We start from the raw sequence: 55549 nt of genomic DNA on the forward strand, positions 1-55549 counted from the left end.
TCCCGATGTTCGGCTCGGTCGAAAGCCTGAACGTCTCGGTGGCCTCGGGTGTCTGCCTGTACGAGGCGCGCCGCCAGCGCCTCGCCGCCGCCTGAGCCAGGCCGGTATCCGTCCTGTATCCAGGCGCAAGCGTTTTCGGGCAGCAGATGTTGCCCGAAAACGCTACCATTACGTTTCCGCATAACCATTCCCGATTTTTATGTTCAGCCGCCTGCGTGAAGACATCGCCAGCATTATCGAACGTGACCCTGCCGCGCGCACGGCATGGGAGGTGCTGACCTGTTATCCGGGGCTGCACGCGCTGATCATGCATCGCCGGGCCAACTGGTGCTGGCGTCATGGCCTGAAGTGGCTCGGGCGCTTCATTTCGCACCTGGCGCGCATTTTTACCGGCATTGAAATTCATCCCGGCGCGACCATCGGCCGGCGCGTCTTCATCGATCATGGCTTTGGCGTGGTGATCGGCGAGACCGCCGATATCGGTGACGATTGCACCATCTACCAGGGCGTGACCCTGGGCGGCACCTCGCTCAGCAAGGGCGCCAAGCGCCACCCGACCCTGGAGCGCGGCGTCATCGTCAGCGCCGGCGCCAAGGTACTGGGCGGCTTCACGGTCGGCGAGGGCGCCAAGATCGGCTCGAACGCGGTGGTGGTCAAGGAAGTGCCGGCAGGGGCGACTGCGGTCGGCATCCCGGCGCGCATCATCCAGAAAGACACGCAGACGATCCGCGAAGAGACGGCGGCACGCATGTTCGCCGCCTATGGCTTGACCAGCGCCGCAGACGATCCGCTGTCCAAGGCCTTGCACGGCCTGATCGACAATGCCGCGACCCAGGAGTTGCAGGTGTTGAAGATTGTCGAAGCCCTGATGCGCTCGGGCATTCCCTGCGAACTCTTGCCGGAACTGGAAAAGTTTGATCCGGAACGCCTGAACAAGCTGGTGGAGTAAGATGTTCTAGGCCAGTTCCTGGCCGTCAAGTCCGAGGCGCCGCACCGCGCCATCGGCGTTCAGCGCAATCCAGCCGCCGCGTGGCGTATCCGTATCGCAATCCCAGTCCGGCAATACATAACGCAGGCGTTCGCCGCCCTGCGCGGGGTGGCTGTGGCGTGCCGGCCGATGGGTGTGACCGTGGATCAGCAACTCGGCCCCGGTGGCGTCGAACAGGGCGCTTACTGCCGCCGGATTGACATCCATGATTTCATAGGACTTTTCGCGCTGGGCGGCGCGGCTCTGGTCGCGCATGCCGGCGATGATGGCCTTGCGCTTTTCCAGTGGCATGGCGAGGAATTCGCGCTGCCATTGCGGCTGGCGCACCTGCGCGCGGAATGCCATGTAGCCGGTATCGTCCGTGCACAGCGCATCGCCATGCGCAAGCGCGAGCTGGCGGCCGGCGATGCTGGTCACGTAGGGATCCGGCAGCAGGGTGATGCCGGTGGCTGCGGCAAAGGCTTCGCTGACCAGGAAATCACGGTTGCCGGCGATCCAGAATACCTGCACGCCGGCCGCGCTCAGTGCGCGCAAGGCCGCAATGATTGCGCCGATGTAGGGGCTGTCGAGATCGTCGTCGCCGGCCCAGTATTCGAACAGGTCGCCCAGCAGGTAGAGCTGGCCGGCATGGCGTGCGTGGTGTTGCAGGAAGTCGAGGAAGGCCTGGGTGGTCTTCGGCAGCGATTCATGCAAATGGACGTCGGAAACAAAAAGCGCAACCGTTTCCGGTTGCGCTTTGCTTGCCTGGTGCGAAGCAGTCATGGACGCTTGATCAGACGATCTCGGCTTTTTCGATCACGACATTCTCGACCGGCACGTCGGCATGCATGCCGCCGCGGCTGGTCTTGACGGCCTTGATCTTGTCGACCACGTCGGTGCCTTCGGTGACCTTGCCGAACACGCAGTAGCCCCAGCCATCCTGGCCCGGGTAATCGAGGAAGCTGTTGTTCTTGACGTTGATGAAGAATTGCGCCGAAGCCGAGTGCGGCGCCGAGGTGCGTGCCATGGCGACGGTGTAGGTGTCGTTCTTCAAGCCGTTCTTGGCTTCGTTTTCAATCGGCTCTTTGGTCGGCTTTTGTTTCATGCCCGGCTCGAAGCCGCCGCCCTGGATCATGAAGCCGTCGATGACGCGATGGAAAATGGTGCCGTCATAGTGGCCGTCGCGCACATAGGACAGGAAGTTTTCGACAGTCTTCGGCGCTTTTTCGGCGTCGAGTTCGAGCGTGATCTTGCCGTGGTTGGTGGTGAGGATGACAGCCATGATGGTCCTTGTTGAGTGGTTATCTGAAAAATTTGCAGCAGGTGGATTACTTGACGATGCTGGCCGATTCGATCACCACCGGCGTGACTGGCACGTTCTGGTGGAAACCCTTGTTGCCGGTCGGGACGGCGCGGATCTTGTCGACCACTTCCTTGCCCTTGACGACCTTGCCGAACACGGCATAACCCCAGCCATCCTGGCCCGGATAGTTGAGGAAATCGTTATCCTTGGTATTGATGAAAAATTGCGCCGAAGCAGAATGCGGCGCCGAGGTGCGCGCCATGGCGACAGTGTAGATGTCGTTTTTCAAGCCGTTCTTGGCTTCATTCTCGACCGGGGCACGGGTCGGTTTTTGCGCCATGTCCTTGTCGAAGCCGCCGCCCTGGATCATGAAATTCTCCATGACCCGATGAAAAATGGTGCCGGAGTAATGGCCGCTCTTGACGTATTGCAGGAAGTTTTCCACCGATTTCGGCGCCTTGTCGGCATCGAGTTCCAGCACGATTTCACCCTGGCTGGTTTTCAGGGCCACGCGCGGATGGCTGGCCGGGTCGGCCTTGTCGGCCGCTTGCGCCAGCACCGCGGAAGAGGCCAGCAGGATGCCGGAGATAAATTTCAGCAGACGGCGACGGGATGCATGCATGGGTCTATCCTTTTTCATCAATGTTATACTGCCGCGAAACCGAACATTTTAACAAAATAAGCTTTATTCTAGTGGTGGCTTGATTTTCCGGCTCCCTGATTACCCCCATGACAGCACTGAAGATTTACAACACGCTGGCGCGTGACAAGCAGGCCTTTTCCCCGATCGAGCCTGGCAAGGTGCGCATGTACGTCTGCGGCATGACTGTCTACGATTATTGCCATCTCGGGCATGCCCGCGTGATGGTAGTGTTCGACATGGTGCAGCGCTGGCTGCGCGCCTCGGGCTACGAGGTCACCTACGTGCGCAACATCACCGATATCGATGACAAGATCATCAAGCGCGCCGTCGAGAATGGCGAGACGATTTCGCAGCTGACGACACGCTTCATCGCCGCCATGGATCAGGATGCGGCGGCGCTGGGGGTGCAAAAGCCCGACCATGAGCCGCGCGCGACCGCCTACGTGCCGCAGATGCTGGGACTGATCGGCCAGCTGGAACAAAACGGTCTGGCCTACAAGGCGGCCGACGGCGATGTCAATTACTCGGTGCGCGACTTCCCCGGCTATGGTAAGTTGTCCGGCAAGTCGCTCGACGACTTGCGCGCCGGCGAGCGCGTGGATGTCAATACCGGCAAGCGCGATCCGCTCGATTTCGTGCTGTGGAAAGCCGCCAAGGATACCGAACCTGAAGAAGTGAAGTGGTCGTCGCCCTGGGGCAGCGGCCGTCCCGGCTGGCATATCGAATGCTCGGCCATGTCATGCGAATTGCTCGGCGAACAGTTCGATATTCACGGCGGCGGCGCCGATCTGCAATTCCCGCATCATGAGAATGAAATTGCCCAGTCCGAAGGCGCGCACGGCGGCCATTTCGTCAATTACTGGATGCACAATGGCTTCATTCGTGTGGATAATGAAAAAATGTCCAAGTCGCTGGGCAATTTCTTCACGATTCGCGAAGTCCTGCAAACATACGATGCCGAAGTGGTGCGCTTTTTCATCCTGCGCGCCCACTATCGCAGCCCGCTGAATTATTCGGATGCCCACCTCGACGATGCCAGGGGTGCGCTGACGCGCCTGTACACGGCGCTGAAGGAAGTCGCGCCCGACGGCGCCGCGCTGGACCGCGAGGAAGCGCATGCGCGTCGTTTTGCCGATGCGCTGAACGATGATTTCAATACGCCGCTGGCAATTTCCGTGCTGTTCGAACTGGCCAATGAAGCCAACAAGACGAAATCGGCCATGCTGGCGCGGCAACTGAAGGCGCTGGCCGGAGTGATCGGCTTGCTGGAACGCGAACCGCAGCAATTCCTGCACGGCGCGCCGGGCAGCGGCGATGCTGCTACTGGCGCTGCTCAGGAGGCGATCCTGGCGCAGATAGAGGAACGGATAGCAGCACGTGCGGCCGCCAAGAAAGCCAGGAATTTTGCCGAAGCCGACCGCTTGCGCGCCGAACTGCTGGCCGAGGGCATCGTCCTGGAAGACAAGCCGGGCGGCACCACTGAATGGCGGAGGGCGTGAGCGGCATGGCCAAACCGACCCCGGGCGATGCCCGCGTATTCATCCCGGAATATTGGGAAGATGCCAAGGCCGAGCTGATGAAGCGCGACCGCATCATGCGCCGGCTGATCCCGCAATTCGACGGCCTACACCTGATCGGGCGCGGCGAGCCGTTCACGACCCTGGCGCGTTCGGTGGTCGGCCAGCAAATCTCGGTCAAGGCGGCGGATACCATCTGGCAGCGTTTTACCGATCTGTGCCCGAAATGCACTCCGGCCCAGGTCCTGAAAGCCGGGGAAGGCCTGGCCGGCTGCGGCTTGTCCAAGCGGAAAACCGAATACATCCTCGATCTGGCGCGCCATTTCAAGGAAAAAAAGGTCCATGCCGACCAGTGGACGGAAATGGAAGACGAGGCGGTAATTGCTGAGTTGATACAAATTCGTGGCATTGGACGCTGGACAGCAGAGATGTTTTTGATATTTAATCTGCTGCGACCGAATATTCTGCCTTTGGATGACCTTGGGTTGCTCAAAGGCATTAGTGTTAATTATTTTTCTGGAGAACCAGTTTCGCGCAGCGATGCGCGCGAAGTGGCTGCCAATTGGGCACCCTGGTGTACGGTGGCAACCTGGTATCTCTGGCGCAGCCTGGCGCCAGTACCGGTGGAATACTGATCCGGAATCATCCACCCGTGTGGAACAGAAGGGAACAAAATGAGTAAAACGACATTCCTCAATTTCGAGCAGCCGATCGCGGAACTGGATTCCAAGATCGAGGAGCTGCGCTTCGTGCAGGACGATTCCGCCGTCGACATCTCGGAAGAGATCGAACGCCTGGCGAAGAAAAGCGACCAGCTGACCAAGGATATCTACGCCAAGCTCACGCCCTGGCAAGTCTCGCAGATCGCGCGTCATCCGCAGCGCCCCTACACCATGGATTACGTGAATGAAATCTTCACGGACTTTCATGAACTGCATGGCGACCGCACCTTCGCCGACGACCTCTCCATCGTCGGCGGCCTGGCGCGCTTCAATGGCCAGGCCTGCATGGTGATCGGCCACCAGAAGGGGCGCGACACCAAGGAACGCGCCATGCGCAACTTCGGCATGCCCAAGCCGGAAGGCTACCGCAAGGCCATGCGCCTGATGAAGCTGGCGGAAAAATTCAACCTGCCGATCTTCACTTTTGTCGATACGCCGGGCGCGTTTCCCGGCATCGATGCCGAGGAGCGCGGCCAATCCGAAGCGCTCGGCCACAACATCTATGTGATGGCTGAACTGAAGGTGCCGCTGATCGCCACTATCATCGGCGAGGGCGGCTCCGGCGGCGCGCTGGCGATCGCCGTGGGCGATTGCGTGCTGATGCTGCAATACGCGACTTACTCGGTGATCTCGCCGGAAGGCTGCGCCTCGATCCTGTGGAAGACTTCGGAGCGCGCCAGCGAGGCGGCCGATGCGCTGGGCCTGACTGCGCACCGCCTGAAGGCGATCAACCTGATCGACAAGATCGTCACCGAACCCCTGGGCGGCGCCCACCGCGATCCCAAGCAGATGGCGGCGATGCTGAAGCGCGCCCTGGCCGATTCGCTGCGCCAGTTCCAGGGCATGAAACCGAAGGATTTGCTGGCAGCCCGCCATGAAAAGCTGCTGAGCTACGGCAAATTCAAGGAAATCGCGCCGCAGGATTAAGACGTGGGCCGTCTGTCCACATTAAGCGACCGATTCGAACGCGCGCTGGAAGCGATTCTGGCGCGCGTTTCCGTTTGCGCTGGATTGCCCGTGGCGCCTGCTGCAGTCGCCGTGGCTTATAGCGGCGGCCTGGATTCGTCGGTCTTGCTGCGCCTGGCGCAGCAGCAGGCGGCCGTGCGCGGAGTCAAGCTGTTCGCCTTCCATGTCCATCATGGCCTCAGCCCCAATGCGGATGCCTGGCTGGCGCATTGCGAGCGCGAGGCGGGGCAGCTGGGCGTGGCCTTCGCGGCGCAGCGCGTGCAAATTGGCGACACCGACCGCAGCGGCGTGGAAGAAGCCGCGCGCGTGCTGCGTTACGCCGCGCTGGGGGCGCTGTGTCGCAAGCATGGCGTGGCGTTGCTGTTGACCGCGCACCACCTGGATGACCAGGCCGAGACGGTGCTGCTGCAACTCTTGCGCGGCTCCGGCGTGGCCGGCCTGTCCGGTATGGATGACATCAACGCCGCGCCGGACCTGCTGGGCGATGCGCGCCTGTTGATGGCACGGCCGCTGCTGGACATCAGCCGCGCCGAACTGGAAGCCTGGGCTGCGCGCGCAGGTATCGCGCACGTGGAAGATGAGTCCAATGCCGATGTCCGCTATGCGCGTAACGCCCTGCGACAGGGTGTCATGCCGCAGCTGAGCCAGAGCTTTCCGGGCTTCCAGGAGCGTCTGGCGCGCAGCGCCAGCCACATGCAGGCGGCGCAGCGCTTGCTGCTGCAGCTGGCGCAGGATGATCTCGCCGCCTGCGCCGACGGCGCTTGCCTCGATCTCGAACGCTTGCGCGGTCTGAGCAGCGAGCGTCTCGACAATCTCCTGCGCCACTGGCTCGGCGTGCATGGCGTACGCATGCCGTCCACTGCGTGGCTGACTGAAATGCGCGCGCAAATGCTGGATGCAAAAGCCGATGCGCAGTTGTGCGTGTCGCACCCCGACTGCGCCATTCGGCGCTACCGCAATCGCGTGTACCTGACGCCGAAATGGGATGAGGACGCGGCCAGCGTGGCGCCGCAGCCGTTTCGCTGGCAGGGCGAAGCCAGCCTGGATTTTTCCGCCTATCAGGGCAGGCTGCATTTCGAGTCGGCGGCAGAAGGGCTTGATGCTGCCTGGCTGCGCGCGCAACCCTTGCTGATCCGCTACCGTCAGGGAGGCGAGAACGTCAAGCTGGCTGCCAACCGGCCCACGCGCAGCCTGAAGCAGCATTTCCAGGCCTTGCACGTGCCGGCCTGGGAGCGGCCTTTCCTGCCGCTGGTGACGGCCGGCCAGGAGGTGTTGTATGCGGCCGGCATCGGCATGGATTGCCATCGCAGCGGATCAGGGCAGGGCGAATATGTCCGCCTGCGCTGGGAGCATGTTCTGCAGTCCTAGCGATTGTGCCCGGCGGCGCCTCTATTTGCGCGGTTGTCCTGACTTTTTCACTTGTCTTCCCGGGGCGCAACAGGTAGACTAAAAGGTTGATTTTTATTCGTTTTTTACTATTTTCCGTTATGGCATTAATTGTTCACAAATACGGCGGTACTTCGATGGGCTCGACCGAGCGCATCCGCAATGTCGCCAGGCGCGTGGCCAAATGGCACGACGCCGGCAACCAGATCGTGGTCGTGCCTTCGGCGATGTCGGGCGAGACCAACCGCCTGATCGGCCTGGCCAGGGAAATCATGCCGCAGCCCGACCCGCGCGAGCTCGACATGCTGGCCTCGACCGGCGAGCAAGTCTCGGTGGCGCTGCTGTCGATGGCCTTGCAGTCGCTCGGCAAGCAGGCCGTGTCCTACGCCGGCTGGCAAGTGCCGATCAAGACCAATTCCGCCTTCACCAAGGCGCGCATCCAGTCGATCGACGATGCCAAAATCCGCAAAGACCTCGACGCTGGCAAGATCGTCATCGTCACCGGTTTCCAGGGTGTGGACGAAGGCGGCAATATCACGACGCTGGGTCGCGGCGGTTCCGATACCTCGGCGGTGGCGGTGGCGGCGGCGCTGAAGGCGCAGGAATGCCTGATCTTTACCGACGTCGATGGCGTCTACACGACCGACCCGCGCGTGGTGACCGAAGCGCGCCGCCTGAACACGGTCACCTTCGAAGAAATGCTGGAAATGGCTTCGCTCGGCTCCAAGGTCTTGCAGATCCGTTCGGTGGAATTTGCCGGCAACTATCGCATGCCGACGCGCGTGCTGTCGTCGCTGACTGATCCGATGATTTCGCTGGAAGAAGAAGCCAGATCCGGCACCCTGATTTCGTTTGAGGAAGATACAAAAATGGAACAAGCAACAATTACCGGCATCGCCTTCAGCCGCGACGAAGCCAAGATCACTGTGCAGGGCGTGCCGGACAAGCCGGGCATCGCTTACCAGATTCTCGGCCCGGTCGCGGACGCCAATATCGAAGTCGACATGATCATCCAGAACCAGGCGGTGGATGGCAGGACCGATTTTTCCTTCACCGTGCCGCGCGGCGAGTACGCCAAAACCATCGACGTGCTGGAAAAGAGCGTCAAGGGCCACATCAACCCGACCAGCATCACCGGCGACACCAAGGTATCGAAAGTCTCCGTGGTGGGCGTGGGCATGCGCAGCCACGTCGGTATCGCTTCGCAAATGTTCCGTACGCTGGCCGAAGAGGGCATCAACATCCAGCTGATCTCGACTTCCGAAATCAAGATTTCGGTGCTGATCGATGAAAAGTATATGGAACTGGCAGTGCGTGCCTTGCACAAGGCATTCGACCTGGAAAAAGCAGTCTGATCTGCTGCAGAGTTGTATTGACCAGACGCGCTTGAGAAGTTATTATGCGTGGCTTAACAGAAACGGATTTTGTTGACCGTTTCTTGTTTGGAGGCGTGGCCGAGTGGTCGAAGGCACTTCCCTGCTAAGGAAGCATATGGGCTTAAACCCGTATCGAGGGTTCGAATCCCTCCGCCTCCTCCAGTAACACTGAAAAAAGTCCCGCAAGGGACTTTTTTCATTTCAGGGGAGGCGAGCGCGCAAAGCGCGCGCGGGGGAGAGAAGCAGGGGGTTCGCGGAGCACTGCTCCGCGCCTGCTGAGCGGCACCGGCATGCAGGCAGGTGCCTCGAAGCTTTGCGCCTGCAGGCGCAAAGCCGGGAGAATCTGCGGGGCGGGGTGGCGCGCAGCGACGCGCCGGGCCGCAGTGGGAACTGAAACGCGAGGGATTCGTATTGTACTGATCGGGAGCGGCTCTGCCGACGCCGGCTGCTGCCGTTTCAGCCGGCGTCCTTAACGCGGACCACCCAACCGTTTCCAGATCAAAGCGTCGATAGACCAGTTCCCCGGCCCTCGGCACAGCAGCACAAGGAGCATCGCAGCCCACTGGATGTGCGTTGGCCATGCTTGCGGGTAGACGAAGATCTGGATGACCGCCGTCATCGCGAGCAGCACAAATGCCACTGGACGCGTCGCCAATCCGAGGACGAGCAGGACCGGCGCGCTCGATTCGATTGCAATCGAAATGTAAGCCATCAGCTCCGGCGGCAGGAGCGGCAGCTTGTACTCTTCGCGAAAGAGTTCGACTGCCGTATTCAGGTTCGCGAGCTTGGCCATTGCCGAGTTCCAGAAAACGGTAGCGATGGCGAAGCGCAATGGAATCGCGAGCAGCGAGTAGGGCACATGTTCAAGCCACAGAACGAGTTGCGCCAGACGGGAGGTTTGCGGCGAGTTGAAGGCGGCGGATTGAGTCGAGGGCGTCATCATGAAAGCTCCAAGCGGAAATTGGAAAGCCTGGTCAGAGGCCTGCATCGGCAAAGCAGCCGCGTGCCAGGTGCGCGGCGAGCAGGTCGTAGGCGTCATTGCACGGCGTTTCATCGAGCGCCTGCTGCAAGGGCATCCCGGAAAATATCGAGGACGTAAGGCGCCATTGCCCTTCGCTCAAACGGTCCACATCGACGCTGTTTTCAGATCGGCAAATGAGCAGCCAGACCGGGCCGTCCGCGAGATCGATTGCCGCCATGGCGCTTTCATCGCGTTCCAGCACCGCGCGCCAGATCGAATCCACGGGATACTCGGAGCGGCACAGCCGTATTGCCGGATGTGCCGCCAAACGCAGGCGTCCGAGCTCCGCTTCATTTAATTGCGCAAGACGCGCCGGCTGCAACGGCTTCGCATCCGGCGCATGCAGCACGCCGTTGATCAGCCGCTCGAGGCGGGCGACGTCGGCAAGGTAGCCGATCGATGCCGCTTGCGGGAACCGCGCCAGAAATTCCGGGAAGTCCGCTCCGTATTCGTCCAGCCACGCGCTGCGCGGCGGAGACCGATCGATGAACATGCGGGCGGCTCCTTCGAAGAAGTCGGCGCCGACCAGGCAATGAATGGCAGGATAGGAAAGGCGCAGCGCCCTGACCAGCGCCATCGTCATGGTGTTTCGGTAAATGTCAAGCCGCTGGCTTCCATCCAGTCCATCTGCGACGACAAGCTCGCCCGCGGCGGCTTCCGTGCGGCGCAGCAGGCTCCGGCAGACGGCGCTCTGCAGTTCAGACAGCGTGGGGGCAGGCAGGTTCGTCATTGCGGTATCTTTCGAGAGCGGCCTCGGCCAAAGCCGCTTCTTCCATCAATATTTCAAACGGCGGCACGTCGGTATCCCATTCAATGAGCGTGGGCACTGGTCCGAAGCGTTCGAGCGCCTTGCCGTAGAGAGCCCAGACTTTCGTTGCGACGCGCGAGCCATGATCGTCGATGCGAAGCGTTCGTCCCTGCTCCAGCTGTCTCACGCTATGGCCGGAAAGATGAATCTCGCCGACAGACGCCGGCGGCAATGCGGCCAGATAGGCGACGGCGTCCCAGCCGTGATTGCTGGCGCTGACGTAGATATTGTTGACGTCGCATAAAATGCCGCAGCCGGTGCGGCGCGCGACGGCTGAGAGGAATTCCCACTCCGGAATCGTCGAGTGCCGGAAACGCAGATAGGTCGACGGGTTTTCGATCAGGATGCGCCGCTTCAGGCAAGTCTGCACTTGCTCAACATGCCGGCAAACGATGGCCAGTGCTTCTTCCGTCATCGGCAGCGGCAGGAGATCGGCGAGATACGTCCCGCCGCTGATGCTCCAGCTCATGTGCTCGGAAACAAGAGCCGGTTCGATGCGCTCAACCACATCCCGCACCCGTGCCAGATGCGTCGAATCCAGCCCGTCGGCGCTGCCGAGGGACAATCCGGTGCCATGCAGAGAGAGCGGATAATCGCGGCGAATCGCGTCGAGGTGGCGCGGCGCGAATCCTCCACCGATGTAGTTTTCGGTATGCACTTCAAACCAGGCGACATCCGGCCGCACTTCCATGACGAAGCGGTGGTGCGCAAAGCGCAGTCCGATTCCCGCTTTCGCGAGGATCGGACCGGATGCGCATGGCAAAGGCGCTGCAGACACATCCATGGAAACGCTCTTCTCAGCTGGCTTTCAGCTTGCCGCCTTGAATCTTGCTGCAATCGCCGGCTGGCAGCAATACAAAGGATTTCGAATCCCGTGCCTGGGTTGCCTGTCCGGAGCAGGAGTGCACCCCTTCCGCGCAATCGTTCTTCGCGACGGCATTGATTCCGTAACATTTCTCCAGCTTGCTCTTTTGCATTCTCGCCATGTTGTCCTTAACCACTTGTGGCGCACTGCTCATGTCCTTTTTCTCTTGCGCCTGTCCCGGCAATGCCTGGAGCGCGAGGGCAAGTCCGACTGCGGTCGAAAGCGTGGAAACTGCCAATACATGCTTGCTCATAGTCCATCTCCTCAATCATGTCACCTGATAACGGCCGCGGAATCGCAACCATGTCAGAAGATTCGGCCGGAGCCGACTAAAGGTTACATGGCGCGAAAAATATATTTTTCCACGGATTCCTTGGAAAGGCGCAGAATTCCATCATGTCCACCGACACGCATCAACATGGCACTGCCCTGAGCCTGATGAAGGAGACCCAAGATCGGCGCGCCGCGGCGCAGCAGTCCGCGACATCTTTTGTCCGGCCGGACGGCACGCTGGACTGGTCGGTTTATATGGTCCATGCACAAGCAGGCGATCGCCAGGCCTACCGGCGTTTGCTTGAAGAAATCACGCCTTATCTGCGTGGACTCGCAGCCCGCCACATCCGAAACGGCAGTGATATCGAGGATACGGTCCAGGATATCCTCCTCACCGTGCACTCGGTACGCAATACATACGACCCGGCGCGGCCGTTCGGTCCGTGGCTGGTCGCCATCGCGAACCGGCGCATCATCGACGAGTTGCGCCGGCGGGGACGCGTAGACGCGCATGAAACGCCGCTCGATCCGGAACATGAGAATTTTTCTTCCTCTGAAGCGAATCTCCAGGAACAGGCGGTTGAAGCACGGATACTGCGCGACGCCCTTGATTTCCTGCCGGCGGGACAACGGGACGCGCTTCGGATGTTAAAGCTTGAGGAGATGTCGTTGAAGGAAGCTGCAGCCGCGAGCGGGATGTCGATTACCGCATTGAAAGTCGCTGCCCATCGCGCCCTGAAAAACCTGCGCAAACGGATGGAGAGGCGAGGTGCGAGCAAATGACGTCAACCCCCGACCTTATTGACTTGCTGGTTGCCGATGCAAAGCCGGTGCGGCGCTTGCTGCCGCCCCTGATGCGAGCCTCGTGCTGGCTGCTGTTTGCAGTGTTGATGCTGGTGCTGGTCGGCGTCGAACATGGCGTTCGCCCGGACCTCGGCGTCAAGCTGCAGCAACCTGTCTTTGTCACCGGGGTTGCAGCCGCTGCCATCACGGGTGTGCTCGCCGCAATGGCATCGTTCATTGCAAGTATTCCCGGCCGGTCGCGGAATTGGTTGCTGCTGCCGGCGCCGTCGCTCGTCTTGTGGATATCCACTATCGGTTACGGCTGTCTCACCAATTGGGTTGCTGTCGGCCCGGACGGCGTGTCTCTCGGCGAGACCGCGCGCTGTTTTGCGACGCTGGCGTTGATTGGCGCACCACTGTCGCTCTTGATGCTGATCATGCTTCGATATGCCGCGCGCCTGTCGCCCAGGCCAGTTGCAATGAGCGCTAGTCTCGCAGTCGCTGCGATAACTGCGACCGCTCTTTCGCTGCTGCATCCGATAGATGCGACGGTAATGGTCCTGATGTGGAATATTGGCCTGGCAGTGCTGCTGATGACCGTCGGTGGCCTGTATGGCCGCAGGCTGTTCGAGTGGGTCGCATCGCAATGATTTGCTAAAGAGTAAGCATGTCTAAGGCTGCGCTAAATAAGCGCGTCCATTCTTTGCAATAGTCACATCGGCTTTTGGGGGCGGCGGTGGCAGACTCAGCGGTAGCCGCCGCTGGCGTGTTAAATGAACCACCGTATGCGGAACCGCACGTACGGTGGTGTGGGAGTTGCGCCTTGCAAGCGCATGAAATTCAGCGGCCTGAAATGGCTGCCGCGGCAAAGCCTAGCCAGCAGTCGCGTACCGAGTCTTGCGTGGTGTCCGGTAACGGCCACTGCGAAGCGTAGACAGGGAGGTTGCAGGCCGGAACATCAGTGAACGGAAAAATAGCCCCGAAATCACACTGGTCGAAGTAGCCGACCCTATCTCTCAAAGGGGAAGGCGGAATTCCAGCATGCGCCACGGCGAGTGTGCTGGAGTGCTTCCGGGGTTCGTACCGCCAGCATGTAACCAAAGAATTTCATGTGAACAAGGGAGATCCGTCAGGTTCAAGCGCAGCTTGTAAGGCCAGACGAGCCGAGAAGGCAGAATGGCTTGATGACCTGACGGAAGTCAGACTGGCTGATAGTACTCCGAGATCGGGAGAGCCGATCACATGGGGAAGCGGCCAGCAGCAGTTGAATCGTTCTTGGGCAACATGGACTCCATACAAAGGGAGGCAAGGTCTTTTATGCAAAGAGAAGAATCACCCGCCATGGAAACGGGACTCGAACGAATAGCAGTGAAAGCTCGGTGCGAACCGGCACTTCGGTTTACTTCGCTGGCACACTACATTACGCAGGACCGGGTGTGGACGAATCTGTGGAAGATTCCAAGTCGCTCGGCGGCTGGTGTGGATGGCCAGAAGGTGCCAGAGGCGAAGGAGAGCTTTGAGGAATGGATTGGGCCGATGCTTCAATCCGTCCACCGCCGAGGGTATCAAGCGCCAGACATCCGGCGCGTGTATATCCCGAAGCCCGGCAAACAGGAGATGCGCCCGCTGGGCGTACCGACTGTGGCTGATCGGGCCTTGCAGCGCAGTGCCGCCCAAGTCCTATCCGCCATTTACGAACAGGACTTTATGCCATGTTCGTTTGGTGGTAGACCTGAGCGCAATGCCCACCAAGCACTGGCGACACTCAATGAGGTAGTCGCTGGTCGCAAAGTCAGTTGGGTGCTGGAAGCGGACTTGAAGAACTTCTTCGGGAGCCTGAACCACGATTGGCTGCTTCGATTTGTGGAGCACCGGGTAGGAGACCCACGCATGATCAGTTTGATCCGGCGGTGGCTCAAGGCAGGCGTACTGGAAGACGGCAAGGTGCATCAAAGTGAGGAGGGAACGCCGCAAGGCGGTTCGATCAGCGTGCTATTGAGTAACGTGTATTTGCATTACGTGCTGGACCTGTGGTTTGAACGCGTGGTCAAACGGCACCTGCAAGGCAAGGCTTACTTGGTGCGCTACATCGACGACTTTGTGATGTGTTTCCAATACGAGTCAGATGCACGACGGGTTCAGGACGCTCTGCGCAAACGGTTGGAGAAGTTTGGTTTGACCCTTGAATCAAGCAAGACCAAGCTCGTTGCATTTGGTCGATTTGCGCAACGGGATGCGGGCAATCATGGGCGGAAGAGGCCGGAGACGATCTACTTCCTGGGCTTTACCCTGTATTGCACGCAAAACCTGAAGGGCAGATTTAAGGTAGGGATGCAAACAGAGAAATCGCGATTGCGACGTAGTCTGGCAAACCTGCAAGACTTGATGCGGCAGGTAAGGCACTTGTCGATTCGGGAGCAGGCTGAAAAGCTCAACCGGGTATTGCGCGGCCACTATGCGTACTACGGCATTGCCGGAAATTTCCGGGCACTGCTGCAAGTGCACAGGGGTGTCGAGCGTTACTGGCGCAAAATGCTGAGTAGCCGTAGCCGCTCAGGCGGTGTTACGTGGGAAGCGTTTCATCAAATTAAGACGCGGTTTCCGTTGATGCGACCAAAGCTGCATTTGCCCTACCGGGCCTTGCAAGCTATCGCTGTACTGTAAATCAACTGCTGAAGAGCGTAGTGCGGGAAATCCGCACGCTACGTTCTGTGGGAACCGGAGGCGGGTGACTGCCTCCGGTGACCCGGTGGCGGCGGGAGTAATTCCGTCCCCTACTCAATCGGAGAGAGCGCGCACTGCGCGCGGGAGGGATTCGAAGCTTTTGCCGGCTTGTGGCAATGTACAATGCTGAGCGGTCAACACAAACTCCTTCCTGAGGAGACCGGCAATGGCGACATTGATTCTTGGGCTGGTGACTTTTTTGGGCATGCATTCCGTCCGTATATTCGCCGATGACTGGCGCACCGCCCAGCGTGCGAGGTATGGCGAGAAAGCGTGGAAATTGGGATACACCCTGATTTCGCTGGTCGGCTTCGGGCTGATCATTTGGGGATTCGGCATGGCCCGGAACGACCCCCTCGTGCTGTGGAGTCCCCCGGTGGCCATGCGGCATATCGCGTCCCTCCTCACGTTAATCTCTTTCGTCCTGCTGGCAGCGACTTACGTTCCCCGCAACGGCATCAAGGCCCGCTTGCATCATCCGATGGTGCTGGGCGTCACGGTTTGGGCCTTCGCCCATTTGCTGGCGAATGGAACCCTTGCTGATGTGATCCTCTTCGGCAGTTTTCTGGTGTGGGCAAAATTGTCTTACCTGGCCGCACGCAAAAGGGACCGCATGGCAGGCACCCGATATCCTGCAGGAACAATGGGCGGAACGATCGCTGCAGTGGCGGCCGGTGGTGTCGCCTGGATGCTGTTTGCATTCTGGCTGCATGGGTTGCTGATTGGCGTTAATCCACTATGATCTGACCCGGGAATGCCATGGCGAACCTGTTCAATCAACTACCTGACTACAGCAAGTCTCCGGCAGGAAGGGAACGCACGATCCTGCGCCTGTTGCCCAGAGCCTCCCTTGCCGGCAGCATCCTGATCGCGCTGCCGGCGCTGCTGATACGCCTCCTGCCGCTGTTCGGCCTCGCACCGGCGGACCCCAAGCTGGCCTCCACCGTCGATATCATGAGCATCGCCGTGATGATCGTGTTCTGGATCGCCCTCGTCATCGTCGGCACCGGCGCTTTCCTCGTCATGCTGATGAAAGGCCCGGCCTATGTCGCCGATCCCTATGCCATGGTCGATTCCGACAAGCCCGGCAAGCGCATGGCGGAAATGCAGCCGGGCAAGGCGATCTATCAAGGGGAAGGCAAATCTCCCCCTGAGCAGGATTCCTGATTCCCGATACCTTCCGGATTCATCATGGCAAACACAAACCATCAAGCAAAACGCTACCGGCACTACAAGGGCGGCATTTATGAATTGGTTTGCGAGGCGACCCAGGAAGCCGATCTGACACCGGTGATCGTGTATCGGGCGCACGACGGCTCGGTATGGGTGCGTCCGCGAGACGTGTTTTTTCAGATGATCGAAGTCGATGGCAAGCAGATGCCGCGCTTTGCGCCCATTGACGACTGAGCTGTAAATATTTCCTCAAGGAAATGCAGCAGGCGGCACCTTGTTAATTTAATGACATTTTTCTGCCTTCATTTATCATTCCGTCGTGTTTTCAATTTGCTAACATTGAATAACAGGACAAACGATGAATGGAGGCCTCTCCGGCGCCATGGCCGCGCTGCGCGCGCTGCTGGCCGGCCATACGCAAGACACCCGCCTGTTGCGCCTGACGACCTCGCCCGGGGCCGATGCGCTGCTGGTGGAGCGCATCGCCGGCCGGGAAGGCTTGAGCCAGGGATTTCGTTTCGACATTACGACGCTGTCCACGGATGCTGCGCTGGATGGCAAGCGCCTGCTGGGGCAACCGGCCTTGCTGGAAATTCTCACGCAGCATAGCCGTAGCGAGCTGCGCCCCATCCACGGTCACATCACTGCTTTTGAACCGCTGTCGTCCGAAGCAGGATTGACGCGTTACCGGCTGAATATCGAACCCTGGACCGCCTTCCTGCGCCACCGCTTCGATTCCTTCGTCTGGCAGGACAAGAGCACGCTCGACATCGTCGCGGAAATCTTTGCCGACTACCAGGGCCAGGGCAGGCTGGCGCCGGAATGGCGCCTGGCCTTGAGCGATGCATCGCGCTACGCGCCGCGCGAAGTCTGCACCCAGTTCGAGGAAAGCGACTGGGCCTTCGTCGAACGCCTGCTGGCCGAGGAAGGCCTGTTCTACTGGTTCGAACATGTGGGCGACGCGGGCAGCGCGGCGCTGGGCAATCACCGGCTGGTGATCGCCGACAGCAATGCCGCCTTCGGGCCCAACGTGCAGCCGCCCATCCGCTTCCACCGCGCCGCCGCGGTCGAGCAATCCGACACCATCACCGGCTGGCAGACGGCGCGGCGCGTCGTCACCAATACGGTGCGCGTGGCAAGCTGGAACGAGCGGCAGGTGAGCGTCATCGGCCATCAGCAGGGAGGCAGCCATGCCGGTGGCGACGTGCCCGAACTGCTGGCCAGCGACCATGCCGGCCTGCGGCATTTCGATAGCGGCGACGCCGCCGAGCGCAGCGCGCGCCTGCATCTTGAGGCGCTGGAGGCGCGCAACCATACCTGCCACGGCGAAGGCACGGTGAGAACGCTGGCGCCCGGCAGCACCTTCGTGCTGACGGAACATCCGGTGCATGATCGCGAGCGCCTGCAAGAGGGGGATGCCGAGGTTTGCTTTGCCGTCATCGCCGTGCAGCACTTCGGCCGCAATAACCTGGGGTCGGATGCGAATACGCTGATCGACAGCGTATTCGGCAACAGCGCGCAAGCGTCCTCGCTGGGAGGGCTGAATGGGCAAGCCAGCCGGGGCGCCGAGGATGCCGAACCGCTCTATCGCAACCGTTTTACAGCGCTGCGCGCCGATATTCCCTGGCGCCCGCTAACGGTCGATGCGCGCGGCGCCTTGCTGCATCCGAAACCGACGGTCACCGGCATTCATACCGCCATCGTCGTCGGCACCCCGGGGCAGGACCTGACCACCGAGCGCAACCACCGCATCAAGGTGCAGCTGCACTGGCAGCGCGGTGCGCAATCGCACAGCCGCAGAAGCCATCCGCAGGGCGACAACAATACGCCGGCGCAGGAATCAGCCTATGTCTGGGTGCGCGTGATGGAACCCGCCGCTGGTCCCAACTGGGGCAGCAGCTTTACTCCGCGCATCGGCCAGGAAGTCATTTTTGAGGACGAGGTGAGTCTGTGAGTCTTGACGTGTTTGAAATGCCCCATCGCCCCTAATTTCCACTCCCCCAGCCAACACGGTAAAATACCCCTTTAACCACGAATTCAACGGCTTTGGCGTCCCAAGGCCGTTTTTGCTTCGGCCGCAGCATAGCTGCTTAACTTGCTGCGCAAGTTAGCCTTCACAGAAACCGAGTTTCCTTTGCCACTTACGCCATGACCGTCCGCACTCGTTTCGCTCCCAGCCCGACCGGCTACCTCCATCTCGGCGGCGCCCGCACCGCGCTGTTTTCGTGGGCCTATGCCCGCCATTTCGGCGGCACTTTCATTTTGCGCATCGAGGATACCGACCTCGAGCGCTCGACCCCGGAAGCGGTGCAGGCGATCCTGGACGGCATGCAGTGGCTTGGCCTGCAGCATGACGAAGGCCCGTTCTACCAGATGCAGCGGATGGACCGCTACCGCGAAGTGATCGGGCAAATGCTGCAAGCCGGTAGTGCCTATTATTGCTATTCCTCGCCCGAAGAGGTCGAGGCGATGCGCGAACGCATGCGCGCCGCCGGCGAGAAGCCACGCTACGATGGCACCTGGCGCCCGGAACCCGGCAAGAGCTTGCCGCCTGTGCCGGACGGCCGCAAGCCGGTGGTGCGCTTCCGTAATCCGCTGGATGGCGAAGTCACCTGGAACGACGTGGTGAAAGGGCAGATCACGATTGCCAACCGCGAACTGGACGACCTGGTGATCGCCCGCCCGGACGGCACGCCGACCTATAACTTCTGCGTGGCCATCGACGACTGGGATATGAACATCACCCACGTAATCCGCGGCGACGACCACGTCAACAATACCCCGCGCCAGATCAATATCCTGCAGGCGCTGGGAGCGCCGCTGCCGCAGTACGGCCACGTGCCGATGATCCTTGGCGCCGACGGCGAGAAGCTGTCCAAGCGCCATGGCGCCGTCAGCGTGATGGAATACCCGGCGCAAGGCTACCTGCCGGAAGCGATGCTGAACTACCTGGCACGGCTGGGCTGGAGCCACGGCGACGACGAGATTTTCTCGATGGAGCAATTGTGCAGCTGGTTCGACCTCGATCACCTGTCCAAGTCGCCGGCGCAGTTCAATCCGGAAAAGCTGGCATGGCTGAACAACCATTACATCAAGCTGGCCGACAACGAGCGTCTGGCCGACCTGGTGCGCCCGGTGATGGAACGCGAAGGCGCGCAGTTCGACGGCGCGCCGCCGCTGGCATCTGCGATCGGCCTGATGAAGGACCGTACCAATACCCTGAACGAGCTGGCCGATGCGGCCATGCTGTTCTTCCGCCAGCCGCATCCGGACGCGGCCCTGCTGGCGCAGCACCTGACGGACGCCGTGCGGCCGGCGCTGGCGCAGTATGCCGAGCAGTGCAAGACGGTGGCCTGGAGCAGGGAAGCCCTGTCGGCCATGCTGAAGGAAGTGCTGGCTGCGCACAAGCTGAAGATGCCGCAATTGGCCATGCCGCTGCGTCTGTTGATTACAGGGCAGTTGCAGACGCCGTCGATCGATGCCGTGGTTGAATTGTTCGGTCGCGAAACGGTGTTGGCGCGCTTGGCGAAACATCTTTCATAAATATTCGAAAAGCGCATTTACAGAAGTGAAGTAGCTTTGCTATAATTTCGCTTCTACGCAAGGGGGGTATAGCTCAGCTGGGAGAGCGCTTGCATGGCATGCAAGAGGTCAGCGGTTCGATCCCGCTTACCTCCACCATTAAAATAGTGTAGAATAGCAACAAGGACAGGTTACTGTCCCCATCGTCTAGAGGCCTAGGACATCACCCTTTCACGGTGAGTACGGGGGTTCGAATCCCCCTGGGGACGCCAGCTTAAAAACGCCACGCATTGCGTGGCGTTTTTTTTATCTCTGTAAAAAGCGCGCATTGCGCGCGAGCGGGGATTCGAAGGGTTCGGCTTGCAAGCCGAACCGCGGCCCGCGGAACGTGGGCGAATCCCCCTGGGTCGTCAAAATAAAAACGCCACGCAACAGCGCGGCGTTTTTCATTTATGCTTTCGGCATGCGAAACCAAGCAAGCACCCTCACCATTTTCTGCAAAGTCGTCGACAACTATGGCGACGCCGGCATCTGCTGGCGCCTGGCAAGACAACTGCATCAAGAGCATGGCATCGCCGTCACTCTTTGGATAGACGATCTGCAGACCTTGCAGCGGATCTGCCCGGACCTTGCGACCAACGCCGACGTACAACAGCTTGCCGGTGTGACGGTGCGCCACTGGCGCGATCAGGCGGGCGACTTTTCGGCCGGCGATGTCGCCGACATCGTCATTGAATTTTTTGCCTGTGATATCCCGCCAGGCTACATTGCCGCAATGGCGGAGCGCAATCCGCGTCCGGTGTGGCTCAACCTGGAAGGCTTGAGCGCGGAGGAATGGGTGGAGGGGTGTCATGCCTTGCCGTCAATGCACCCACGTTTGCCGTTGACGAAATATTTTTTCTTCCCTGGCTTTACCAGTAAAACGGGCGGCTTGCTGCGCGAATCTGCATTGGAAGAGCAGCGTCGGCAATTTCAAGCGGACCAGCCGGCCAAGGCGGCGTTCCTGGCCCAGTTTGGCGTGACGCCGGCAGAAATGGCTTCGCTGAAGGTGTCCTTGTTCTGTTATCCGCACGCACCTGTGGCGGCATTGTTCGAAGCATGGCAGGGCGGCGGTACCGCAATCACTTGCCTGGTGCCCGAAGGCGTCGCGGTCGCGGCGATTCAGGCGTTTATCGGCGGGGATGCAGGGGGCGAAGCCAAGCCGGGCGCGGCACGCACCCGCGGCGCGCTGACCGTACGCGTCCTGCCTTTTGTCGCGCAACCGGACTACGACAAGCTGTTATGGGCATGCGACCTCAATTTCGTGCGTGGCGAGGATTCCTTTGTACGGGCGCAGTGGGCGGGCATGCCATTCATCTGGCATATCTATCCGCAGGACGAAAACCTGCATCACAAGAAACTCCGTGCGTTCTTGCAGCGATACTCCGCTGACATCGGAAGTTTGAATGCCTTCTCCTTGCGCTGGAATGGCGCTGGAGCGGAGAACGTGAATGCGCCGGACGACTGGTCCGCGCTATGGCCGTCATTGCAGGCCGACATGCCAAAAATCGCCTGCAGGGCGACAGAATGGCATCAGGAAATGTTGACAAATGGAGATCTGGCTAGCAATTTGCTGAAGTTTGCAGACTCGCTGCGGTCAGTGACTACAGAAAACTCGGTATAATATGCGGTTGATCTAGTGCGTTTTCTTTGTTGAAACGTGAGCTTACGGCGCAGTTGGCCATAGAGCGACAGATAATATTCATGCAACCTATTTTTTACGTACATTCTCTATGAAACCTGCAAAAGAAGTTCGCGTTGGCAACATCATCATGGTTGACGGCAAGCCTTTTATCGTGCTGCGTTCGGACGTTAACGGTTCGAGCCGCACGGGCTTCACCTACAAATGGAAGATGAAAAATCTTCTGACGAACAGCCCGCTGGAAAACGTTTTCCGCGGCGACGACAAGTTCGACGTCGTTGTTCTCGATAAAAAGCCGGTGACCTATTCGTATTTCGCCGATCCGCTGTATGTATTCATGGATGAAGAATACAATCAGTTTGAAATCGAAGAAGAAAACCTCGGCGATGCGCTGCATTACCTGAAAGACGGCATGGAATGCGAAGCCGTGTTTTATGATGGCAAAGCGATTTCCGTTGAATTGCCCATCACGATCGCGCGCCAGGTGGTTTACTCCGAGCCTGCAGTCAAGGGCAATACTTCGGGCAACGTCCTGAAAGAAGCGCAGATTGAAAACGCCATCGAGGCGCATCGCCACACCGTTCAGGTGCCGCTGTTCGTGGCAACGGATGACGTGATTGAAATTGATACCCGCACCAACGAGTACAAGCGTGTGGTCCGTAACTAAGACCCCCCGAAATCAAAAAAACGCTGCCTTCGAGCAGCGTTTTTTTTCGCCAGTCGTTAGGCATTTCCCGATGGTATTTTCGATTGTAAGAAAAATTTTTTCTAATTTGTAACAAAATCGGAACTTTCTGAAGTTGCTAATGACCAACGCAAGTGCCCGGTAGTATTTCCATGCGGAATCAGGTTTCGGCCTGGGGTTGGCGCGAACGAATTTTTTAATCCAGACATTGATTTGTCCCATTTTCAGGAGATAGCATGCTTCGCTCAGAAACGCTTTTCGGCAAACGTGATTCCACAAACAATACATCCAATATGACGAGCAACACCGCGCAACCGATTGGCAGCAGCCTGACTTCTTCCAGCCCGCTCAGGACCAGCGCGCCCGCCGCCAGCGTGCCCGCTTCGCTCGATAACAGCGTCGCCAAGGCCGCAGCCGCATCCGCCTCCGCCGCTACCGCCAGCACCAATGAAGTCGGCAGCAAACTGATCGTCGGACCGAACATCAAGCTCAAAGGCGTTGAAATCACCGATTGCGACACGCTGGTGGTCGAAGGTCGGGTCGAAGCGACCATGGATTCGCGCGTGATCCAGATCGCCGAATGCGGCGCTTTCAAGGGTTCGGCCGAAATCGATATCGCCGAAATCCACGGCGAATTCGACGGCGACCTGACCGTGCGCCAGAAGCTGGTGATTTACGCGACCGGCAAGGTCACGGGCAAGATCCGTTATGGCAAGGTCGTGATCGAAGAGGGCGGCCAGCTGGCTGGCGACGTCCAGGTTGGTACTTCCGGCACCGCCCGCAACCTGTCGGTTGCCAAGGCCAGCTGATCGCGCCAGGCGGATAAACAGGAGGCGCCGACAGCCGGACCCGCATACGCGCGGACCGGTGCTTGTGCGTTTCCTCCTGGAGTTCGAAATGGCCAGTGCCCCGCAAGGGCGCTGGCCATTTTTATTGGCGCTTGCAGAAATGCTTGCCAGCCGTGCGACAATAACAAGGTTTGGAAACAACGGCACAAAGCTTCGACCTTCCCATGACCACCACGCATCCGCAATATATCCTTACCCTGTCCTGCCTCGACCAGCGCGGCATCGTGCATCGGGTGTCCGGCTTCCTGGCTGAACATGGCTGCAACATCATCGACTCGGCCCAGTTCGGCGATGCGCAATCGCAGCTGTTTTTCATGCGCGTGCATTTTTCCGCAGAAGACCCGGCCTTGCCGGATGCAGCCCTGCGCGCGCGCTTCGCCGAAATGGCGGAGGGCATGCGGATGAACTGGCAATTGAACGACGCGCGAGAAAAACCGCGCGTGATGCTGATGGTTTCCAAAATCGGCCATTGCCTGAACGATTTGCTGTTTCGTTACAAGAGCGGCCTGCTGCCGGTGGAAATTCCGGCGATTGTCTCCAACCATACCGACTTCTATCAACTGGCGGCGAGCTACAACATTCCCTTCCACCACCTGCCGCTGGCGGCTGGCGCTTCGGCCGATGCCAAGCGCGCGCAGGAAGCGCGGATGCTGGAAATCATCAAGACCAATGACATCGATCTGGTGGTGCTGGCGCGCTATATGCAGATTCTCTCGCCTGAACTGTGCGAGGCCTTGAAGGGGCGGGCGATCAATATCCACCATTCCTTCCTGCCCAGCTTCAAGGGCGCCAAGCCCTATTACCAGGCGCATGACCGCGGCGTCAAGCTGATCGGCGCCACCGCCCATTTCGTCACCGGCGACCTCGACGAGGGGCCGATCATCGAGCAGGGGGTCGAGCGGGTCGATCATGCAATGGATCCGGAGACGCTGACGGCCATCGGCCGCGATATCGAATGCGTGGTGCTGGCGCGCGCGGTGAAGTGGTTCGTCGAACACCGCATCCTGCTGAACGGTCACAAGACCGTGGTGTTCAAGTAGGCGGGGCGTCCGTTGTTGCGCCGCCTGCGTTGCGCGCAGGCGTGCGCATCAGCACGAATTCTTCGGCGGCGGTCGGGTGGATGGCGATGGTGCGGTCGAATTGCGCCTTGGTGACGCCGGCCGTGACTGCCACCGCCAGGCTTTGCACGATTTCGGGCGCATCGGCGCCAATCATGTGGATGCCACGCACGCGGTCGCTGGCGGTATCGACCAGCAGTTTCATGTAGGTGCGCCCCTTGCCGCCGCTGAAAGCTTCGCGCATCGGCCTGAAGTCGGCTTCGTAGACTGTGGTGGGCGCGCTGCATTGCGCTTCGGTCGGGCCGAGCGAGGCCATGGGCGGCAATGTGAATACAGCGGTGGCAATCGATTCCAGCGCCACCGGCGCGTCGTGGCCCGCAGCAAATAGCCGGTCGGCCAGCCAGCGCCCTTCGGCAATGGCCACCGGCGTCAGGTTCTTGCGGTCGGTGACGTCACCCACCGCATGCAGGCCGGGCAGCGCGGTCGCCAGTTCGGCATTCACCGGCACCGCGCCATTCTTGCCAAGTTCGAGGCCGATCGCTTCCAGCCCAAGCTTGGCGGTATTGGGGCGGCGCCCCAGGGCATTGAGCGTCCAGGGCGTATCCAGCGTTTCACCGGCAGGCAGGTGCAGGCGCCAGCCGGCGGGCAGGCGCTCGATCCGGCTCGCCATGCAGCCCGGCCGCAAATCGATGCCGGCCTGGGCCAGCGCGGTGGCCAGGCGGGTACGCAGGTCGTCGTCGAAGCCGCGCAGCGGCAGGCGGTCGCGGTACAGCATGGTCACCGCCACCCCCAGCCGCGCCAGCATGCTGGCGAACTCGGCCGCGATGTAGCCGCCGCCGAGCACCACGGCGCTGGCGGGCAACTCCCGCAGGTCGAGCAAGTCGTCCGAGGTCGGACAGTCTTCCAGGCTGGGGATGACGTCGCGCGCGGGGCGGGCGCCGGTGGCGATGACGATGTGTTTTGCGGTGAATTCCTGTGCGCCGACCGCCAGCCGGTGCGGCGCCAGCAGGCGCGCCGTGCCTTCAATGAGGGTGACGTCGCCGTCGGCCAGCAGCTTGCGGTACACGTCTTCCAGGCGCGCGGTCTCGGCCGCCTTGGCATCGGCCCAGCGCGTCATGGAAAACGCGGTCTCTGGAACCGTCCAGCCGAAGCCGGCGGCTTCCCGCAGCAGCTCGCCGTACTGGGCGGCGTACATCAGGAGTTTTTTGGGGACGCAGCCGCGGATCACGCAGGTGCCGCCGACCCGGCTGTTTTCGATGACGGCGACACGGGCGCCATGGCGCGCGGCGCGGCGGGACAGGGCGACGCCGCCGGAGCCGGCGCCGATGACGATCAGATCGAATTCCTGCGACATGTGCGCTCCTCGTCTGCCTGGTGCCGGCGAACGCGCCGGCTGCAATGGCCTAGCCCAGCACGCGCTTGAGCCAGGCACCGATGTCCTCGATTTCTTCCATGCAGACCGAATGCTGCATCGGATATTCATGCCATTCGACCTGGCAGCCAAACGAACGCAGCAGGTCGCGCGACGCTTCGGCGCGCTCCAGCGGAACCACCGGGTCGCCGCGGCCGTGCGCCATGAAGACCGGCGTGGCCTGGTTGGCGGGATGCGCTTCGGCGGCGACGACGCCAGCCAGCGGCAGGTAACCCGACAGGCACAAGAGACCGGCCAGCGGCTCGGGGTGGCGCAGGCCGGACTGCAGGGTCATGGCGCAGCCTTGCGAAAAGCCGGCCAGGACGATGCGGCTGGCGGGAATGCCGCGCGCCTTTTCACGCGCAATCAATTGTTCCACCGCTTGCTGCGAGTGGCGCAAGCCGCCTTCGTCTTCACGCTTGGTCAGGTCCTCGCCCAGCGCGATGTCGTACCAGGAGCGCATCACGTAGCCGCCGTTCATGGTTACCGGCATCAGCGGCGCATGCGGGAAGACGAAGCGGATGGCCGGGCAGCCCGTCAGGTCCAGTTCGCGCACGATCGGCACGAAGTCGGAGCCGTCGGCGCCCAGGCCATGCATCCAGATGACGGCAACGGTCGGGTTGGGGGCGGTGTCGATCTGGATCGATTCGAGAAGGGCGTCGTTCATGTCGGGATGAAGATTGGGTGGTTCAGGATTTGGTGCGGATCGCCGATTTCGGCCGGAAGGCCTTGCAGACGGCGTCGTGCGTTTCGATGTAGGGGCCGCCGATCAGGTCGATGCAATAGGGGACGGCGGCGAAGATGCCGTGCACCAGCTGCTTGCCGTCGGCATCCTTCAGGCCTTCGAGGGTTTCCTTGATCGACTTCGGCTGGCCCGGCAGGTTCATGATCAGCGCCGCATGGTCCGTGGTTTCGCGGATCACCGCGACCTGGCGCGAGAGGATCGCGGTGGGGACGAATTGCAGGCTGATCTGCCGCATCTGTTCGCCGAAGCCGGGCATCTCTTTTGTGGCAACCGCCAGGGTCGCTTCGGGGGTGACGTCGCGCCGGGCGGGGCCGGTGCCGCCGGTGGTCAGCACCAGGTCGCAGCCGGCCACGTCCACCAGTTCGATCAGGGTTTGTTCGATGGCGGCGCGCTCGTCCGGAATCAGCCGGGACTCCATGCGCCAGGGGCTGGCGATGGCGGTGGCGAACCAGTCCTGCAGGGCTGGCAAGCCCTGGTCCTGGTAGACGCCGGCGGCAGCGCGGTCGGAAATCGAGACCAGGCCGATCAGCAGCTCGTCGGGATCATTCCTCGGCGGCTTCGTCATCTGCTTCATCGTCGGCTGCGATATCGCTGGCGCTGCGTGACGCGGCTTTCTCCAGGTCCTTGAGGATCTGGAAGATTTCACGGTAGGCCCTGGGCGGCTTGTTTTCGGCCTGCTCCTTGCGGGCATTGCGGATCAGGGTGCGCAACTGCTGCGCATCCAGTTCCGGGTGCTTGGCCAGCAGCTCGGTGAGGGCGGCGTCGTTGGCCAGCAGCTTGTCGCGGCGGCGCTCGATCAGGTGCAAGGCGGCGGCGTCGGCTTTGGAAGTGCCGCGCCAGCTGTCGATGACCTTCTGGATGGCGGCGATTTCATGTTCTTCCAGGGTGCGCATCTTCTTGCCGACAAACTGCAACTGGCGGCGGCGCCCTTCATGGTCCGTGATTTTCTGGCATTCAAGGATGGCGTCGCGCACATCTTCCGGCATGGGCACGCGTTTGACGCGGTCGCGCGAATTTGCAATCAATTCCGCCCCCAGCTTTTGCAGGGCGGTCATTTCGCGCTTTAATTGCGACTTGGAGGGGCGGTCGTATTCCTGCTCGAATTCGTTGGACTGAAAGCCGCAGGATCCCCGGTTAGGATTTGGCATGGATTTGCGTGATGCTGAAAGCAATTTGGTAAACGGCTGCTATCATAACCCCTTTCCCGCCGATTGCGGTTAAAGCCATTATTCCCACAAAAAAGACATCGAGCCCATGAGCGATACCGTATTTACCTACAGCCAGGAACAATTGCAACAACTCGCGCAGGACGTATTGCGTTATGCAAAGGAAAAAGGCGCATCCGGTGCGGCGGTCGATATCAGCGAAGGCAGTGGCCTGGGGGTCACTGTGCGCAAAGGTAATATCGAAACCATCGAGCAAAACAAGGACAAGGGTATCGGCGTCACGGTGTACATGGGGGCGGAAGGCCATATCCGCCGCGGCAATGCCAGCACCTCGGATTTTTCCCGGCTGTCCCTGCGGGCGACAGTGGAGGCCGCCTATAACATCGCCCGCTTCACCGCGGAAGACGATTGCGCCGGCTTGCCGGACGCCGATACGCTGGAAATGGCGCCGCTTGACCTGCAATTGTGCCATCCCTGGCTGATCGCGGCCGAGGAAGCCGCCGAACTGGCGCGGCGCACCGAGGCGGCGGCGTTTGCAGTCGACAAGCGCATCACCAATAGCGAAGGCGCCAGCGTGTATGCGCAACAATCGCAATTCATCTCCGCCAATTCACGCGGTTTCATGGGCGGCTACCCCTTTTCCCGGCACACGCTGTCGGTGGCGCCGATTGCCGGCAAGGGCGCGCACATGCAGCGCGATGACTGGTATTCCTCGATGCGCGACCCGGCCAGGCTGGCCGGGCCCGAAGCCATCGGCCGCTATGCCGCCGAGCGCGCGCTGGCGCGCCTGAACGGTCGCAAGCTCGATACCCGCAAATGCCCGGTATTGTTCGAGGCGCCGCTGGCGGCCGGCTTGCTGGGAGCCTTCGTGCAGGCGGTGTCGGGCGGCGCCCTGTACCGCAAATCGACTTTCCTGCTCGACACCCTCGGCCAGCCCGTGTTCGCACCGCACATCCAGATCGTCGAAGACCCGCATGTGATTGGCGCGGTTGGCTCATCTCCTTTTGACGATGAAGGCGTCAAGACGCATCGCCGCGATGTAGTGCGCGATGGCGTGGTGCAGGGCTATTTCCTCTCCACCTATTCGGCGCGCAAGCTGGGCATGAAAACCACCGGCAACTCGGGCGGTTCGCACAACCTCAAGCTGTTTTCCACGCAGACTGCGGCGAACGACAACTTCAAAGGCATGCTGAAAAAAATGGATACCGGCTTGCTGGTGACCGAGTTGATGGGGCAGGGTGTCAATTACGTTACAGGCGATTATTCGCGCGGCGCTTCCGGCTACTGGGTCGAAAATGGCGTGATCCAGTATCCCGTGGAGGAAATCACGATCGCTGGCAGCATGCGCGAGATGTTTGCGCAAATCGTCGCCATCGGCGCCGATACGCTGGTGCGTGGCACCAAGGAAACCGGCTCGATTTTGATAGAAAGCATGACTGTCGCGGGTAGTTGACACTTCGGCCTAGCTGCCATGTAACGATAATCGCTCTGCCAATGTTGCGTTGCGGTAGATGCCGGCGTTGCGATATTTTGAATTTCACAATAAACTTCCCTTGCATTTATTGCCAGTAAGAAACTCACAAGGTCGATGGCAAGCGATCTGTGAATCAAATTAAAGGAGACAATATGGAACGGCGGTCATTTCTGAAAAAAGCAGCGGTCGGTGCATCTGCTGGGGCGCTTGCCGCACCGGCGCTGGCGCAATCGCAACCGACAATCAACTGGCGCCTGGCGTCGAGCTTTCCCAAATCGCTGGATACCATTTATGGTGCGGCAGAAACGTTTTCCAAGCGTGTCTCGCAACTCACCGGCGGCAAGTTCAATATCCGCGTATTCGCCGGCGGCGAAGTGGTGCCGGCGCTCCAGGTGCTGGATGCGGTACAAGCCGGAACTGTGGAAATGGGCCACAGCGCGTCTTACTACTACTTTGGCAAGGACCCGACCTTTGCCTTTGATGCGGCAGTGCCGTTCGGCCTGAATTCGCGCCAGCAGACTGCCTGGTTCGATCAGGGGGGCGGGCGTGAATTGACGCGCGAATTCTTCCGTGAATACGGCGTGATGAATTTCCAGGGCGGGAACACCGGCGCGCAGATGGGCGGCTGGTTCCGTAGGGAAATCAAGACGGTCAAGGATCTGAATGGACTGAAGATGCGCATCAGCGCGTTTGCCGGACGCGTGATGCAGCCATTGGGTCTGGTGCCGCAGCAGATCGCCGGTGGCGATATCTATCCGGCGCTGGAAAAAGGCACGATCGACGCCGCTGAATGGATCGGTCCCTACGATGATGAAAAGCTCGGCTTCAACAAGGTCGCGCCGTTTTACTACACGCCGGGCTGGTGGGAACCAAGCCTGCAGGTGTCCTTTTACGTCGGCATCAAGGAATGGGAAAAGCTGCCGAAGGAGTATCAGGCCGCCCTCGAAACCGCCACTTATGAATCTCATGTGGTGATGCAGGCAGAATATGATGCCCGCAATCCGGTCGCACTGGCGCGCATGTTGAAACAGGGCGTGAAGCTGCGCGCCTTTTCCAAGGAAATCATGGAGGCGTGCTCGAAGTCCGCTACAAGCTTCATGGAAGAAGAAGCATCCAAGAACGCGAAGTTCAGGAAAATTTACGAGCCATGGAAACGGTTCCGCCAGGACCAGAATCAGTGGTTCTCGGTGGCTGAATCGACCATGCAGAACTTCATGATCAGCCGCAAATAAACAGGAATTTTTACTTCAATATGGAAAAGCCCGTATGGCCGCAAGCCTAGCGGGCTTTTGTTTGATATTGATGCGGCGCGATATGGGTTTCGGTTGCGGGGTACATGACACTGCCTCTACAATTCGCGTTGTGATAAAGCAATTTCACCGTCTTTAAAATTTAATCCTTGAGGAGATCATATGGAACGTCGTTCCTTTCTAAAAAAAGCGGCGGTTGGTGCATCGGTTGCGGGCGTGGCAGCGCCTGCACTGGCGCAAGCGCAACCGACGATCAATTGGCGCCTGGCTTCGAGCTTTCCAAAATCCCTGGATACGCTATATGGAACTGCCGAGGTGTTTTCCAAGCGTGTTTCGCAATTGACAGGCGGTAAATTCAATATCCGCGTGTTTGCGGGCGGTGAAATCATTCCTGCACTGCAGGTCGTTGATGCAGTCCAGGCCGGCACCATCGAGATGGGGCATACCGCTCCGTACTATTATTTCGGCAAGGATTCGACATTTGCATTCGACTGCGCCGTTCCCTTCGGCATGAATTCCCGTCAGCAGACCGCCTGGATGAACCAGGGCGGCGGTATGGAACTGATGCGCGACTTTTACAAGGACTACGGCATCGTCAATTTCCTGGGCGGGAATACCGGCGCGCAAATGGGCGGCTGGTTCCGCAAGGAGATCAAGACGCTGAATGACATCAAAGGCTTGAAGATGCGCATCAGCGCATTTGCCGGCAAGGTCATGGCGCCGTTGGGTCTGGTGCCGCAGCAATTGGCGGGCGCAGATATTTATCCTGCTCTGGAAAAAGGCACGCTTGACGCGGTCGAATGGACCACGCCGTACGACGATGAAAAGCTCGGCTTCCACAAGGTCGCGCCTTACTACTATGCACCCGGCTGGTGGGAAGCGGGCGCGCAGCTCTCATTCTATGTCGGCATTAAAGAGTGGGAAAAGCTGCCGAAGGAATACCAGCATGCGATTGAAGCCGCGTCATTTGAAGCGCATGTCACGATGCAGGCCGAATACGATGCGAAGAATCCGGCTGCGCTGGCACGACTGATCAAGAGCGGCGCCAAGCTGCGTTTCTTCTCCAAAGAGATCATGGAAGCCGCTTACAAGGCTGCAATGCAGACAATGGAAGAGGAAGCCGCCAAGAATGCGAAATTCAAGAAGATTTATGAACCGTACAAGCGTTTCCAGCGTAACCAGAACCAATGGTTCTCGGTGGCTGAAGCGCCGATGCAAAACTTCATGGTCAGTCGCAAGTAATTAATTAAAGCAATTCGAAGACTTCGGTAACCCGCAGCGCGAAAGCCCTGCGGGTTATTTTTTGTGCCCCTGATTAGTTGATCGGCATAAAAAAACCCGCATGCAATGCATGCGGGTTTCAAGGGTTGACGACAATGCGGGATTATTTTTTATCGTCTTCAGTGGAGAAGTGCAGTTGCGGCGCTTCTTCATCTCCCTGCCGGTTTTCTTCGCTCATCGGACTCTCGATCACTAAGCCTTCGGACGGTGTCGAGGCAACGCCTTTGTCAAGCAGGCCGGTAACCATTTGCGGGAATGCGATGACGAGCACGACCATGATGATTTGCAGTCCGACCCAGGGCAAGGCTCCCCAATAAATATCCGAGCTTTTTACTTCTTTCGGTGCTACGCCGCGCAAATAGAACAAGGCAAAACCGAAGGGCGGATGCATGAAGGAGGTTTGCATATTTACGCAAAGCATGACGCCAAACCAGACCAAGGCAGCCGGTGCCGCTGCTTCCACACTTCCCATGCTTTCGACCAGTACAGGTGTCAGGACTTTTTGCGCAACCGGAGCAATCATTGGCACGACAATGAAGGCAATTTCAAAGAAATCGAGGAAAAACGCCAGGAAAAATATGAAAAGGTTCACAACAATTAAGAACCCAATCCAACCGCCGGGAAGCGAGGCGAATAAATGTTCGACCCAGAGGCCGCCGTCGACTCCCAGAAACACGACTGAAAAACATGTGGAGCCGATCAGAATGAAGACAACCATCGACGTCAGACGCATGGTTGATTGATAGCCCTGCACAATCAGATCATGCAATTCGCGCATGCGGCTTGCGCGAATCAGCAGCCAGACAATGACCAGGTAGACGACCACCAATGCGGCTCGCAAGAATGGCATGGCGGCTGCGCTGACACCAATTTCCGTCGTATAAAAAAGCGCCCCGATGAGGGCTGCTGCAGCCAGGCAGAGCATGCCGGCACGAAACACAATCTTGTCCCTGCGCGTGAATTCCTTGCTACGCAAGACGGCAAGGATCACTGCGCCAAGTGCTCCCATTGCGCCCGATTCCGTCGGCGTGGCAATGCCAAGCATCATTGTTCCCAGCACCATAAAAATCAGTACTGCGGAAGGAATGATGCCTCGCAAGCATTTTTTCCAGAGCGTCCAGCCGTGCAATGTCCGTGCTTCTTTCGGCAGCGCAGGCACCCAGGCGGGTTTGATTCGCGACAAAATAAATGTGTAGAGCGCGAACAGGCTGATCTGCACCAGGGAGGGACCCCATGCGCCCAGGTACATGCTGCCGACGTCGGCACTTGCCGTGGGAGTTCTCAGCTGGTCTGCCAGAACCACCAGGACCAGCGAGGGTGGTACAAGTTGTGTGATGGTGCCGGATGCCGCAAGGACGCCCGTGGTGTAGCGCATGTTGTAACCGTAGCGCATCATCACCGGCAAGGAGATCATTGTCATCGTGATCACCTGGGCAGCGACCGTTCCCGTAATCGCTCCCAAAATGAAGCCGACGATGATGACCGAATAGCCGAGTCCGCCCCGTATCGGACCGAACAACTGCCCCATCGAATCCAGCATCTCTTCCGCCAGGCCGCACTTCTCAAGAATTGCGCCCATGAATGTGAAGAACGGGATCGCCAGCAGCAAGTCGTTTGCCAGGACGTTGCCGAATATCCGTTGCGGGACTGCCTGCAAATAATTAACGCCGAAAAAACCCAATTCAATTGACACGATCCCGAAGGCCAATCCAAGCGCGAGCAAGGAAAAGGCGACCGGGAATCCGATCAGCATGAACAGCACCAGGCCGCCAAACATCAGTGGCGGCATATACTCGAGTGGAATCATTGAACGGGTCTTTCGTATTTGGCGTCAAGATGTGCTTTGCCGGCAAGTGCGGCGATGCGTTTGATCAGTTCTGAGATGCCTTGCAGTGCAAGCAGGGCAAATCCCAATGGGACGATCAACTTGATCGGGTAGAGCGGCAGTCCGCCGGCATTGGAGGATTGCTCGAGAATTCCCCAGGAAGGAAGAAACAGGGTTTTCCAGGAAAGCCAGGTAAACAGCAAACATGCCGGCAGCAGAAAGAAGATGACGCCGAGCGCATCGATGTAATGCTGAATGCGCTCGGATACATGGCCGTAGATTAAGTCGACGCGAACGTGTTCATTGCGCTGAAAGGTGTATGGAGCACCCAGCATGACGGCACCGGCAAACAGATACCACTGTAATTCCAGCGGCCAGTTGTTGCTCCAGTTGAAACCGTACCGGAGCAGGGCATTGGCCGCGCTGACGATACAAGAAAGCAGAATCATGAGATTTGCCACTCGACCTATGGATTGGCCTAATGTATCGATCCAGCGAGATAGCCTTAAAAATGCTTGCATGAATATCCCCTGTTGTTTATTGGCAACCAAGTCGTGCAAGGTGCCTGATTTATTTGCATGATTGGCAAGAAGATCGCGCAATGAAAGCACTTTACTTGGCTGGCGTTCTCTACCTGCACTTTCAGCGGTCGGGCGAATGAGCTCGACATTCAGAACGGCGATGCCAAATAATATGCCTCCAATAGAAAAATTATTGCAGCGAAACCGTTTATTTTTCTCGCAGCTAATCTTCCATCAATCTCATAAAGTATATGTCTTTTCAACGCTGGAAACAGTAGTTAAATGGCAGCGCGCAGCGGTTAACTTTAAGGATTGAATCAGCTGAGCTGAGCGCGCAGGCGGGCAATGGCCGCGCGGACCTGCTCAGGTGCGGTACCGCCGACATGATTGCGCGCTGCAACAGAGCCTTCCAGCGTCAGCACGGCATAGACATCGGCTTCGACCAGGTCCGAGAACGTGCGCAAGTCTTCCAGCGGCAGGTCGGCGAGATCGCAGCCGCGGTCGTCGCAACTGCGCACGGCGCGCGCCACGGCTTCATGGGCATCGCGGAACGGCAGGCCTTTCTTGACCAGGTAGTCGGCCAGGTCGGTGGCCGTGGCATAGCCCTGCAGCGCGGCGGCGCGCATGGCGTCCGGCTTGACGGTAATGCCGCGCGCCATGTCGGCGAAGATGCGCAAGGTGTCGGTCACGGTGTCGACGGTGTCGAACAAGGGTTCCTTGTCTTCCTGGTTATCCTTGTTGTAGGCCAGCGGCTGGCCTTTCATGAGGGTGAGCAGGGCGATCAGGTGACCGTTGACGCGGCCGGTTTTGCCGCGCGCCAGTTCCGGCACGTCCGGATTCTTCTTTTGCGGCATGATCGAGGAGCCCGTGCAGAAGCGGTCGGCGATGTCGATGAAGCCGACGCGCGGGCTCATCCAGATCACCAGTTCTTCGGACATGCGCGAGATATGGGTCATGACGAGGGCCGCGGCGGCGCAGAATTCAATGGCGAAGTCGCGGTCGGAGACGGCGTCCAGGGAATTGTGGCAGACGTCCTCGAAACCCAGGGTCTGCGCCACGCGGGCGCGGTCGATCGGGAAGGTGGTGCCGGCCAGAGCGGCGGCGCCCAGCGGCAGGCGGTTGACGCGGCGGCGGCAGTCGGCCATGCGCTCGGCGTCACGGCCGAACATTTCGACATAGGCCAGCATGTGGTGGCCGAAGGTCACGGGCTGCGCCACCTGCATGTGGGTGAAACCCGGCAGGATGGTGTCGGCATGTTGCTCGGCGAGATCGACCAGGGCCGTCTGCAGACCGCGCAGCAGGGCGACGATGTCATCGATGGCGGCGCGTATGTACAGTCGGATGTCCGTGGCTACCTGGTCGTTGCGCGAGCGCCCGGTGTGCAGGCGCTTGCCGGCGTCGCCGACCAGTTCGGTCAGGCGTTTTTCGATATTCAGGTGGACGTCTTCCAGGTCGAGCAGCCATTCGAAACTGCCGGCGGCGATTTCCGACGCGATCTGCGTCATGCCGCGGCGGATGTCTTCCAGATCCTGGGCCGTGATGATGCCCTGGTGCGCCAGCATCTCGGCATGCGCCAGCGAACCCTGAATGTCGAATGGCGCCAGGCGCTTGTCGAAAAATACCGAAGCAGTGTAACGTTTGACCAGGTCGGAGACGGGTTCGGAAAAGCGGGCCGACCAGGCTTCGCCTTTTTTCGAGAGTTGAGCTGTCATGATTGCGGTGGTGTTTTTACCCGGATGCGCAGCATAATGGCGCAGCTGCCGGATTTTTGAGGAATCCATCATTATAAAACAAGCGCGCCGATTCCCGCGTTGCGCGACACGACGACCCACCAAATTCATGCCAGCCACCAGCGCCGCCTCTCCGCCGATCGAAATCGTGATCCCCGATTGCTGCAATATCGGTGTGGTTTTTCGCGCGCTGGTGGCGGTCAATGCCGCCTTTTTGGCCGGCATCCTGCTGCAGACCAGCGGTTGGCAGGCGGGTCTGTCCAAATTCATCGAAACCTCCACCCTGATCGAGCTGGCCAGCCTGTTGTCGCTGATGGCCCTGTGCGGCGTGCGCAAGCTGATTCGCAGCATGCCGCTGTGGCTGCAGCGCGCCTTGTGCGCCCTGGTGCCGGCAGCCATCGCCAGCCTGCTGATCCGCCTGCTGTCGACCAGCGTTCTGTTCCTCGATGCCCTGGACGGCCTGCATCCGGCCGAGGCCGCGCTGGCCGCCGCCCTGATCGGCATCGCACTGCAGCATTATTTCGAATTGCGCACCCGCGCGTTTTCTCCGGCGCTGGCGGAGGCGCGGCTGCAGGCGCTGCAGGCACGCATCCGTCCGCATTTCCTGTTCAATAGCCTGAATGCGGTGCTGTCGCTGATCCGCACCGAACCGCTGCGCGCCGAAACCACCCTGGAAGACCTGGCTGAACTGTTCCGCGTGCTGATGCGCGACGCCCGCGACATGACCACGCTGGAACAGGAAATCCGCCTGTGCCGGCAATATCTGTCCATCGAGAAGGTGCGCCTGGGCGAGCGCCTGCATGTGAAATGGAATCCGGTCGATATCAGCAAGGAAGTCTTGCAGCGGGCGCAGATCCCGGCGCTGCTGTTGCAGCCCTTGCTGGAAAACGCCGTGCATTACGGCGTCGAGCCGGCCAGCGATGCGGCGCTGATCCAGATCGACATCCGCCGCCAGATCGACCGGATTGAAATCGCGATTGTCAATCCGTATCATGGCGACGCCGCCGCCCCGTGCGGCAATCAGATGGCGCTGACCAATATTCGCCAGCGTCTGGCTTTGCTGTACGATGTCGAAGCCCAGTTGAGCACCTCGGTCGAGCGCGGATTGTTCGAGGTCAGGCTGCGCTTCCCCTATGTGAAAACCAGAAAGGATCGCTGATGGTGCCGCGTCTGCTGATCGTCGACGATGAAGCGCCGGCGCGCGCGCGCCTGGCCATGCTGCTGTCCGATATCGCCGCTGAATGCCCGCACCAGCTGGTGGGCGAGGCCGCCCATGCCCAGGCGGCACTGGATTCGCTTGCCGCAACCCGGCCGGACATTGTGTTGCTCGACGTGCAAATGCCAGGCATGAATGGCATTGAGCTGGCACGCCACCTGGCCGCAGCCGAGGCGCCACCGGCCATCATTTTCGTCAGCGCATTCGACGAATTCGCCCTCAAGGCATTCGAGGTGCACGCGCTCGATTATCTGTTGAAGCCGGTACGCGCGGCCCGCCTGGCGCAGGCGATCCAGCGCGCGGCAACGCTGGTGGCGGTGCCGGCGCAAAAGCAGGCGCTGGCGGCGGCTTCCGCCAGCCTGCGCCAGCAGCGACGGAATTTTTCGGTACAGGAGCGCGGTCGCCTGTTACTGGTGCCGGTCACTGACGTGCTTTATCTGAAAGCCGAGGCGAAATATGTCACCCTGCGTACCGCCTGCCGCAATTTTTTGATCGAGGAATCCCTGAATTCGATCGAGGAAGAGCTGGGGGAATTGTTCATGCGGGTGCATCGCAACGCGCTGGTGGCGCGCAATGCCGTGCTCGGCGTCGAACGGGCACCGATGGGAATGGACGCGGATGGCGGCGAAGAAAAGAGCGAGCGGGGCGAGCGTGCCGACAAGGTGCAGGAGTCCTGGCAAGTGATCGTGCGCGGGCTGGATGAGCGCTTGCCGGTCTCGCGCCGGCAATGGCCGCAGGTCAAGGCGCTGGTGCGCAGCTAGGCAAGGCCGGGCGGTCCCGCCATCTTTCCGGGATGGCGCAATCCCGAAGTTCCGGAGTCCCGAAGTTCTTTACGACATCCTGCCCATGAAGCTGCGCGCCATCGCCAGTTCGGCCAGCGCTTCTTCCTCGCGCTGTCTGCGCTCGCGTTCCGCCGCGTCCAGTTTTGGCGGTTCCGGCGCCTTCGGTGCCGGTTGCGGCGCTGCGGCGACAGCCGTGGCAGCGGCGGTTGAGGCCGGCGCGGGCGCTGGTGCTGCCGCTGGTGCTGCCGCTTTCGGCGCGGCGCTGCCGCTTGCCTCGACCATGCCTTGCTCAACCAGTGCAGCCAACAGCGCATCCATGTCGTCGCCTTTCAGCATGCCGAAAAGCTCGTCGCGACTGCGCTTGCCGTCGATGAAAATCAGCAGCTGGCGCATGCGCTGCGAGAGGCCGCCGGCGCGGGTCTTGATTTCTTCCTGCCCTTTGAGGGTCTTGGAATATACCTGGTTCATGGTCTCCTCCATCATTTGATGACGGTATTGGTACGCCCATGCCCGCTGCTTGCCGCTGTCCGGAGCGTTATTGGCTGGATGTGTCCGGACCAGCCAGGGCTGGGTTGTCTCCGCGGTGATGGCCTCAGCCGGTATTGCGCAAGCCGGCGGCCACCCCATTGATTGACAAATGTATGCCGCGATGTACTCGCGCGTCAATCTTTTCTTGCTCTTTTGCAACAGCGCGATGCCGTTTGATCAGTTCGACCTGCAAGTGATTCAAGGGGTCGAGATAGGCAAAGCGGTTCTTGATCGACCTGGCCAGCAGCGGATTGCCGGCCAGGCGCTCCGTTTCGCCGGTGATTCTGGCAAGGCAGGATACGGTCCGTTCGTGCTCGTCGAGGATGCGCTGGAATACCGCCTTGCGCAGCTTTTTATCGGCGACCAGGCCGGCATAGCGCGAGGCCACCGCCAGGTCGGTTTTTGACAACACCATGTCCATATTGGACAACAGGGTGGCGAAGAACGGCCATTGCCGCAGCATCGCGCGCAGGGTGGCAAGGCGCGCCGATGCGGCGCCGGGGCCGTCCTCCAGCCAGGATGCCACGGCGCTGCCGAAGCCGTACCAGCCGGGCAGCAGCAGGCGGCACTGGCCCCACGAAAAGCCCCAGGGGATCGCCCGCAAATCCTCGATCCTGCGGCTGGCTTTACGCGAGGCCGGGCGCGAACCCAGGTTGAGCTCGGCGATTTCGGCAATCGGCGTGGCGGCGAAAAAATAGTCGGTGAAGCCGGGTGTCTCGTACACCAGCGCGCGATAGGCGCGATAAGCGCGTTCCGACAGGTCTTCCATCACCGCTTCGAATTTGCCGAGTTGCGCGGCCTGTTTCGGCGCGACCGCGTGCGGCAGCAGGCTGGCTTCCAGGGTGGCGGCAGCCAGCAGTTCGAGGTTGCGCCGGCCGATTTCGGGGTTGGAGAACTTGGAAGCGATGATTTCGCCCTGCTCGGTCAGGCGGATCTGGCCATTGACGGTGCCCGCCGGCTGCGCCAGGATCGCCTCGTAACTGGGGCCGCCGCCGCGCCCGACCGTGCCGCCGCGGCCATGGAACAGGCGCAGCTTGACGCCGCGGTCGGCGAACAGGGCCAGCAGCTGGGTCTCGGCCTTGTACAGCTCCCAGTTGGAGGTCAGGAAGCCGCCATCCTTGTTGGAATCCGAATAACCCAGCATGACTTCCTGCAGCGCGCCCTGGTGCGTCACCTGGCGGCGCACCAGCGGCAAGGCCAGCCATTCGTCCATGATGGCAGCGGCATTGCGCAGGTCCGGGATGGTTTCGAACAGCGGGATGACCATCAGTTCGACGTTGTCGCCATCGGCCTGGCGCAGGCCGCATTCCTTCTGCAGCAGCATCACTTCCAGCAGGTCGGAAACGGTTTCCGTGTGCGAGATGATGTAGTTGCGGATCGCCCGCGCGCCGTAGCGGCGGCGAATTTCGCGCGCTGCGCGCAGGATTTCAAGCTCGGATGCGGTTTCGTCGGAGTAGGCCAGGTAGGGCGAATACAGCAGGCGCGGCTGCGCCAGTTCGGCCAGCAGCAGCCGCCTTTTTCCGGCTTCGTCAAGCGCGGCATAGTCGTGGTTGACGCCGGCCCGGGCGAACAGTTCGGCCAGCGTTTGCTCATGCACGTCGGAACTCTGGCGCATGTCCAGCGTGGCAAGGTGGAAGCCAAAGATTTCCGCCGCGCGCCGGATGGCGGCCAGGCGCGGCTTGACCAGCACGGCGCTGTGGTGCGATTGCAGCGAGTCGATCAGCACCTGCAGCGCGGCGCCAAATTCCGCGGCTGACGCGTATGGCGCAGCCGGCGCGACTTCCTGGCGCAGCACGGCGCCGGCCCCGAGCTGGCGGGCGGTGGCGGCCAGGCGCGCGTAGATGCCGACCAGGGCGCGCCGGTACGGCTCGTCCTTGCGATGCGGTGAGGTGTCAGGCGAGGCGTCGGCCAGCGTTTGCAATGCCGGGCTGATATCGACCAGCAGGGTGGAAATCGACAGTTCCGCGCCCAGCGCATGGCATTCTTCCAGGTAGAAGTCGAGGATCGCGGTCGATTGTCGTTCCAGCGCATGACGCATGGTGCCGGCATTGACGTTGGGGTTGCCGTCACGGTCGCCGCCGATCCAGCTGCCCATTTGCATGAACGGCGGCAGCGTGGCGTCGGCGCGGCCTGGCGGCGGGAAGCGGCTGGCCAGCGCGTCTTCCAGGTCCTGGTACAGGCCGGGCAATTCATGCAGGAAGGTGATGCGGTAATACGACAGGGCATTCTCGATTTCGTCGGCCACCGTCAGCTTGTCATAGCGCAGCATGCGGGTTTGCCACAATGTGGCGACCTTGGCGCGCAACAGTTCGGTGTTGGTCGCCAGCTCGCGCGGCGTCAGCTGGCGGTCGCGCTCGGCCAGCAGGGCGGCGATGGCGTGTTCGGCGTCGAGGATGCTCTTGCGCTGCACTTCGGTCGGATGCGCAGTCAACACCGGGCTGATCAGGGCCTCGCCAAGGAAATCGCGCACGGCGTCGCCGCTGACGCCAGCTGCCTGCAGGCGTTCCAGAGCCAGGGCGATGCTGCCAGGCTGCGGCGCCGAGCCGGTCAGCAGGTGGGCACGGCGACGGCGGATGTGGTGCTGGTCCTCGGCAATGTTGGCCAAGTGCGAAAAATAGGAAAACGCCCTGACTACCGAGATGGTCTGCTCGCCCGTGAGTTTTTTCAGCATGCGGTCGAGGTCGGCGCCGGCCTGGGCATCGGATTCGCGACGAAAGCGCACCGCTGTCTGGCGAATGGTTTCCACCACCGCGAATACCGTCTCGCCTTCCTGTTCGCGCAAGACATCGCCCAGCAGGCGACCGAGCAGGCGGATGTCTTCCCGCAGTGGCGCATCCTTGTCGGTAGCGGTTTTGATGGCGGCTTTGGCGGAGCGGGCGGCAGCGGTCGATGGTTTGGTCATGGATTTGTTGGCAATTGGCATTTCTGACGGAACAGGCGCGGCTTGTGACCGGGCCCAGTAATGGTGCGCATGATAAAATTTACGGCGAAATTCAAGCTGTCCGACCTTATTTCTGAAAGTCCTTGTTTTGAAAGCTCATGTTCCCTCCAGGTTGGTAATTGCGTCACGGGAAAGCCGGCTGGCCATGTGGCAAGCCGAACACGTGCGCGCAGCCTTGTCTGCATTATATCCAGAGTGCACGATTGAAATTCTCGGCATGACCACGCGTGGCGACCAAATCCTCGACCGCACCTTGTCCAAGGTTGGCGGCAAGGGCCTGTTCGTCAAGGAACTGGAAGTGGCAATGGCCGAGGGGCGCGCCGACCTGGCGGTGCACTCGCTCAAGGACGTGCCGATGGATTTGCCGGCCGGGTTCGAACTGGCCGCCGTGCTGGAGCGCGAAGACCCGCGCGACGCCTTTGTCTCGAACGATTACGCCGCGCTGGAAGCATTGCCTGCCGGTGCCGTGGTAGGCACCAGCAGCCTGCGCCGCCAGGCCCTGATCGCGGCGCGCTATCCGCAACTGGTGATCCGCCCCTTGCGCGGCAATCTCGATACGCGCCTGGGCAAGCTTGACCGTGGCGAATATGCCGCCATCATCCTGGCGGCCGCCGGTCTGAAGCGTCTCGGGCTGCCCGAGCGCATCCGCGCCCTGATCGCGCCGGAATACAGCCTGCCGGCGCCGGGGCAGGGCGCCATGGCAATCGAGATTCCTGCCGGCCGCCCGGAGCTGCAAGCCTTGCTGGCACCGCTGAATCACCTGGCTACCGCACAGGCGGTGACCGCCGAGCGCACGGTCTCGAAGACCTTTGGTGGCAGTTGCCAGATTCCGCTGGCGGCCTTCGCCACGGTCGAGGCCGGCAGCATGCATTTGCGGGCGATGGTGGCTACGCCCGATGGCGCGCGCATCGCCACCGCCGAGGCCAGCGGCCGCGCCGATGCACCGCAAGCCTTGGGGCGGCAGGTGGCAGAAGCGCTGCAGGCGCAGGACGCCGCGGCGATCCTGGCGGTTTGCGCCAGCGACCCGGCCTGAATGGGCAGAATGGCCAGGCCGGTCGTCATCACCCGTCCGCAGGCCCAGGCTGGCGCGCTGGCCAGCCGGGTTGCCGCGCTTGGCCGCGAGGCGCTGCTGTTTCCACTGCTGGAAATTCACCCTTTGGCCGATGTGGCGCCCTTGCGCGCCGTCCTGGAGCAACTCGAACGCTATGCGCTGGTGGCGTTCGTCAGCCCGAATGCGATCGACGCGGCGTTTGCCCTGCGGGCGCAGTGGCCTGCCGGACTGGCGCTGGCGGTGGTCGGCGAGGGCAGCCGCCTGGCGCTGGCCTGCCATGGTGTCAATGACGGCAACGCGACCATCCTGCGTCCCGCCGACAGTTGCCGCAGCGATTCGCAGGGCTTGCTGGAAGCACTGGACAAGTCTGCACTGCGGGGCCGTGAAGTATTGATCATTCGCGGCGACAGCGGGCGCGAACTGCTGGCTGACGAATTGCGCGCGGCCGGCGCCAATGTCACTGCTGTTGCGGCCTACCGGCGCTGCGCCCCGGCCCTCGATGCGCGGCAACGGGCGCAACTGGCGCGGCTGATTGACACGCCGGGCGACTGGATCGTCACCAGTTCCGAGGCGCTGCGCAATCTGGTGGAAATGGTCGGGCAGGTCGGCGGGGGCAATGCCGTCGCAAAAATGCAACAGCAACACTTCTTGCTGCCCCATGTCCGTATTGCGGAAACCGCGCAGATGCTGGGTTTTCTGAATATTACACAAACCGCATCAGGCGACGAAGGTCTGCTTGCCGCGTTACAATCCTGATCATGAACGAATTGCCTCCATCTTCCGAATCGACGCCGGGTCCGCAGTCCGCGCCCGCCGCATCCCCTGCCGTATCCACGACGCCGGCCGCGCTGGCCAGCCGTGGCGGCAAGTTGTCTCAGCGCCTGCTGCCGCTGGCGCTGCTGGTGCTGGCTGTGCTGCTGGCGCTGCAATGGTGGAATACCCGCAAGGAGTTGCACAACCTGCGCAGCACCCTGGCGCTGCGGCTGCAAAGCGGCGAGACCTTGAACAGCGAAACCCGGCTGCTGGTCAAGGCAGCGCAGGAAAGCGGCAAGGAATTGCAAGCCAAGGTCAGCGTACTGGAAAACCGGCAGGCCGAGTCGCAAAACCAGCAACTCGCGCTCGAACAGTTGTACCAGGAGTTATCCAGGAATCGCGACGACTGGGCCTTGTCGGAAATCGAGCAAGTGCTGTCGACGGCCAGCCAGCAGCTGCAACTGGCCGGCAACGTGTCGGGCGCCCTGATTGCGCTGCAAAACGCCGACCGCCTGTTGTCGCGCTCGGACAAGCCGCAATTCATCACGATCCGGCGCGCGCTTGCGCACGACCAGGAAAAGCTCAAGTCCTTGCCGATCGTCGACACCACCGGCATGGCGCTGCGCCTGGATAGTGTCATCGGCCAGATCGACGCCTTGCCCTTGCTGTCGGATGAAAAGCCGGTGGTGCCGGCGACCCAGCCCAAGAATGCCCGCGTCAAACCGGCCCAGGCGCCCGCGACGTCTGCCGGTGCGGGCGCTGCCGCTGCCGGCGGCAGCGACTGGATGACCGTCGTGCGCAATAACTGGGATAGCTGGAGCAATGAAATTTGGCTGGAAATCAAGCAACTGGTGCAGGTACGCGAAGTCGCCACGCCGGAGGCGCTGTTGCTGTCGCCGACCCAAGCCTATTACGCCCGCGAAAATCTCAAGCTGCGCTTGCTGAGCGCGCGCCTGGCGCTGTTGTCGCGCAATGAATCGGCTTTCCGCAACGACATCGTGGCCGCCCAGGACACCATCGTGCGGTATTTCGACACGCGCGCCAAGCAGACCCAGACTGCGCAGGCCCTGCTCAAGCAGGTACAGAACAACAACCTGTCCATTGAAATGCCGACGCTGGCTGACAGCCTGAATGCCGTGCGTAATTACAAAGCTGCGCCATAATGCGATTCTTCCTCTGGCTACTTTTCATATTTGCCGCCGCCGTCGGCCTGGCCGCGGTAGCCCGCTTCAACCCTGGTAACGTGGTGTTTTTCTATCCGCCGTACCGGATCGACCTGTCACTGAATTTTTTCCTGCTGCTGACGGTCCTGCTGTTCTTTCTGCTGTATTTCGCCTTCAAGGCGTTTGACGTCACCATGAAAATGCCGCAGCGGGTGGCAGCATACCGCCGCAACAAGCACGAGCGCGAAAGCAACAAGGCCTTGCGCGAGGCCCTCAAGGCCTTGCTGGAAGGGCGCTTCGGCCATGCCGAGAAAGCCGCCACGCGCGCGGTTGACTCGGCCGACAATGGCGGCCTGGCAGCGCTGATCGGCGCCCAGGCGGCGCACCGCATGGCCCAGGCGGCGCGCCGCGACCAGTGGCTGGCCAGGATCGCCGACGACCCGGCCATGAAGACGGCGCGCCTGATGACCAGCGTCGAACTGCTGGTCGATGACCGCCAGCCGGAGGCCGCGCTGGCTGCGGTGGGCGAACTCAACGCCAGCGGCACCCGCCACATCCACGCCCTGCGCCTGGCGCTCAAGGCCAGCCAGCAGGCACAGAACTGGCCGGAAGTCTTGCGCCTGGTGCGTTCGCTCGACAAGCACGGCGTCCTGCATCAGGCAGCATCGCGGCGCCTGCGCGCCATGGCTTACGAAGCCCTGTTGTCGGACAAGGCGCACGACGCCGAATCGATTCGCCGGGTGTGGGCCGAGATTCCCGCCGCCGACAAGCTGCAGCCGCTGGTCGCTGCCCATGCGGCGAATACCTTCAACAGCAGCGGCTTGCAGAGTGAGGCGCGCGTGATTGTCGAAAAGGCGCTGGAAGCCGAATGGGACGATCGCCTGGTGCGCGTGTATCGCCGCTCGGCAGCGGCGGAAGGCTCGCCCGAACTGCTGGCGCAAATCGAGCGCGGCGAAGCCTGGCTCGCCAGCCGTCTGGCCGATGCGGAACTGACATTGACCCTGGGCGCGCTGTGCCTGAAACAGAAATTATGGGGCAAGGCCCAGCGTTTCCTGGAGCAGTCCCTGGCCAATGCGGCCGACAGCGCCACCCTGCGCGAAGCGCACCTCAAGCTGGCGCAGCTGCACGAGGCGCTCGATCAGGAGCCGCAGGCGCAGGCGCATTACCGCCAGTGCGCCCTGACCAATCTGTTGTAATATTTTTATTTTCATCCGAGAGAAAACACCATGAGCCTGAGTAATGTTCCCGCCGGCCGCGATTTGCCCAACGATTTCAACGTAATCATCGAAATCCCGATGAATGCCGATCCGGTCAAGTATGAAGTCGACAAAGAAACCGGCGCCATCTTCGTCGACCGCTTCATGGGTACGGCCATGCATTACCCCTGCAATTACGGCTACGTGCCGCAAACCATCGCCGGCGATGGCGACCCGGTCGACGTCCTGGTGATTACGCCGTTTGCGCTGATTCCCGGCGTGGTGGTGCGCTGCCGCGCCATCGGCGTGTTGAACATGACGGACGAAGGCGGCGCCGATGCCAAGGTGCTGGCAGTACCGGTCGACAAGATCCTGCCGATTTACTCCCAGTGGCAGAAGCCGGAAGACTTGAATGATTTGCGCCTGCAGCAGATCCAGCATTTCTTCGAGCATTACAAGGACCTGGAAAAGGGCAAGTGGGTCAAGGTTGAAGGTTGGGCCGGTCCGGAGGAAGCCAAAGCCGAGATCATGGCGGGTGTCGAAGCCTACAAGAAAGACGCCGCCAAGGCCTGAGCCTGCCTCGGGCAAACTGCCCGCAGCTCGCAAGCTCACAAAAGCGCACACCTGTTGTGCGCTTTTTTTAAATAATGTCACGGAGCGCCAGATCGGCTGCCCGCTTGTTGTTTCTGTAGCGCAATTCCAGTAGATTAAGTAAACAGTACAAGGCCCGGCGGCAGCCAGCGCCGGCGCATCCAATAGACGAGAGGTCGCAAGCTTTGCCGAACCATCCTGGAGAATCGAAAGACGCTGTTGCGCACTATGCGCCGGACAGCGAGGCATTGCAGGCGGTGCGCGACGAGCTGCTGGAAAAAATCAGCGCCAACGGCAACTTGCCGGCGCTGGGCAGTTCGGTTTCCAGGGTGGTGCAACTGGCCTCGTCGGATGATGAGGCGGTGCGCAATCTGGCGCATTTCATCATGTCGGATGTGGCGCTGACGCAGAAAATCCTGCGCATTTCCAACGCCGCCTGCTTTCGCAGCCATGCCTCCAGTTCGCCGGTGACGACGATTTCCAAGGCCATCTTCCTGCTGGGTTTTGACACGGTGAAGACTTGCGCGCTTGGCATGCTGCTGGTGGACCGCATGCCCGGCAGCCGCGCCGCCGGTGTCCGCGGCGAATTGCTGCATGCCCTCTCGGCCAGCATGTTCGGGCGCGAGCTGGCGCGCCGCAGCCAGCACAGGGATGCCGAGGAAGCAGCGATTGCTGCCCTGTTCGGCAACATTGGCCGGCTGCTGGTGGCAGCGCACGACCATACCCTGTACGCTGAAATCAATGCCCTGGCGCGGCAGGGCATGGCGCCGGCGAAAGCCGCACGGCAAGTCATCGGCAGCGGCTTTGAAACACTCGCCGAAATCGTGATGACGGCATGGGACATGCCGGAGATGATTGTCAAGGCGCAGGCGCCGCTGCCGGCTGGCGCCCTGCGGCCGGCACGCAATCGCCAGGAATGGATACAGCAGGTGGCGGCCTTCAGCAACGCCGCTGCCGGCATGCTCGCGCAGGCGGACGATGTCGATGCCGCCGGAGCAGCGCTGGTAGCGCTGGTGGCACGTTTTGGCGCTGCGCTGAACCTGGACCAGGCGAAACTCGGGCAGATGCTGGTCACTGTCACGGAAGAAACCAATGCCTTGGCGGGCCAGTTGCAGCTGGCCCCTGTGGTCCCTGCGGCGTCGTTGCCCAAGCCGGTGCAGAAAGACGAGGCCGCCGCCTTGTGGCGCCAGCTGGAGGGCGAGGATGGCGCGCTGCTCGGCTTGCCGGCCGAATTCCTGCTGCAGACGGCAGACGGCGAAGACCCGACACAGGCGGGCGGGCGGCACGCCAGCGGCAAGCCCCATAATGCGCGCGAACTGTTGTTCGCCGGGGTGCAGGACGTTACTGAAATGATGGCGTCCGGCCGCTGCAAGGCCAACGACCTGATCATGCTGGTGCTGGAAACGATTTATCGCGGCATGGGCTTCCGTTTTGCCACGGTCTGCCTGAAGGATATCAAGAGCAACCAGTTCCGCGCCCGCATTTCGCTCGGCGAAAACAATGCGGCGCGCCAGGCCGGCTTCGCCTTTTCGGCGAATCCGTCGCGCGACCTGTTCCACCTGGCGCTGGCCAATGAAGCGGACCTGCTGATTTCGGATGCGGCCGATGCCAAGATCCGCGACCTGATTCCCGCATGGCACCGCGCCTTGCTGCCCGACGCCCGCAGCTTTATCGTGCTGCCGCTGGTGGTGCAGAAAAAACCGCTAGGCCTGTTTTACGCGGATCGCATCCTGCCAGCCACCGAAGGCGTGCCGCCGGACGAAACGGCGATGATCAAGACGCTCAAGGGGCAGGTGGTGGCGGCCCTGAACCCGCGCTAGGCCAGGGGCGGCGAGGCTGATGGCGGACCGGGTGCTGCCGTCAATGCAGAAAACGCGGCGCCAGTACGGCCAGCCCGCCGGCCAGCACCAGCAGGCCGGCCAGCCATGCCAGTTTGCCCGGCATGCCGCGCCCATCGCCGGCATTTTCTTCCTGCTCCGGCGCGGCCTGGGACGGCTGCGGCCGCCGGCCCTTGACCAGGTAGCGCTTGAGATCGTTGGCCATTTCGTGCGCGTGCTGGTAGCGTTTCTCCGGGCGCTTCTGCATGGCCTTCATGACGATTTGCGACAGTGCCTCCGGCACCTGCGGATTGATCTCGTGCGGCGCCGGCGGCGTCTTCAGCGCGATCATCTGCAACAGTTTTTCCGTGTCGCGCGACTGGAAGGGCTTGCGCCCCGCCAGCATTTCATACATCACCGCGCCGAGTGCATAAATGTCCGAGCGGGCATCGGCCGGCTCGCCGCAAGCCTGTTCCGGCGACATGTAGGTGGGCGTGCCGAGAATATTGTTGTGGAACAGCGTGTACGGCGCGTCGCTGGTGTTGGCGTACTGGTCGGCGACCCGGTTGGGCGACCGGGCAATGCCGAAATCGACGATTTTCGGCTGATTCTCGCCAACCATGAAAATGTTGGCTGGCTTGATGTCGCGATGGACCACGTCATTGCGGTGGGCGTAATCAAGCGCATCGGCGACTTTCCAGATGATGGTGGCGATGTCATTGAGCTCGAAGGGGTGCTGCCGCGCCAGCAGGCGGCTCAACTCGCGCCCCTGCAGGTATTCCATGGCGATGTAAGTCAGGCCGCCCTCGGTGGTGGCATCGAAAATGGTGACGATATGCGGATGCGACAGCCGGCCGGTGGCGCGCGCCTCGTTGATCAGCTGTTCCTCATGCTTCTTGCGCTCGAGCGGCGACAGCTTGGGATTGAAGGTCTTGATGGCGATCTGGCGGTCGATGACCGGATCCTGCGCCAGGTAGACCACGCCGATCGCCCCGCGCCCCAGTTCGCGCAGGATGGTGAAGCGGCCGACCCGTTTGAGTTCGGGCGTTGCGGGCGGCGTTCCGGCGTGAGCGTGTGCAATGTTCATGGCATTGCAGAATGCCTTCAAGCTGCGTAACTTGCAGTTATTTGTTGTTGATAAATTGTTAATCTAACAATTTTTGACATTTCGGAAGGGCGCATGCTCCTGTAATTCGTCAATATAGGCGCCCATGCCGCTGGCTTCCTGGTGTAAAAAATGGCGAATCGCATCGGCAAACGCCGGATCTGCCAGCCAGTGGGCAGACCAGGTCTGGCGCGGCAGGAAGCCGCGCGCCAGTTTATGTTCGCCCTGGGCGCCGCCCTCGAAGCTCTGGATGCCGCGGCGGATGCAGAAATCCAGCGGCTGGTAATACGCCGTTTCGAAATGCAGGCAGGGCACGTGCTCCAGCGCGCCCCAGTAACGCCCGTACAGCGCGCGGTCGTCATGGATCAGCAGCGACGCGGCGATCGGCTTGCCGTCGCGCTCGGCGAACACCAGCAGGATGTGTTGCGGCATGGTCGCGCCGATGCGCTTGAAAAATGCCAGGTTCAGGTAGGGTGTCGAGTGATGTTCGGCATAGGTATTGGCATAGCAGCGGTGGAAGAAAGCCCAGTCGGCCGCTGTCGCAGCGCTGCCTTCGACCTGGCGGAAGCGCACGCCCGCCTCGGCCACCTTGCGCCGTTCGGCGCGGATGTTCTTGCTCTTCTTGCGCTCCAGGGTGGCCAGGAAATCGTCGAAGTCGGCATAGCCGGCGTTCTCCCAGTGGAATTGCACGCCGCGCCGGAGCATGAAACCGGCGTGCCGCAGCGCCTGCGCCTCGGCTTCGGTGGGGAACAGCACATGGGTGGATGACAGTCCGCTGGTGCGCTGCAGTTCGCACAAGGCGGCCACCAGCGCGGCGCGGCCGGCAGCATCGCGCGCCAGCAGGCGGTTGCCGGACACCGGCGTGAAAGGAATTGCCGCCAGCAGCTTGGGGTAATAACGCATGCCGTGGCGCCGGTAGGCATCGGCCCAGGACCAGTCGAACACATACTCGCCATAGGAATGCGACTTGGCATACAGGGGCAGCGCCGCATGCAGTTCATCGCCCTGCCACAGGCACAGGTATTGCGGCCGCCAGCCGGTCTCCGGCGTGGCGCAACCGCTCTCGTGCAGGGCGGCGAGGAAGGCGTAAGACAAAAACGGATTGGCGTCTTCCTGCATGCCCACTAGGGCATCCCAGGCCGGCTGGCCGATTTCGGCCAGAGTGGAAACGATACACGTGCGATAATTCAGCATCAAACCAGTCCAAGCCTCCAGATTTACCGTCATGACAGTCAAAGTCGCCATAGCCCAGATCAACTGCACCGTCGGCGACCTCGCCGGCAACAGCGCAAAAATCCTTGACTGCGCCCGTCGCGCGGCCGCGCAGGGCGCCGATATCGTGCTCACGCCCGAATTGGCGCTGGTTGGGTATCCGCCGGAAGATTTGCTGTTGCGCCATTCATTCTACGCAAAATCGGCGCAGGCGCTCGACGCTTTGGCGGCTGACCTCGCCGCATTGAAGGATGTGCACGTGGTGGTCGGCCATCCGCTGGAAAAGGATGGCGCACGCTACAACGCCGCCTCGGTGATCCGTAACGGCCAGATCGTCGGCACCTATTGCAAGCATGCCTTGCCCAACGATGCCGTGTTCGATGAAAAGCGCTATTTCACCGCCGCCAGCCAAGCTTATGTGTTCGAGGTCGGCGGCGTGCGCTTCGGCATCAACATCTGCGAGGATACCTGGTCGTCGCCGGCGCCGCTGTGTGCCAGGGAAGCAGGCGCGCAAGTGCTGCTGGTGCTGAATGCCTCGCCGTTCCACATGAACAAGCAATCCCAGCGCTACGATGTCATGCGCGCCAACGTCACGGCGCATGGCCTGGCGCTGGTGTATGCGAACCTGGTGGGTGGCCAGGATGAGCTGATATTCGATGGCAATTCCTTCGTGCTCGACCAGCAAGGCAATATCTGCGCCGAGCTGCCGCATCTGCAGGAAGACTTGCGCACCGTCGAGTTCGACGGCGTGACGCCGCTGGCGCAGTTCCTGCCCGCAGCGCAGCCGATCGAGGCGCAGGTGTACCAGGCGCTGGTGCTGGGCGTGCGCGACTACATCGGCAAGAACGGCTTTCCCGGCGCGATCATCGGCCTGTCGGGCGGCGTCGATTCGGCGCTGGTGCTGGCCATCGCCGTCGATGCACTGGGCGCCGACAAGGTGCGCACGGTGATGATGCCGTCGCCTTATACTGCCGACATTTCCTGGCTCGATGCGCGCGACATGGCCGCGCGACTGGGTGTGCGCTACGATGAAATTCCCATCGTCGACTGCTTTGCCGCATTCAGGAACACGCTGGCGCAGGAATTCGCCGGCCTGAAGGAAGATGCCACTGAAGAGAATATCCAGGCGCGCATCCGCGGCACCCTGCTGATGGCGCTGTCCAACAAGTTCGGCGCGATCGTCCTCACCACCGGCAACAAGAGCGAGATGGCGGTGGGTTACTGCACCCTGTACGGCGACATGGCCGGCGGCTTTGCCGTCATCAAGGATATCGCCAAGACCCTGGTGTACCGCCTGTGCGCCTGGCGTAATGCGCTCAACCCGGGCCAGCCGGTGATCCCCGAGCGCATCCTGACGCGCGCGCCCTCGGCCGAATTGCGGCCGGACCAGACCGACCAGGACTCGCTGCCGCCCTACGATGTGCTGGACGGTATCATGCAGCTGTACATGGAAGAGAACCGCAGCCAGGGCGAGATCGAGGCGGCAGGCTATCGTCATGAAGACGTCGAGCGCGTCACCCGGCTTATCAAGATCAACGAATACAAGCGGCGCCAGGCGCCGGTCGGCATCCGCGTCACGCATCGCGCCTTTGGTCGCGACTGGCGCTATCCGATTACTTCGAAATTCCATTGACGATGAAAATCGTGAATAATCGTCATCAAACGTCCAAACCGCATTTGAACCCAGGGAGCAGCTCATGAAACAGATCGTCGCCATCATCAAACCTTTCAAGCTCGACGAAGTGCGCGAAGCGCTGGCTGAAGTCGGCGTATCCGGCCTGACCGTCACGGAAGTCAAGGGTTTCGGCCGTCAGAAAGGCCATACCGAGCTGTATCGTGGCGCCGAATACGTCGTCGATTTCCTGCCCAAGGTGAAGATCGAGGCGGTGGTGGACGACAATGCGGTGGAGCCGGCGGTCGACGCCATCATCAAGGCGGCCCGCACCGGCAAGATTGGCGACGGCAAGATCTTCGTGCGCAGCGTCGAGCAGGTGATCCGCATCCGGACCGGCGAGACGGGCCCCGACGCCGTCTAAGCCGGATGGGGGCGGAGTGCCGGGAACTGCGGCGCAAAAAAACGTTGCCGGCGCATTGGCCCCCCTCATTGGCCCCTGCCTTAAATCCATATTACATAAACTCATAAACAAACCAGGTATAAATCGTTTTTTGTTTTAACGTTTCTTGGTAAGATTCAATACTTAGCCCGGCATCCCGTGTCGGCATCCCTTTCAAGAGAATTCCATGCTAAAACTTGCCCTTACTGCCACACTGCTGGCAGGTAATTTCATTGCGTTCGTACCATCTGCAGCGCTCGCTGCCACCCCTGCATCCGCCGTCCAGGCTGGTGTTTCGCCGCTGCTCAAGGCAGACGAGCTGAAGTCATTGCTCGGCCAGTCCGGCGTGCGCGTGCTCGATATCCGCGCCGAAAAGGATTATTCGGCAGGGCATATACCTGGTGCCATCAACACGCCCTATGGCGCTTATCGCGGGCCGGCGGACAATGCCGGCGCGTTGCCGCCCGAAACGAAACTGACCGAACTGCTGCGCCGGGCAGGCATTGATACCAATAGCCGCGTGATCGTCGCCCATGCCGGCACCAACCATACCGATTTCGGCGCAGCCGCCCGCGTCTACTGGACGCTCAAGGCGGGTGGCCTGACCCGCCTGTCGGTGCTGGACGGCGGCACGCTGGGCTGGCAAGCTGCCGGCGGCACGCTCGACACGGACACGCCAAAGGTAACTGCAACCCAGTTCACTTACCGCTACGACCAGGCCATGATCGTCAACACAGAGGAAGTTTCCACTGCCGTCAAGTCCGGCAAGGCGCCGCTGCTGCTCGACGCCCGTCCGGAAGGTTTCTTCAAGGGCGAGCAGCGCGTCGATGCGGCTGCCCGCTACGGCACTCTGCCGGGCGCGCAATGGCTGGACAATGCCGCCTTCTTCAATGCCGACGACAAGACACTGAAACCGGCTGCCGATCTGTTGCAGATTGCCCGGCAAGCCGGCCTCGCCAGCAAGCCGGCCGTGTCGTTCTGCAATACCGGCCACTGGGCTGCCACCAACTGGTTCGTGCTGTCGGAAATCGCCGGCAACAAGGATGTCAAGCTGTACCCGGAATCAGTGGTCGAATGGAGCAAGAGCGAGCTGCCAATGGACAATCAGCCTTCCCGCGTGACCGCCCTGATGCAGGATGCCAAGCGTTCGCTGAAGAAGTAAGGGGCAGCACATGGGTTTCATGATGCGCTTTGCGCTGGTCGCCGGCGGGCTGGCGCTCGTGCTCGCCGTGACGCTGGGCGGCGGCTTGCGGCAGGGTCTGCTGGCGCTGCTCGGCATCGGTTTCGGCGCCGTATTGCAGGGCGCCCGCTTTGGCTTCACCACGGGCTGGCGCAACTATATCGAAAACCGCGATCCGCAGGGGCTGTGGGCGCAGATGCTGCTGCTGGTGCTGGCCGCCGCCATCTCGCTGCCACTGATCGCCAACAATGCCGGCGAACTGGTTGGTGCGGTGGCGCCGCTGACCATCAGCCTGGTGCTGGGCGCCTTCCTGTTCGGCGCTGCCATGCAGCTGGCTGACGGTTGCGGTTCCGGCACGCTGTACAAGGCCGGCGCCGGCGCGCCGATTTCCTTTGCGGTGCTGCCGACCTTCGCCATCGGCAGTTTCGTCGGTGCTTCGCACCAGCCTGGCTGGATCGCGCTGGGCGGATTGCCGCCGGTGGACCTGCTGCAATTCGGCTGGCCGGCGGCGCTGGCGATTACGGTCGCGGGTTGCGGCCTGGTGGCCTGGCTGGCGGCACGTGGTGCGAAAAAGCATCGTGCCACGCTGGCGCCGGCACAAGTGGCGGCCCAGCTGGCCAAGCCAGGCTGGGCCAAGCGCTGGTGGATCGGCGCGATCCTGCTGGCGATCCTGTACGTGCTGCATCTGGTCATCGCCGGGCAGCCCTGGGGGATCGTCTACGGCATCGGCCTGTGGGGCGCGAAGGCGGCCACCGCAGTGGGCTGGAGCCCGTTTGGCGACGCCTTCTGGGGCATGGCGCCGCATGCCGATCGTCTGGCCGCTCCGATTCTGGCCGACGTCACTTCGGTCACCAATATCGGTCTGATCTTCGGCGCACTGGCGGTATCGCGCTGGAATGGCCCGGCGGATATCCGCATTCCCTCGGCCAAGCGCCTGCTGGCTGGCGCCGCCGCCGGTCTGGTGATGGGGTACAGCTCGCGCATGGCGTTTGGCTGTAATGTCGGCGCCTTCCTGGACGGTATCGCCTCGGCCAGCGTGCACGGCTGGGTATGGTTCGCGCTGGCGTTTGCCGGTTCGCTGGTCGGCGTGCGCCTGCGCCAGCGTGTCAGCGCCTGATGGAGGAAAAGAACATGAATGGCAAACGCATTTTCGGTTTGATCACCACGCTGTTCTGGGTGCTGTTTGCGACGCTGATCGCGCTCGACACCCTGCACAGCAGCGGCAGTCGGGGCGAGCCGCCGCCGATTGCGCTTGGCAGCGGCCAGGCCGCCAGCGGCGGGCACTGCTCCGGGCGTTAAATTCATCAGGATGCATTGAAAAAAGGGTTCTCCAATGAAGAACCCTTTTTGTTTGTTGCGACGGCAAGCAGGATCGTCAGATCTGCGCCTTCAGCAACACCACCAGCGCGCCGGCGCCGCCATCGGCCGGCGTCGCCTGGCAAAAGGCAATCACCTCATCCTTTTGCACCAGCCAGTTGCGCACCTTGTTCTTCAGCACCGGTTGCTTGTTGACCGAGCCCAGGCCCTTGCCGTGCACCACGCGCAGGCAGCGCCAGCCGCGCTTGTCGGCCTCGCGTAAAAACTCGCCCAGCGCCTCGCGCGACTCGTCGGTGCGCAAGCCATGCAGGTCCAGTTCGCCCTGGATGACCCAGTGGCCGCGCCGCAGCTTGCGCAGCACGTCGGCGCCGATGCCGGCGCGCGCATAACTCAAGGCCTCGTCGCTTTCGAGCAGGGTCTCGATGCTGAATTCATCCGACAAAGATTCCCTCAGCGCGGCTTCCTCATCGGCCTGATGCTGGCGCGCCACCGGTGGCGGCGGGGCAGGGGCATGGCTGAGCTTGTCTTTGGAAGGCAAGGGCTTGATGTTGTTGCCGATGCTGCGGCGGAACAGGTCGGCTTCGCGCTGCGCTTCCTGCTCGCGGCGCGCGCGTTCGGCAGCTTCCGCCTTGCGCGCTTCTTCCTTTTGCTTGAGTTCCTTGCTCAATGAATTGAGCGCCGCAAAATCCTTGATGGTGGCCATGATGGAACAAACTCGTTGAATGTTATCAGCCTTCCTGGCCTTCCAGGTAGCGCTGCGCGTCCAGCGCCGCCATGCAGCCGGTGCCGGCGCTGGTGATCGCCTGGCGATAGACGTGGTCCTGGACGTCGCCGGCGGCGAATACGCCGGGGATGTTGGTGCCGGTGGCGCCGCCTTCGAGGCCGGTCTTGGTCTTGATGTAGCCGTTGTGCATGTCGA

At 61.2% G+C, this 55549-nt stretch carries 56 protein-coding genes and 3 tRNA genes (2 of these 59 cut by a window edge); 38 read left to right on the forward strand and 21 right to left on the reverse strand.

Going from position 1 to position 55549, the window contains the following annotated elements; genetic code table 11:
* Window positions 1-95, forward strand: the end of a protein-coding gene (rlmB, locus tag D3878_RS01955; protein WP_119783949.1) for a 23S rRNA (guanosine(2251)-2'-O)-methyltransferase RlmB. The gene continues 646 nt to the left of window position 1, outside the view; 95 of the gene's 741 nt are visible here — the last part of the coding sequence; its start codon lies beyond the left edge, outside the window; the stop codon is at window positions 93-95.
* Window positions 96-199: 104 nt separating this feature from the next.
* The gene (gene cysE, locus D3878_RS01960) at window positions 200-949 is read left to right on the forward strand and encodes a serine O-acetyltransferase (protein WP_119783950.1); all 750 of its coding nucleotides are present in this window, start codon (window positions 200-202) and stop codon (window positions 947-949) included.
* Window positions 950-955: 6 nt separating this feature from the next.
* On the opposite strand, the gene D3878_RS01965 is transcribed toward cysE, so the two are convergent.
* From D3878_RS01965 to D3878_RS01975, 3 genes are read right to left on the reverse strand one after another with little or no spacing between them, the layout of a single operon-like run.
* Entirely contained in the window at window positions 956-1750 is a 795-nt protein-coding gene (locus D3878_RS01965; protein WP_119783951.1) for a UDP-2,3-diacylglucosamine diphosphatase, read from the reverse strand.
* A gap of 10 nt (window positions 1751-1760) precedes the next feature.
* Window positions 1761-2249, reverse strand: coding sequence for a peptidylprolyl isomerase (locus tag D3878_RS01970; protein ID WP_119783952.1), 489 nt, complete (start codon window positions 2247-2249; stop codon window positions 1761-1763).
* Window positions 2250-2295: 46 nt separating this feature from the next.
* A complete protein-coding gene (locus tag D3878_RS01975) occupies window positions 2296-2892 on the reverse strand; it encodes a peptidylprolyl isomerase (RefSeq protein ID WP_119783953.1) in 597 nt (198 codons plus the stop codon).
* Window positions 2893-2999: 107 nt separating this feature from the next.
* On the opposite strand from D3878_RS01975, the gene cysS reads away from it, so the two are divergent.
* From cysS to D3878_RS02005, 6 genes are all read left to right on the forward strand, one after another.
* Window positions 3000-4412 (forward strand): cysteine--tRNA ligase, encoded by a 1413-nt coding sequence (gene cysS, locus D3878_RS01980; protein WP_119783954.1) that lies wholly within the window; start codon window positions 3000-3002, stop codon window positions 4410-4412.
* A 5-nt stretch (window positions 4413-4417) separates the two neighbouring features.
* Window positions 4418-5065, forward strand: a complete 648-nt coding sequence (locus D3878_RS01985; RefSeq protein WP_119787645.1) for a DNA-3-methyladenine glycosylase family protein — start codon at window positions 4418-4420, stop codon at window positions 5063-5065.
* A 39-nt stretch (window positions 5066-5104) separates the two neighbouring features.
* Window positions 5105-6079, forward strand: a complete 975-nt coding sequence (locus tag D3878_RS01990) for an acetyl-CoA carboxylase carboxyltransferase subunit alpha (RefSeq protein ID WP_119783955.1) — start codon at window positions 5105-5107, stop codon at window positions 6077-6079.
* 3 nt (window positions 6080-6082) lie between these two features.
* Window positions 6083-7486, forward strand: a complete 1404-nt coding sequence (gene tilS, locus D3878_RS01995) for a tRNA lysidine(34) synthetase TilS (RefSeq protein ID WP_119783956.1) — start codon at window positions 6083-6085, stop codon at window positions 7484-7486.
* A gap of 119 nt (window positions 7487-7605) precedes the next feature.
* Window positions 7606-8859: an aspartate kinase gene (locus D3878_RS02000; RefSeq protein WP_119783957.1), complete on the forward strand. Its 1254-nt coding sequence runs from the start codon at window positions 7606-7608 to the stop codon at window positions 8857-8859.
* Window positions 8860-8948: 89 nt separating this feature from the next.
* Window positions 8949-9042 (forward strand) — tRNA-Ser (locus tag D3878_RS02005).
* Window positions 9043-9349: 307 nt separating this feature from the next.
* Here D3878_RS02005 and D3878_RS02010 read toward each other — a convergent pair.
* Genes D3878_RS02010 through bufA1 form a run of 4 tightly spaced genes read right to left on the reverse strand, consistent with a single transcriptional unit; the run spans window position 9350 to window position 11827 of the window.
* Window positions 9350-9820 (reverse strand): DoxX family protein, encoded by a 471-nt coding sequence (locus tag D3878_RS02010; protein ID WP_119787646.1) that lies wholly within the window; start codon window positions 9818-9820, stop codon window positions 9350-9352.
* Between the two features lie 34 nt (window positions 9821-9854).
* Complete coding sequence (locus tag D3878_RS02015; RefSeq protein WP_119783958.1) at window positions 9855-10631, reverse strand: HvfC/BufC N-terminal domain-containing protein; 777 nt, start codon at window positions 10629-10631, stop codon at window positions 9855-9857.
* Complete coding sequence (bufB, locus tag D3878_RS02020) at window positions 10600-11493, reverse strand: MNIO family bufferin maturase (RefSeq protein ID WP_119783959.1); 894 nt, start codon at window positions 11491-11493, stop codon at window positions 10600-10602. Before bufB ends, D3878_RS02015 begins: the two co-directional genes overlap by 32 nt.
* 13 nt (window positions 11494-11506) lie before the next feature.
* Complete coding sequence (gene bufA1 / locus D3878_RS02025) at window positions 11507-11827, reverse strand: BufA1 family periplasmic bufferin-type metallophore (protein ID WP_119783960.1); 321 nt, start codon at window positions 11825-11827, stop codon at window positions 11507-11509.
* A gap of 143 nt (window positions 11828-11970) precedes the next feature.
* Here bufA1 and D3878_RS02030 point away from each other — a divergent pair, with 143 nt between their 5' ends.
* From D3878_RS02030 to D3878_RS02075, 10 genes are all read left to right on the forward strand, one after another.
* Entirely contained in the window at window positions 11971-12630 is a 660-nt protein-coding gene (locus tag D3878_RS02030; RefSeq protein WP_420799468.1) for a sigma-70 family RNA polymerase sigma factor, read from the forward strand.
* Entirely contained in the window at window positions 12627-13280 is a 654-nt protein-coding gene (locus D3878_RS02035; RefSeq protein WP_119783961.1) for an NrsF family protein, read from the forward strand. Before D3878_RS02030 ends, D3878_RS02035 begins: the two co-directional genes overlap by 4 nt.
* 667 nt (window positions 13281-13947) lie before the next feature.
* A complete protein-coding gene (ltrA, locus tag D3878_RS02040; RefSeq protein WP_199688060.1) occupies window positions 13948-15294 on the forward strand; it encodes a group II intron reverse transcriptase/maturase in 1347 nt (448 codons plus the stop codon).
* 226 nt (window positions 15295-15520) lie between these two features.
* Window positions 15521-16096, forward strand: coding sequence for an NnrU family protein (locus D3878_RS02045; RefSeq protein ID WP_119783962.1), 576 nt, complete (start codon window positions 15521-15523; stop codon window positions 16094-16096).
* Window positions 16097-16113: 17 nt separating this feature from the next.
* Window positions 16114-16521, forward strand: coding sequence for a hypothetical protein (locus D3878_RS02050; RefSeq protein ID WP_119783963.1), 408 nt, complete (start codon window positions 16114-16116; stop codon window positions 16519-16521).
* A 24-nt stretch (window positions 16522-16545) separates the two neighbouring features.
* Window positions 16546-16761: a DUF1653 domain-containing protein gene (locus D3878_RS02055; protein ID WP_119783964.1), complete on the forward strand. Its 216-nt coding sequence runs from the start codon at window positions 16546-16548 to the stop codon at window positions 16759-16761.
* Between the two features lie 124 nt (window positions 16762-16885).
* The gene (locus D3878_RS02060) at window positions 16886-18481 is read left to right on the forward strand and encodes a type VI secretion system Vgr family protein (protein WP_119783965.1); all 1596 of its coding nucleotides are present in this window, start codon (window positions 16886-16888) and stop codon (window positions 18479-18481) included.
* Window positions 18482-18675: 194 nt separating this feature from the next.
* The gene (gltX, locus tag D3878_RS02065) at window positions 18676-20070 is read left to right on the forward strand and encodes a glutamate--tRNA ligase (protein ID WP_119783966.1); all 1395 of its coding nucleotides are present in this window, start codon (window positions 18676-18678) and stop codon (window positions 20068-20070) included.
* A gap of 62 nt (window positions 20071-20132) precedes the next feature.
* Window positions 20133-20208 (forward strand) — tRNA-Ala (locus D3878_RS02070).
* 37 nt (window positions 20209-20245) lie between these two features.
* Window positions 20246-20321, forward strand: a tRNA-Glu gene (locus D3878_RS02075).
* Between the two features lie 34 nt (window positions 20322-20355).
* Here D3878_RS02075 and D3878_RS23660 read toward each other — a convergent pair.
* Window positions 20356-20499, reverse strand: coding sequence for a hypothetical protein (locus tag D3878_RS23660; RefSeq protein ID WP_158592153.1), 144 nt, complete (start codon window positions 20497-20499; stop codon window positions 20356-20358).
* 13 nt (window positions 20500-20512) lie between these two features.
* On the opposite strand from D3878_RS23660, the gene earP reads away from it, so the two are divergent.
* From earP to purU, 4 genes are all read left to right on the forward strand, one after another.
* Window positions 20513-21712, forward strand: a complete 1200-nt coding sequence (gene earP / locus D3878_RS02080; protein WP_119787649.1) for an elongation factor P maturation arginine rhamnosyltransferase EarP — start codon at window positions 20513-20515, stop codon at window positions 21710-21712.
* 109 nt (window positions 21713-21821) lie between these two features.
* Window positions 21822-22397: an elongation factor P gene (locus D3878_RS02085; protein WP_119783967.1), complete on the forward strand. Its 576-nt coding sequence runs from the start codon at window positions 21822-21824 to the stop codon at window positions 22395-22397.
* Between the two features lie 254 nt (window positions 22398-22651).
* Entirely contained in the window at window positions 22652-23224 is a 573-nt protein-coding gene (locus D3878_RS02090; protein WP_119783968.1) for a bactofilin family protein, read from the forward strand.
* Between the two features lie 203 nt (window positions 23225-23427).
* The gene (gene purU / locus D3878_RS02095; RefSeq protein ID WP_119783969.1) at window positions 23428-24303 is read left to right on the forward strand and encodes a formyltetrahydrofolate deformylase; all 876 of its coding nucleotides are present in this window, start codon (window positions 23428-23430) and stop codon (window positions 24301-24303) included.
* On the opposite strand, the gene gorA is transcribed toward purU, so the two are convergent.
* The 4 genes from gorA to yjgA are packed head-to-tail and all read right to left on the reverse strand — an operon-like array spanning window position 24296 to window position 27625.
* Entirely contained in the window at window positions 24296-25675 is a 1380-nt protein-coding gene (gene gorA, locus D3878_RS02100) for a glutathione-disulfide reductase (protein ID WP_119783970.1), read from the reverse strand. The two genes, purU and gorA, sit on opposite strands and share 8 nt — an antisense overlap.
* Window positions 25676-25724: 49 nt before the next feature.
* Window positions 25725-26399, reverse strand: a complete 675-nt coding sequence (locus D3878_RS02105) for an alpha/beta hydrolase (RefSeq protein WP_119783971.1) — start codon at window positions 26397-26399, stop codon at window positions 25725-25727.
* 22 nt (window positions 26400-26421) lie between these two features.
* Window positions 26422-27042 carry a molybdopterin adenylyltransferase gene (mog, locus tag D3878_RS02110; protein WP_119783972.1) on the reverse strand — a complete coding sequence of 207 codons (621 nt, stop codon included), beginning with the start codon at window positions 27040-27042 and terminating at the stop codon, window positions 26422-26424.
* The gene (gene yjgA / locus D3878_RS02115) at window positions 27020-27625 is read right to left on the reverse strand and encodes a ribosome biogenesis factor YjgA (protein WP_119783973.1); all 606 of its coding nucleotides are present in this window, start codon (window positions 27623-27625) and stop codon (window positions 27020-27022) included. Before yjgA ends, mog begins: the two co-directional genes overlap by 23 nt.
* A 106-nt stretch (window positions 27626-27731) precedes the next feature.
* On the opposite strand from yjgA, the gene pmbA reads away from it, so the two are divergent.
* From pmbA to D3878_RS02130, 3 genes are all read left to right on the forward strand, one after another.
* Window positions 27732-29096 (forward strand): metalloprotease PmbA, encoded by a 1365-nt coding sequence (gene pmbA / locus D3878_RS02120; protein WP_119783974.1) that lies wholly within the window; start codon window positions 27732-27734, stop codon window positions 29094-29096.
* A 173-nt stretch (window positions 29097-29269) separates the two neighbouring features.
* Window positions 29270-30349, forward strand: a complete 1080-nt coding sequence (locus tag D3878_RS02125; protein ID WP_119783975.1) for a TRAP transporter substrate-binding protein — start codon at window positions 29270-29272, stop codon at window positions 30347-30349.
* Between the two features lie 180 nt (window positions 30350-30529).
* Window positions 30530-31609, forward strand: a complete 1080-nt coding sequence (locus D3878_RS02130; protein WP_119783976.1) for a TRAP transporter substrate-binding protein — start codon at window positions 30530-30532, stop codon at window positions 31607-31609.
* 142 nt (window positions 31610-31751) lie between these two features.
* On the opposite strand, the gene D3878_RS02135 is transcribed toward D3878_RS02130, so the two are convergent.
* From D3878_RS02135 to argH, 3 genes are all read right to left on the reverse strand, one after another.
* Window positions 31752-33455 carry a TRAP transporter large permease gene (locus D3878_RS02135; RefSeq protein WP_119783977.1) on the reverse strand — a complete coding sequence of 568 codons (1704 nt, stop codon included), beginning with the start codon at window positions 33453-33455 and terminating at the stop codon, window positions 31752-31754.
* A complete protein-coding gene (locus D3878_RS02140; protein ID WP_119787650.1) occupies window positions 33452-33994 on the reverse strand; it encodes a TRAP transporter small permease subunit in 543 nt (180 codons plus the stop codon). The genes D3878_RS02135 and D3878_RS02140 overlap by 4 nt, the downstream gene beginning before the upstream one ends.
* Window positions 33995-34311: 317 nt before the next feature.
* A complete protein-coding gene (gene argH, locus D3878_RS02145) occupies window positions 34312-35706 on the reverse strand; it encodes an argininosuccinate lyase (RefSeq protein ID WP_119787651.1) in 1395 nt (464 codons plus the stop codon).
* Between the two features lie 127 nt (window positions 35707-35833).
* On the opposite strand from argH, the gene D3878_RS02150 reads away from it, so the two are divergent.
* On the forward strand, window positions 35834-36883 hold the full coding sequence (locus D3878_RS02150; RefSeq protein WP_119783978.1) for a sensor histidine kinase: 1050 nt from the start codon (window positions 35834-35836) through the stop codon (window positions 36881-36883).
* Entirely contained in the window at window positions 36883-37701 is an 819-nt protein-coding gene (locus D3878_RS02155; protein ID WP_119783979.1) for a LytR/AlgR family response regulator transcription factor, read from the forward strand. Before D3878_RS02150 ends, D3878_RS02155 begins: the two co-directional genes overlap by 1 nt.
* Before the next feature lie 69 nt (window positions 37702-37770).
* Here the strand turns inward: D3878_RS02155 and D3878_RS02160 are convergent, their stop codons facing one another.
* Window positions 37771-38190 carry a hypothetical protein gene (locus D3878_RS02160; RefSeq protein WP_147383863.1) on the reverse strand — a complete coding sequence of 140 codons (420 nt, stop codon included), beginning with the start codon at window positions 38188-38190 and terminating at the stop codon, window positions 37771-37773.
* A 124-nt stretch (window positions 38191-38314) separates the two neighbouring features.
* On the reverse strand, window positions 38315-41152 hold the full coding sequence (ppc, locus tag D3878_RS02165; RefSeq protein ID WP_233556199.1) for a phosphoenolpyruvate carboxylase: 2838 nt from the start codon (window positions 41150-41152) through the stop codon (window positions 38315-38317).
* A gap of 127 nt (window positions 41153-41279) precedes the next feature.
* Between ppc and hemC the strand changes: the two genes are divergently transcribed.
* From hemC to D3878_RS02195, 6 genes are all read left to right on the forward strand, one after another.
* Window positions 41280-42224 carry a hydroxymethylbilane synthase gene (gene hemC, locus D3878_RS02170; RefSeq protein ID WP_119783982.1) on the forward strand — a complete coding sequence of 315 codons (945 nt, stop codon included), beginning with the start codon at window positions 41280-41282 and terminating at the stop codon, window positions 42222-42224.
* Window positions 42225-42233: 9 nt separating this feature from the next.
* On the forward strand, window positions 42234-42998 hold the full coding sequence (locus D3878_RS02175; protein ID WP_119787652.1) for a uroporphyrinogen-III synthase: 765 nt from the start codon (window positions 42234-42236) through the stop codon (window positions 42996-42998).
* Between the two features lie 2 nt (window positions 42999-43000).
* Window positions 43001-44158: a uroporphyrinogen-III C-methyltransferase gene (locus tag D3878_RS02180; protein ID WP_119783983.1), complete on the forward strand. Its 1158-nt coding sequence runs from the start codon at window positions 43001-43003 to the stop codon at window positions 44156-44158.
* Window positions 44158-45354, forward strand: coding sequence for a heme biosynthesis HemY N-terminal domain-containing protein (locus D3878_RS02185; protein WP_119783984.1), 1197 nt, complete (start codon window positions 44158-44160; stop codon window positions 45352-45354). Before D3878_RS02180 ends, D3878_RS02185 begins: the two co-directional genes overlap by 1 nt.
* 30 nt (window positions 45355-45384) lie before the next feature.
* Window positions 45385-45927 (forward strand): inorganic diphosphatase, encoded by a 543-nt coding sequence (gene ppa / locus D3878_RS02190; protein ID WP_119783985.1) that lies wholly within the window; start codon window positions 45385-45387, stop codon window positions 45925-45927.
* 203 nt (window positions 45928-46130) lie between these two features.
* Window positions 46131-47765 (forward strand): HDOD domain-containing protein, encoded by a 1635-nt coding sequence (locus D3878_RS02195; RefSeq protein WP_233556201.1) that lies wholly within the window; start codon window positions 46131-46133, stop codon window positions 47763-47765.
* 40 nt (window positions 47766-47805) lie between these two features.
* Here the strand turns inward: D3878_RS02195 and D3878_RS02200 are convergent, their stop codons facing one another.
* Complete coding sequence (locus tag D3878_RS02200) at window positions 47806-48849, reverse strand: serine/threonine protein kinase (protein ID WP_119787654.1); 1044 nt, start codon at window positions 48847-48849, stop codon at window positions 47806-47808.
* Between the two features lie 63 nt (window positions 48850-48912).
* Window positions 48913-50061, reverse strand: a complete 1149-nt coding sequence (locus D3878_RS02205) for a GNAT family N-acetyltransferase (protein WP_119787655.1) — start codon at window positions 50059-50061, stop codon at window positions 48913-48915.
* Between the two features lie 31 nt (window positions 50062-50092).
* Here D3878_RS02205 and D3878_RS02210 point away from each other — a divergent pair, with 31 nt between their 5' ends.
* From D3878_RS02210 to D3878_RS23965, 5 genes are all read left to right on the forward strand, one after another.
* Window positions 50093-51712: an NAD+ synthase gene (locus D3878_RS02210; protein ID WP_119783986.1), complete on the forward strand. Its 1620-nt coding sequence runs from the start codon at window positions 50093-50095 to the stop codon at window positions 51710-51712.
* Window positions 51713-51776: 64 nt separating this feature from the next.
* Complete coding sequence (locus D3878_RS02215; protein ID WP_119783987.1) at window positions 51777-52115, forward strand: P-II family nitrogen regulator; 339 nt, start codon at window positions 51777-51779, stop codon at window positions 52113-52115.
* Between the two features lie 205 nt (window positions 52116-52320).
* The gene (locus D3878_RS02220) at window positions 52321-53295 is read left to right on the forward strand and encodes a sulfurtransferase (protein ID WP_119783988.1); all 975 of its coding nucleotides are present in this window, start codon (window positions 52321-52323) and stop codon (window positions 53293-53295) included.
* Between the two features lie 19 nt (window positions 53296-53314).
* Entirely contained in the window at window positions 53315-54430 is a 1116-nt protein-coding gene (locus D3878_RS02225) for a YeeE/YedE family protein (protein WP_420799572.1), read from the forward strand.
* A 14-nt stretch (window positions 54431-54444) separates the two neighbouring features.
* Window positions 54445-54612 carry a hypothetical protein gene (locus D3878_RS23965; protein WP_199688061.1) on the forward strand — a complete coding sequence of 56 codons (168 nt, stop codon included), beginning with the start codon at window positions 54445-54447 and terminating at the stop codon, window positions 54610-54612.
* Window positions 54613-54688: 76 nt separating this feature from the next.
* Here the strand turns inward: D3878_RS23965 and D3878_RS02235 are convergent, their stop codons facing one another.
* Window positions 54689-55333 (reverse strand): Smr/MutS family protein, encoded by a 645-nt coding sequence (locus D3878_RS02235; RefSeq protein ID WP_119783991.1) that lies wholly within the window; start codon window positions 55331-55333, stop codon window positions 54689-54691.
* Between the two features lie 25 nt (window positions 55334-55358).
* A protein-coding gene (trxB, locus tag D3878_RS02240) for a thioredoxin-disulfide reductase (protein ID WP_119783992.1) crosses the window boundary here: on the reverse strand, window positions 55359-55549 show its 3' end. Its footprint extends 766 nt past the window's final position; 191 of the gene's 957 nt are visible here — the last part of the coding sequence; its start codon lies off the right edge, out of view; the stop codon is at window positions 55359-55361.

The organism is Noviherbaspirillum sedimenti (assembly GCF_003590835.1).
Classification (GTDB): Bacteria; Pseudomonadota; Gammaproteobacteria; order Burkholderiales; family Burkholderiaceae_D; genus Paucimonas; species Paucimonas sedimenti.

Excerpts from the sequence above, each read along its gene's own strand:
- cysE (WP_119783950.1), top strand. The coding sequence starts at position 200 with ATGTTCAGCCGCCTGCGTGAAGACATCGCCAGCATTATCGAACGTGAC.
- D3878_RS01965 (WP_119783951.1), bottom strand. The coding sequence starts at position 1,750 with ATGACTGCTTCGCACCAGGCAAGCAAAGCGCAACCGGAAACGGTTGCG.
- D3878_RS01970 (WP_119783952.1), bottom strand. The coding sequence starts at position 2,249 with ATGGCTGTCATCCTCACCACCAACCACGGCAAGATCACGCTCGAACTC.
- D3878_RS01975 (WP_119783953.1), bottom strand. The coding sequence starts at position 2,892 with ATGCATGCATCCCGTCGCCGTCTGCTGAAATTTATCTCCGGCATCCTG.
- cysS (WP_119783954.1), top strand. The coding sequence starts at position 3,000 with ATGACAGCACTGAAGATTTACAACACGCTGGCGCGTGACAAGCAGGCC.
- D3878_RS01985 (WP_119787645.1), top strand. The coding sequence starts at position 4,418 with ATGGCCAAACCGACCCCGGGCGATGCCCGCGTATTCATCCCGGAATAT.
- D3878_RS01990 (WP_119783955.1), top strand. The coding sequence starts at position 5,105 with ATGAGTAAAACGACATTCCTCAATTTCGAGCAGCCGATCGCGGAACTG.
- D3878_RS02000 (WP_119783957.1), top strand. The coding sequence starts at position 7,606 with ATGGCATTAATTGTTCACAAATACGGCGGTACTTCGATGGGCTCGACC.
- D3878_RS02010 (WP_119787646.1), bottom strand. The coding sequence starts at position 9,820 with ATGACGCCCTCGACTCAATCCGCCGCCTTCAACTCGCCGCAAACCTCC.
- D3878_RS02015 (WP_119783958.1), bottom strand. The coding sequence starts at position 10,631 with ATGACGAACCTGCCTGCCCCCACGCTGTCTGAACTGCAGAGCGCCGTC.
- bufB (WP_119783959.1), bottom strand. The coding sequence starts at position 11,493 with ATGGATGTGTCTGCAGCGCCTTTGCCATGCGCATCCGGTCCGATCCTC.
- bufA1 (WP_119783960.1), bottom strand. The coding sequence starts at position 11,827 with ATGAGCAAGCATGTATTGGCAGTTTCCACGCTTTCGACCGCAGTCGGA.
- D3878_RS02030 (WP_420799468.1), top strand. The coding sequence starts at position 11,971 with ATGTCCACCGACACGCATCAACATGGCACTGCCCTGAGCCTGATGAAG.
- D3878_RS02035 (WP_119783961.1), top strand. The coding sequence starts at position 12,627 with ATGACGTCAACCCCCGACCTTATTGACTTGCTGGTTGCCGATGCAAAG.
- ltrA (WP_199688060.1), top strand. The coding sequence starts at position 13,948 with ATGCAAAGAGAAGAATCACCCGCCATGGAAACGGGACTCGAACGAATA.
- D3878_RS02045 (WP_119783962.1), top strand. The coding sequence starts at position 15,521 with ATGGCGACATTGATTCTTGGGCTGGTGACTTTTTTGGGCATGCATTCC.
- D3878_RS02050 (WP_119783963.1), top strand. The coding sequence starts at position 16,114 with ATGGCGAACCTGTTCAATCAACTACCTGACTACAGCAAGTCTCCGGCA.
- D3878_RS02055 (WP_119783964.1), top strand. The coding sequence starts at position 16,546 with ATGGCAAACACAAACCATCAAGCAAAACGCTACCGGCACTACAAGGGC.
- D3878_RS02060 (WP_119783965.1), top strand. The coding sequence starts at position 16,886 with ATGAATGGAGGCCTCTCCGGCGCCATGGCCGCGCTGCGCGCGCTGCTG.
- gltX (WP_119783966.1), top strand. The coding sequence starts at position 18,676 with ATGACCGTCCGCACTCGTTTCGCTCCCAGCCCGACCGGCTACCTCCAT.
- D3878_RS23660 (WP_158592153.1), bottom strand. The coding sequence starts at position 20,499 with ATGAAAAACGCCGCGCTGTTGCGTGGCGTTTTTATTTTGACGACCCAG.
- earP (WP_119787649.1), top strand. The coding sequence starts at position 20,513 with ATGCGAAACCAAGCAAGCACCCTCACCATTTTCTGCAAAGTCGTCGAC.
- D3878_RS02085 (WP_119783967.1), top strand. The coding sequence starts at position 21,822 with ATGAAACCTGCAAAAGAAGTTCGCGTTGGCAACATCATCATGGTTGAC.
- D3878_RS02090 (WP_119783968.1), top strand. The coding sequence starts at position 22,652 with ATGCTTCGCTCAGAAACGCTTTTCGGCAAACGTGATTCCACAAACAAT.
- purU (WP_119783969.1), top strand. The coding sequence starts at position 23,428 with ATGACCACCACGCATCCGCAATATATCCTTACCCTGTCCTGCCTCGAC.
- gorA (WP_119783970.1), bottom strand. The coding sequence starts at position 25,675 with ATGTCGCAGGAATTCGATCTGATCGTCATCGGCGCCGGCTCCGGCGGC.
- D3878_RS02105 (WP_119783971.1), bottom strand. The coding sequence starts at position 26,399 with ATGAACGACGCCCTTCTCGAATCGATCCAGATCGACACCGCCCCCAAC.
- mog (WP_119783972.1), bottom strand. The coding sequence starts at position 27,042 with ATGACGAAGCCGCCGAGGAATGATCCCGACGAGCTGCTGATCGGCCTG.
- yjgA (WP_119783973.1), bottom strand. The coding sequence starts at position 27,625 with ATGCCAAATCCTAACCGGGGATCCTGCGGCTTTCAGTCCAACGAATTC.
- pmbA (WP_119783974.1), top strand. The coding sequence starts at position 27,732 with ATGAGCGATACCGTATTTACCTACAGCCAGGAACAATTGCAACAACTC.
- D3878_RS02125 (WP_119783975.1), top strand. The coding sequence starts at position 29,270 with ATGGAACGGCGGTCATTTCTGAAAAAAGCAGCGGTCGGTGCATCTGCT.
- D3878_RS02130 (WP_119783976.1), top strand. The coding sequence starts at position 30,530 with ATGGAACGTCGTTCCTTTCTAAAAAAAGCGGCGGTTGGTGCATCGGTT.
- D3878_RS02135 (WP_119783977.1), bottom strand. The coding sequence starts at position 33,455 with ATGATTCCACTCGAGTATATGCCGCCACTGATGTTTGGCGGCCTGGTG.
- D3878_RS02140 (WP_119787650.1), bottom strand. The coding sequence starts at position 33,994 with ATGCAAGCATTTTTAAGGCTATCTCGCTGGATCGATACATTAGGCCAA.
- argH (WP_119787651.1), bottom strand. The coding sequence starts at position 35,706 with ATGACAGCTCAACTCTCGAAAAAAGGCGAAGCCTGGTCGGCCCGCTTT.
- D3878_RS02150 (WP_119783978.1), top strand. The coding sequence starts at position 35,834 with ATGCCAGCCACCAGCGCCGCCTCTCCGCCGATCGAAATCGTGATCCCC.
- D3878_RS02155 (WP_119783979.1), top strand. The coding sequence starts at position 36,883 with ATGGTGCCGCGTCTGCTGATCGTCGACGATGAAGCGCCGGCGCGCGCG.
- D3878_RS02160 (WP_147383863.1), bottom strand. The coding sequence starts at position 38,190 with ATGAACCAGGTATATTCCAAGACCCTCAAAGGGCAGGAAGAAATCAAG.
- ppc (WP_233556199.1), bottom strand. The coding sequence starts at position 41,152 with ATGACCAAACCATCGACCGCTGCCGCCCGCTCCGCCAAAGCCGCCATC.
- D3878_RS02175 (WP_119787652.1), top strand. The coding sequence starts at position 42,234 with ATGGCCAGGCCGGTCGTCATCACCCGTCCGCAGGCCCAGGCTGGCGCG.
- D3878_RS02180 (WP_119783983.1), top strand. The coding sequence starts at position 43,001 with ATGAACGAATTGCCTCCATCTTCCGAATCGACGCCGGGTCCGCAGTCC.
- D3878_RS02185 (WP_119783984.1), top strand. The coding sequence starts at position 44,158 with ATGCGATTCTTCCTCTGGCTACTTTTCATATTTGCCGCCGCCGTCGGC.
- ppa (WP_119783985.1), top strand. The coding sequence starts at position 45,385 with ATGAGCCTGAGTAATGTTCCCGCCGGCCGCGATTTGCCCAACGATTTC.
- D3878_RS02200 (WP_119787654.1), bottom strand. The coding sequence starts at position 48,849 with ATGAACATTGCACACGCTCACGCCGGAACGCCGCCCGCAACGCCCGAA.
- D3878_RS02205 (WP_119787655.1), bottom strand. The coding sequence starts at position 50,061 with ATGCTGAATTATCGCACGTGTATCGTTTCCACTCTGGCCGAAATCGGC.
- D3878_RS02210 (WP_119783986.1), top strand. The coding sequence starts at position 50,093 with ATGACAGTCAAAGTCGCCATAGCCCAGATCAACTGCACCGTCGGCGAC.
- D3878_RS02215 (WP_119783987.1), top strand. The coding sequence starts at position 51,777 with ATGAAACAGATCGTCGCCATCATCAAACCTTTCAAGCTCGACGAAGTG.
- D3878_RS02220 (WP_119783988.1), top strand. The coding sequence starts at position 52,321 with ATGCTAAAACTTGCCCTTACTGCCACACTGCTGGCAGGTAATTTCATT.
- D3878_RS02225 (WP_420799572.1), top strand. The coding sequence starts at position 53,315 with ATGATGCGCTTTGCGCTGGTCGCCGGCGGGCTGGCGCTCGTGCTCGCC.
- D3878_RS23965 (WP_199688061.1), top strand. The coding sequence starts at position 54,445 with ATGAATGGCAAACGCATTTTCGGTTTGATCACCACGCTGTTCTGGGTG.
- D3878_RS02235 (WP_119783991.1), bottom strand. The coding sequence starts at position 55,333 with ATGGCCACCATCAAGGATTTTGCGGCGCTCAATTCATTGAGCAAGGAA.